This window comes from Pseudomonas sp. fls2-241-TYG-175, assembly GCF_030209155.1.
Lineage (GTDB): Bacteria > Pseudomonadota > Gammaproteobacteria > Pseudomonadales > Pseudomonadaceae > Aquipseudomonas > Aquipseudomonas viridiflava.
In genome coordinates, this window is record NZ_JARVSO010000013.1 from 115,343 (window position 1) to 170,511 (window position 55,169).

The 55,169-nt window shown below is 60.2% G+C and carries 60 protein-coding genes (2 of these 60 running past the window's edge); 29 read left to right on the plus strand and 31 right to left on the minus strand.

Annotated elements, in window-relative coordinates:
• The 4 genes from rlmH to QRN20_RS10960 all read right to left on the minus strand — a co-directional run.
• Positions 1 to 190, minus strand: partial view of a 23S rRNA (pseudouridine(1915)-N(3))-methyltransferase RlmH gene (rlmH, locus tag QRN20_RS10945; protein WP_003313894.1) — the start only. 278 nt of this gene lie to the left of the window's left edge; only the first 190 of its 468 coding nucleotides appear in the window; it begins with the start codon at positions 188 to 190; its stop codon lies off the left edge, out of view.
• A 9-nt stretch (positions 191 to 199) separates the two neighbouring features.
• The gene (gene rsfS / locus QRN20_RS10950) at positions 200 to 586 is read right to left on the minus strand and encodes a ribosome silencing factor (protein ID WP_004885856.1); all 387 of its coding nucleotides are present in this window, start codon (positions 584 to 586) and stop codon (positions 200 to 202) included.
• Between the two features lie 63 nt (positions 587 to 649).
• Positions 650 to 1,309 carry a nicotinate-nucleotide adenylyltransferase gene (gene nadD / locus QRN20_RS10955; RefSeq protein WP_161627631.1) on the minus strand — a complete coding sequence of 220 codons (660 nt, stop codon included), beginning with the start codon at positions 1,307 to 1,309 and terminating at the stop codon, positions 650 to 652.
• A 22-nt stretch (positions 1,310 to 1,331) separates the two neighbouring features.
• Entirely contained in the window at positions 1,332 to 2,597 is a 1,266-nt protein-coding gene (locus tag QRN20_RS10960; protein ID WP_088234499.1) for a glutamate-5-semialdehyde dehydrogenase, read from the minus strand.
• Positions 2,598 to 2,868: 271 nt separating this feature from the next.
• Here QRN20_RS10960 and QRN20_RS10965 point away from each other — a divergent pair, with 271 nt between their 5' ends.
• Together QRN20_RS10965 and QRN20_RS10970 are read left to right on the plus strand one after the other, a co-directional pair.
• A complete protein-coding gene (locus QRN20_RS10965) occupies positions 2,869 to 3,540 on the plus strand; it encodes a DNA-3-methyladenine glycosylase (protein WP_025995543.1) in 672 nt (223 codons plus the stop codon).
• Positions 3,541 to 3,543: 3 nt separating this feature from the next.
• On the plus strand, positions 3,544 to 4,860 hold the full coding sequence (locus QRN20_RS10970; protein WP_004885867.1) for a bifunctional DedA family/phosphatase PAP2 family protein: 1,317 nt from the start codon (positions 3,544 to 3,546) through the stop codon (positions 4,858 to 4,860).
• A 197-nt stretch (positions 4,861 to 5,057) separates the two neighbouring features.
• On the opposite strand, the gene QRN20_RS10975 is transcribed toward QRN20_RS10970, so the two are convergent.
• Genes QRN20_RS10975 through QRN20_RS10985 form a run of 3 tightly spaced genes read right to left on the minus strand, consistent with a single transcriptional unit; the run spans position 5,058 to position 6,735 of the window.
• On the minus strand, positions 5,058 to 5,648 hold the full coding sequence (locus QRN20_RS10975) for an LON peptidase substrate-binding domain-containing protein (protein WP_004885870.1): 591 nt from the start codon (positions 5,646 to 5,648) through the stop codon (positions 5,058 to 5,060).
• 11 nt (positions 5,649 to 5,659) lie between these two features.
• Positions 5,660 to 6,370, minus strand: coding sequence for an LrgB family protein (locus QRN20_RS10980; RefSeq protein WP_170968973.1), 711 nt, complete (start codon positions 6,368 to 6,370; stop codon positions 5,660 to 5,662).
• 2 nt (positions 6,371 to 6,372) lie between these two features.
• Entirely contained in the window at positions 6,373 to 6,735 is a 363-nt protein-coding gene (locus QRN20_RS10985; RefSeq protein WP_096767155.1) for a CidA/LrgA family protein, read from the minus strand.
• Positions 6,736 to 6,939: 204 nt separating this feature from the next.
• On the opposite strand from QRN20_RS10985, the gene QRN20_RS10990 reads away from it, so the two are divergent.
• The 3 genes from QRN20_RS10990 to QRN20_RS11000 all read left to right on the plus strand — a co-directional run bounded on the left by QRN20_RS10990 (position 6,940) and on the right by QRN20_RS11000 (position 9,930).
• On the plus strand, positions 6,940 to 7,395 hold the full coding sequence (locus QRN20_RS10990) for a MaoC family dehydratase (protein ID WP_025995547.1): 456 nt from the start codon (positions 6,940 to 6,942) through the stop codon (positions 7,393 to 7,395).
• Positions 7,396 to 7,533: 138 nt separating this feature from the next.
• Positions 7,534 to 9,261 carry a C13 family peptidase gene (locus tag QRN20_RS10995; RefSeq protein WP_285360364.1) on the plus strand — a complete coding sequence of 576 codons (1,728 nt, stop codon included), beginning with the start codon at positions 7,534 to 7,536 and terminating at the stop codon, positions 9,259 to 9,261.
• 27 nt (positions 9,262 to 9,288) lie between these two features.
• Complete coding sequence (locus QRN20_RS11000) at positions 9,289 to 9,930, plus strand: oxidoreductase (RefSeq protein WP_122500086.1); 642 nt, start codon at positions 9,289 to 9,291, stop codon at positions 9,928 to 9,930.
• Positions 9,931 to 10,088: 158 nt separating this feature from the next.
• Here QRN20_RS11000 and QRN20_RS11005 read toward each other — a convergent pair whose 3' ends face one another.
• The 3 genes from QRN20_RS11005 to mpl are packed head-to-tail and all read right to left on the minus strand — an operon-like array spanning position 10,089 to position 12,341.
• On the minus strand, positions 10,089 to 10,373 hold the full coding sequence (locus QRN20_RS11005) for a YceK/YidQ family lipoprotein (RefSeq protein ID WP_029241872.1): 285 nt from the start codon (positions 10,371 to 10,373) through the stop codon (positions 10,089 to 10,091).
• On the minus strand, positions 10,366 to 10,995 hold the full coding sequence (ubiX, locus tag QRN20_RS11010) for a flavin prenyltransferase UbiX (RefSeq protein WP_004885884.1): 630 nt from the start codon (positions 10,993 to 10,995) through the stop codon (positions 10,366 to 10,368). Before ubiX ends, QRN20_RS11005 begins: the two co-directional genes overlap by 8 nt.
• Entirely contained in the window at positions 10,992 to 12,341 is a 1,350-nt protein-coding gene (gene mpl / locus QRN20_RS11015) for a UDP-N-acetylmuramate:L-alanyl-gamma-D-glutamyl-meso-diaminopimelate ligase (protein WP_043305234.1), read from the minus strand. Before mpl ends, ubiX begins: the two co-directional genes overlap by 4 nt.
• Positions 12,342 to 12,567: 226 nt before the next feature.
• Here mpl and exaC point away from each other — a divergent pair, with 226 nt between their 5' ends.
• From exaC to QRN20_RS11055, 8 genes are all read left to right on the plus strand, one after another.
• Complete coding sequence (gene exaC, locus QRN20_RS11020) at positions 12,568 to 14,088, plus strand: acetaldehyde dehydrogenase ExaC (protein WP_004885889.1); 1,521 nt, start codon at positions 12,568 to 12,570, stop codon at positions 14,086 to 14,088.
• 556 nt (positions 14,089 to 14,644) lie between these two features.
• On the plus strand, positions 14,645 to 16,039 hold the full coding sequence (locus QRN20_RS11025; RefSeq protein WP_058432976.1) for an ethanolamine ammonia-lyase subunit EutB: 1,395 nt from the start codon (positions 14,645 to 14,647) through the stop codon (positions 16,037 to 16,039).
• The gene (gene eutC / locus QRN20_RS11030) at positions 16,036 to 16,914 is read left to right on the plus strand and encodes an ethanolamine ammonia-lyase subunit EutC (RefSeq protein WP_069143151.1); all 879 of its coding nucleotides are present in this window, start codon (positions 16,036 to 16,038) and stop codon (positions 16,912 to 16,914) included. The genes QRN20_RS11025 and eutC overlap by 4 nt, the downstream gene beginning before the upstream one ends.
• 85 nt (positions 16,915 to 16,999) lie before the next feature.
• Complete coding sequence (locus tag QRN20_RS11035) at positions 17,000 to 17,461, plus strand: GNAT family N-acetyltransferase (protein ID WP_004883763.1); 462 nt, start codon at positions 17,000 to 17,002, stop codon at positions 17,459 to 17,461.
• A gap of 190 nt (positions 17,462 to 17,651) precedes the next feature.
• The gene (locus tag QRN20_RS11040) at positions 17,652 to 18,299 is read left to right on the plus strand and encodes a DedA family protein (protein ID WP_029241876.1); all 648 of its coding nucleotides are present in this window, start codon (positions 17,652 to 17,654) and stop codon (positions 18,297 to 18,299) included.
• Positions 18,300 to 18,302: 3 nt separating this feature from the next.
• On the plus strand, positions 18,303 to 19,115 hold the full coding sequence (locus QRN20_RS11045; RefSeq protein ID WP_285360367.1) for a M90 family metallopeptidase: 813 nt from the start codon (positions 18,303 to 18,305) through the stop codon (positions 19,113 to 19,115).
• Positions 19,116 to 19,224: 109 nt separating this feature from the next.
• Complete coding sequence (gene ppa, locus QRN20_RS11050) at positions 19,225 to 19,752, plus strand: inorganic diphosphatase (protein WP_285360368.1); 528 nt, start codon at positions 19,225 to 19,227, stop codon at positions 19,750 to 19,752.
• A 338-nt stretch (positions 19,753 to 20,090) separates the two neighbouring features.
• Positions 20,091 to 20,828, plus strand: a complete 738-nt coding sequence (locus QRN20_RS11055) for a LexA family transcriptional regulator (RefSeq protein ID WP_004883758.1) — start codon at positions 20,091 to 20,093, stop codon at positions 20,826 to 20,828.
• A gap of 744 nt (positions 20,829 to 21,572) precedes the next feature.
• On the opposite strand, the gene QRN20_RS11065 is transcribed toward QRN20_RS11055, so the two are convergent.
• Complete coding sequence (locus QRN20_RS11065) at positions 21,573 to 21,845, minus strand: CopG family ribbon-helix-helix protein (protein ID WP_285360369.1); 273 nt, start codon at positions 21,843 to 21,845, stop codon at positions 21,573 to 21,575.
• Positions 21,846 to 22,069: 224 nt separating this feature from the next.
• On the minus strand, positions 22,070 to 22,432 hold the full coding sequence (locus QRN20_RS11070; protein WP_285360371.1) for a hypothetical protein: 363 nt from the start codon (positions 22,430 to 22,432) through the stop codon (positions 22,070 to 22,072).
• Positions 22,433 to 22,562: 130 nt separating this feature from the next.
• Here QRN20_RS11070 and QRN20_RS11075 point away from each other — a divergent pair, with 130 nt between their 5' ends.
• Entirely contained in the window at positions 22,563 to 22,847 is a 285-nt protein-coding gene (locus QRN20_RS11075) for a helix-turn-helix domain-containing protein (protein WP_029241880.1), read from the plus strand.
• Between the two features lie 142 nt (positions 22,848 to 22,989).
• Positions 22,990 to 24,171 carry an alpha/beta hydrolase family protein gene (locus tag QRN20_RS11080; RefSeq protein WP_096767150.1) on the plus strand — a complete coding sequence of 394 codons (1,182 nt, stop codon included), beginning with the start codon at positions 22,990 to 22,992 and terminating at the stop codon, positions 24,169 to 24,171.
• 20 nt (positions 24,172 to 24,191) lie between these two features.
• Here QRN20_RS11080 and QRN20_RS11085 read toward each other — a convergent pair whose 3' ends face one another.
• Complete coding sequence (locus QRN20_RS11085; RefSeq protein ID WP_029241882.1) at positions 24,192 to 25,055, minus strand: hypothetical protein; 864 nt, start codon at positions 25,053 to 25,055, stop codon at positions 24,192 to 24,194.
• Positions 25,055 to 27,298 carry an autotransporter family protein gene (locus QRN20_RS11090; protein ID WP_122414929.1) on the minus strand — a complete coding sequence of 748 codons (2,244 nt, stop codon included), beginning with the start codon at positions 27,296 to 27,298 and terminating at the stop codon, positions 25,055 to 25,057. The genes QRN20_RS11085 and QRN20_RS11090 overlap by 1 nt, the downstream gene beginning before the upstream one ends.
• Before the next feature lie 395 nt (positions 27,299 to 27,693).
• Between QRN20_RS11090 and yghU the strand changes: the two genes are divergently transcribed.
• The 5 genes from yghU (at position 27,694) to dxs (ending at position 33,128) form a co-directional block, all read left to right on the plus strand.
• Positions 27,694 to 28,536 carry a glutathione-dependent disulfide-bond oxidoreductase gene (gene yghU, locus QRN20_RS11095; protein WP_025995558.1) on the plus strand — a complete coding sequence of 281 codons (843 nt, stop codon included), beginning with the start codon at positions 27,694 to 27,696 and terminating at the stop codon, positions 28,534 to 28,536.
• A gap of 116 nt (positions 28,537 to 28,652) precedes the next feature.
• The gene (metC, locus tag QRN20_RS11100; protein ID WP_029241885.1) at positions 28,653 to 29,819 is read left to right on the plus strand and encodes a cystathionine beta-lyase; all 1,167 of its coding nucleotides are present in this window, start codon (positions 28,653 to 28,655) and stop codon (positions 29,817 to 29,819) included.
• A gap of 126 nt (positions 29,820 to 29,945) precedes the next feature.
• Positions 29,946 to 30,191 (plus strand): exodeoxyribonuclease VII small subunit, encoded by a 246-nt coding sequence (locus QRN20_RS11105; protein WP_004883751.1) that lies wholly within the window; start codon positions 29,946 to 29,948, stop codon positions 30,189 to 30,191.
• A complete protein-coding gene (locus QRN20_RS11110; protein WP_029241886.1) occupies positions 30,188 to 31,075 on the plus strand; it encodes a polyprenyl synthetase family protein in 888 nt (295 codons plus the stop codon). Before QRN20_RS11105 ends, QRN20_RS11110 begins: the two co-directional genes overlap by 4 nt.
• Positions 31,076 to 31,232: 157 nt before the next feature.
• The gene (dxs, locus tag QRN20_RS11115; RefSeq protein WP_122544629.1) at positions 31,233 to 33,128 is read left to right on the plus strand and encodes a 1-deoxy-D-xylulose-5-phosphate synthase; all 1,896 of its coding nucleotides are present in this window, start codon (positions 31,233 to 31,235) and stop codon (positions 33,126 to 33,128) included.
• A 91-nt stretch (positions 33,129 to 33,219) separates the two neighbouring features.
• On the opposite strand, the gene QRN20_RS11120 is transcribed toward dxs, so the two are convergent.
• The 9 genes from QRN20_RS11120 to nrdR all read right to left on the minus strand — a co-directional run bounded on the left by QRN20_RS11120 (position 33,220) and on the right by nrdR (position 39,915).
• A complete protein-coding gene (locus QRN20_RS11120) occupies positions 33,220 to 33,639 on the minus strand; it encodes a hypothetical protein (RefSeq protein ID WP_004883748.1) in 420 nt (139 codons plus the stop codon).
• The gene (gene ribA / locus QRN20_RS11125) at positions 33,636 to 34,253 is read right to left on the minus strand and encodes a GTP cyclohydrolase II (protein WP_029241888.1); all 618 of its coding nucleotides are present in this window, start codon (positions 34,251 to 34,253) and stop codon (positions 33,636 to 33,638) included. The genes QRN20_RS11120 and ribA overlap by 4 nt, the downstream gene beginning before the upstream one ends.
• 150 nt (positions 34,254 to 34,403) lie before the next feature.
• Positions 34,404 to 35,369: a thiamine-phosphate kinase gene (thiL, locus tag QRN20_RS11130; protein WP_043305246.1), complete on the minus strand. Its 966-nt coding sequence runs from the start codon at positions 35,367 to 35,369 to the stop codon at positions 34,404 to 34,406.
• A gap of 16 nt (positions 35,370 to 35,385) precedes the next feature.
• The gene (gene nusB, locus QRN20_RS11135; RefSeq protein WP_004883745.1) at positions 35,386 to 35,883 is read right to left on the minus strand and encodes a transcription antitermination factor NusB; all 498 of its coding nucleotides are present in this window, start codon (positions 35,881 to 35,883) and stop codon (positions 35,386 to 35,388) included.
• Positions 35,880 to 36,356, minus strand: a complete 477-nt coding sequence (gene ribH / locus QRN20_RS11140; protein ID WP_002555427.1) for a 6,7-dimethyl-8-ribityllumazine synthase — start codon at positions 36,354 to 36,356, stop codon at positions 35,880 to 35,882. The genes nusB and ribH overlap by 4 nt, the downstream gene beginning before the upstream one ends.
• Before the next feature lie 129 nt (positions 36,357 to 36,485).
• Positions 36,486 to 37,577, minus strand: a complete 1,092-nt coding sequence (gene ribBA, locus QRN20_RS11145) for a bifunctional 3,4-dihydroxy-2-butanone-4-phosphate synthase/GTP cyclohydrolase II (protein ID WP_025995567.1) — start codon at positions 37,575 to 37,577, stop codon at positions 36,486 to 36,488.
• Between the two features lie 21 nt (positions 37,578 to 37,598).
• On the minus strand, positions 37,599 to 38,261 hold the full coding sequence (locus tag QRN20_RS11150; protein ID WP_004883743.1) for a riboflavin synthase: 663 nt from the start codon (positions 38,259 to 38,261) through the stop codon (positions 37,599 to 37,601).
• A 47-nt stretch (positions 38,262 to 38,308) separates the two neighbouring features.
• Complete coding sequence (ribD, locus tag QRN20_RS11155) at positions 38,309 to 39,454, minus strand: bifunctional diaminohydroxyphosphoribosylaminopyrimidine deaminase/5-amino-6-(5-phosphoribosylamino)uracil reductase RibD (protein WP_074454453.1); 1,146 nt, start codon at positions 39,452 to 39,454, stop codon at positions 38,309 to 38,311.
• Complete coding sequence (gene nrdR / locus QRN20_RS11160) at positions 39,451 to 39,915, minus strand: transcriptional regulator NrdR (RefSeq protein ID WP_004883741.1); 465 nt, start codon at positions 39,913 to 39,915, stop codon at positions 39,451 to 39,453. The genes ribD and nrdR overlap by 4 nt, the downstream gene beginning before the upstream one ends.
• Positions 39,916 to 40,095: 180 nt before the next feature.
• On the opposite strand from nrdR, the gene QRN20_RS11165 reads away from it, so the two are divergent.
• The 3 genes from QRN20_RS11165 to trxA all read left to right on the plus strand — a co-directional run bounded on the left by QRN20_RS11165 (position 40,096) and on the right by trxA (position 42,343).
• Positions 40,096 to 40,545 (plus strand): YbaY family lipoprotein, encoded by a 450-nt coding sequence (locus tag QRN20_RS11165; protein WP_004883740.1) that lies wholly within the window; start codon positions 40,096 to 40,098, stop codon positions 40,543 to 40,545.
• Complete coding sequence (locus QRN20_RS11170; RefSeq protein ID WP_122412619.1) at positions 40,542 to 41,198, plus strand: class I SAM-dependent methyltransferase; 657 nt, start codon at positions 40,542 to 40,544, stop codon at positions 41,196 to 41,198. Before QRN20_RS11165 ends, QRN20_RS11170 begins: the two co-directional genes overlap by 4 nt.
• 272 nt (positions 41,199 to 41,470) lie before the next feature.
• Positions 41,471 to 42,343 (plus strand): thioredoxin, encoded by an 873-nt coding sequence (gene trxA, locus QRN20_RS11175; protein ID WP_285360377.1) that lies wholly within the window; start codon positions 41,471 to 41,473, stop codon positions 42,341 to 42,343.
• Between the two features lie 57 nt (positions 42,344 to 42,400).
• Here the strand turns inward: trxA and QRN20_RS11180 are convergent, their stop codons facing one another.
• Both QRN20_RS11180 and QRN20_RS11185 read right to left on the minus strand, forming a co-directional pair.
• The gene (locus QRN20_RS11180; RefSeq protein WP_122429210.1) at positions 42,401 to 42,754 is read right to left on the minus strand and encodes a hypothetical protein; all 354 of its coding nucleotides are present in this window, start codon (positions 42,752 to 42,754) and stop codon (positions 42,401 to 42,403) included.
• Positions 42,755 to 42,815: 61 nt separating this feature from the next.
• Positions 42,816 to 43,238 (minus strand): nuclear transport factor 2 family protein, encoded by a 423-nt coding sequence (locus QRN20_RS11185; RefSeq protein ID WP_004883736.1) that lies wholly within the window; start codon positions 43,236 to 43,238, stop codon positions 42,816 to 42,818.
• A gap of 265 nt (positions 43,239 to 43,503) precedes the next feature.
• Between QRN20_RS11185 and QRN20_RS11190 the strand changes: the two genes are divergently transcribed.
• The 5 genes from QRN20_RS11190 (at position 43,504) to QRN20_RS11210 (ending at position 47,462) form a co-directional block, all read left to right on the plus strand.
• On the plus strand, positions 43,504 to 44,091 hold the full coding sequence (locus QRN20_RS11190) for a DUF2796 domain-containing protein (RefSeq protein WP_029241894.1): 588 nt from the start codon (positions 43,504 to 43,506) through the stop codon (positions 44,089 to 44,091).
• A 69-nt stretch (positions 44,092 to 44,160) separates the two neighbouring features.
• On the plus strand, positions 44,161 to 44,871 hold the full coding sequence (locus QRN20_RS11195; RefSeq protein ID WP_043305254.1) for an ABC transporter ATP-binding protein: 711 nt from the start codon (positions 44,161 to 44,163) through the stop codon (positions 44,869 to 44,871).
• Position 44,872: 1 nt separating this feature from the next.
• Complete coding sequence (locus tag QRN20_RS11200; protein ID WP_122418145.1) at positions 44,873 to 46,138, plus strand: ABC transporter permease; 1,266 nt, start codon at positions 44,873 to 44,875, stop codon at positions 46,136 to 46,138.
• Between the two features lie 11 nt (positions 46,139 to 46,149).
• Complete coding sequence (locus tag QRN20_RS11205; protein WP_004883732.1) at positions 46,150 to 46,671, plus strand: DUF3299 domain-containing protein; 522 nt, start codon at positions 46,150 to 46,152, stop codon at positions 46,669 to 46,671.
• A 104-nt stretch (positions 46,672 to 46,775) separates the two neighbouring features.
• Positions 46,776 to 47,462, plus strand: a complete 687-nt coding sequence (locus tag QRN20_RS11210; RefSeq protein ID WP_025995578.1) for an OmpW/AlkL family protein — start codon at positions 46,776 to 46,778, stop codon at positions 47,460 to 47,462.
• 55 nt (positions 47,463 to 47,517) lie between these two features.
• Here QRN20_RS11210 and QRN20_RS11215 read toward each other — a convergent pair whose 3' ends face one another.
• The 5 genes from QRN20_RS11215 to QRN20_RS11235 form a co-directional block, all read right to left on the minus strand.
• Positions 47,518 to 47,997, minus strand: a complete 480-nt coding sequence (locus tag QRN20_RS11215) for a hypothetical protein (protein WP_122418147.1) — start codon at positions 47,995 to 47,997, stop codon at positions 47,518 to 47,520.
• A 385-nt stretch (positions 47,998 to 48,382) separates the two neighbouring features.
• Positions 48,383 to 49,312 (minus strand): NAD-dependent epimerase/dehydratase family protein, encoded by a 930-nt coding sequence (locus QRN20_RS11220; RefSeq protein ID WP_088234486.1) that lies wholly within the window; start codon positions 49,310 to 49,312, stop codon positions 48,383 to 48,385.
• A complete protein-coding gene (locus QRN20_RS11225; RefSeq protein ID WP_122434853.1) occupies positions 49,305 to 50,189 on the minus strand; it encodes a sugar nucleotide-binding protein in 885 nt (294 codons plus the stop codon). The genes QRN20_RS11220 and QRN20_RS11225 overlap by 8 nt, the downstream gene beginning before the upstream one ends.
• A gap of 116 nt (positions 50,190 to 50,305) precedes the next feature.
• Entirely contained in the window at positions 50,306 to 52,606 is a 2,301-nt protein-coding gene (locus tag QRN20_RS11230) for a mechanosensitive ion channel family protein (protein ID WP_058431714.1), read from the minus strand.
• Positions 52,607 to 52,730: 124 nt separating this feature from the next.
• On the minus strand, positions 52,731 to 53,165 hold the full coding sequence (locus QRN20_RS11235) for a DoxX family protein (protein ID WP_122501366.1): 435 nt from the start codon (positions 53,163 to 53,165) through the stop codon (positions 52,731 to 52,733).
• Between the two features lie 203 nt (positions 53,166 to 53,368).
• Here QRN20_RS11235 and QRN20_RS11240 point away from each other — a divergent pair, with 203 nt between their 5' ends.
• Positions 53,369 to 54,187: an alpha/beta fold hydrolase gene (locus QRN20_RS11240; RefSeq protein WP_058431715.1), complete on the plus strand. Its 819-nt coding sequence runs from the start codon at positions 53,369 to 53,371 to the stop codon at positions 54,185 to 54,187.
• Positions 54,188 to 54,356: 169 nt separating this feature from the next.
• Here the strand turns inward: QRN20_RS11240 and QRN20_RS11245 are convergent, their stop codons facing one another.
• Positions 54,357 to 55,169: the 3' portion of an ureidoglycolate lyase gene (locus QRN20_RS11245; RefSeq protein WP_043305261.1), read on the minus strand. 36 nt of this gene lie beyond the right edge of the window; the window shows 813 of its 849 coding nt (coding positions 37–849); its start codon lies beyond the right edge, outside the window — the gene reads right to left on this strand; it ends in the stop codon at positions 54,357 to 54,359.

The window sequence follows — 55,169 nt, forward strand, 5'->3', positions numbered from 1 at the left end:
CCTTCGCCAGCATCGCTTCGCCTTCCTGACGGATAAAGCGCGCGACGTCGGCGTTCTTGCCACGGGTATTGAGCGGAATTTCCACCAGTTCAAGCGCAAGCTCGGACGGCATCCGCTTGGCATACTCATGCCAACCTTCTTCCACCCACTTGGGCATGCGCGAACCAACGGCGATCAGACGCAAACGCACGATAATGCCTTATTCGTTACCCGGAGTATGGTGCGCAGCGCTGGCAGCGCGGCTTTGCTCGGCACCCTGCCACAGACGTTCCAGGTCATAGAACTGGCGTGCAGCGGCAGTCATCACGTGAACGATAACGTCGCCCAGATCCAGCAGGACCCAGTCGCTGTCGCCCTTGCCTTCTTCGCTCAGCGGCATGAGGCCGGCAGCCTTGACCTTCTCGCGAACGCTGTCGACCAGTGCATTGAGCTGGCGGTTGGACGTACCGGTGCAGATCAGCATGTAGTCGGCGATGCTGGTCTTGTCACGGACATCGATGGACAGAATGTCTGCGCCCTTGACGTCTTCCAGTGCGGCGGTTGCCACGGCGACGACTTCTTCACTGCTCATTTTTTGCTTTGTCATATAAAACTCATTCAGCTCGTATGTGTGGGAGCGCCCAAACGCTTATCTGTAAAAAAAGCAGTTTCAGGGCGACCCATCAGTGTTCGGCGCACGGTAAAGCCCGTGCGCATCGATATAGGCCAGTACCGCGTCTGGCACCAGAAAACGTACCGACTTACCGCTGGCCAGCAGTTGACGGATCTGGGTGGCAGACACCGATAAAGGCGTCTGCCAGACGAATGTAATGTTGCCGCCCGGCCCTTTCAGGGCTTTGGGATCGCTGACTGCGCGTGCCGCCAGCAGGTTGCGCATGGCATCCGGCGACTCGCTGTCCGCGTCCGGGCGTTGCAGCACCACGATATGGCAGTGCTCCAGCAATTCTTCCCACCGATGCCAGGAGGGCAGCCCGCAAAAGGCATCCCAACCCAGCAACAGAAACAACTGGTCCTGAGGCGCGAGTTCGGCGCGCATCGATTCCAGGGTGTCGAGGGTATACGACGGTTTGTCCCGTTTCAGTTCACGGTCATCCACCGTCAGGGGTGACACGCCTTGTACTGCACTGCGGACCATCGCCAGACGATCCTCGGCCGTGACACTCGGCATGTCGCGATGCGGAGGCCTGGCGCTGGGCGTCAGGCGCAACTCATCGAGTTCCAGCAGTTCGGCCACTTCCAGCGCACCGCGCAAATGGCCGATATGAACCGGATCGAACGTCCCCCCAAGCATGCCGATACGTCTGGGCAGCGTTGTCATGGGCTCGCTCAAGTCAGGCTTGTCCGCGCAGCTGACCGTCACCGATCACGATGTACTTCTCGCAGGTCAGCCCTTCCAGGCCGACCGGTCCGCGGGCGTGCAGCTTATCAGTAGAAATGCCGATCTCGGCACCCAACCCGTATTCGAAGCCGTCGGCAAAGCAGGTCGGCGCGTTGACCATCACCGAACTCGAGTCGACTTCCGCCATGAACCGGCGCGTCTGACCCTGATGATCGGACACGATGGCATCGCTGTGATGCGAACCATAATGGTTGATGTGCTCGATGGCTTCATCCAGACCGGTGACGACACGAATCGACAGAATCGCCGCCAGGTACTCGGTGTGCCAGTCCTCTTCGGTTGCCGCATTGACATCAATCAGCTCGCGGGTGCGCTCGCAACCACGCAGCTCGACGCCCTTCTCACGGAACTGCGCAGCCATGGGCGGCAGAAACTCGGCGGCAACGGTCTGATCGACCAGCAGGGTCTCCATCGCGCCGCAGATACCGTAGCGATACGTCTTGGCGTTGAACGCGATCTTCTGCGCCTTCGCCAGATCGGCATGGGCACTCACGTAGACATGACAGATGCCGTCCAGATGCTTGATGACGGGAACACGGGCGTCACGGCTGACGCGTTCGATCAGGCCCTTGCCGCCACGCGGAACAATGACGTCCACGTACTCGGGCATGGTGATCAGCGCACCGACGGCAGCACGGTCGGTGGTTTCGACCACTTGCACGACGGCAGCAGGCAGCCCGGCATCGGCAAGACCACGCTCGATGCAGGCGGCAATCGCGCGATTGGAATGAATGGCTTCTGATCCGCCACGCAGGATGGTCGCGTTACCCGACTTCAGGCACAGACTGGCGGCATCAATGGTCACGTTCGGACGCGACTCATAGATGATGCCTACAACACCCAGCGGCACGCGCATCTTGCCAACCTGAATACCCGACGGCCGATAACTCATGTCGCGAATCGCGCCGACCGGGTCCGGCAGACTGGCGACCTGACGCAACCCGACGATCATGCCGTCGATGCGTGCGGGGGTCAGGGCCAGACGTTCCAGCATGGCCGGCTCGAGACCGTTGGCCTGACCGTTGGCCAGGTCCAGCGCATTGGCGGCGGACAGCTCGGCACGGGCTTCGTCCAGAGCGGCAGCAGTGGCCAGCAGCGCGCGGTTTTTCTGCGCGGTGCTGGCACGGCCGATCACTCGCGAAGCTTCGCGGGCGGCGCGACCCAAGCGGGTCATGTAGTCAAGAACGGACTCAGTCATGGTCTCAGTGGTCTTGGCAAAGAGGAAAGCGGCCGATTATAGCTGTCGAGCCGCTCGAACGACAGCGCAGACAGGCGGATGGTCGATAACAGTGCGCACTTTTCTGCAACTGTCGCCATTCGCAACGGTCGAGATACCGCCATGACGCGCATCAGGCGTGCCTGAGCCCAGTCACTTTCAGAAACAACAAAGTTTGCCGACACGACACATTCAGCTGCAATTCAAGCAGCGCTTGTTATTATCGGCAGCCTCCTATTTCAGTTGCCAGCCTATGCCGACAGCACTTCCCGACAGCTTCTTTCATCGCGACGCCCAGACCCTGGCGCGCGAGCTGCTGGGCAAGGTCATCCGGCACAAGGTCGGCGAGCTGTGGCTGGCGGCGCGCATCATCGAGACCGAAGCCTACTACTGCGCCGAGAAAGGCAGCCATGCCTCGCTGGGCTATACCGAGAAGCGCAAGGCACTGTTTCTCGAGGGCGGTCACATTTATATGTATTACGCCCGGGGCGGCGACTCACTGAACTTCAGCGCCGAAGGGCCGGGCAATGCGGTGCTGATCAAGTCGGCGTACCCATGGACCGACTCGGTCAGCGATGAAAACGCGCTGGCGCAGATGCAGTTGAACAACCCTGACGCCAGCGGTGCCATCCGCCCTCCACAGCGGCTGTGTGCGGGTCAGACGCTGCTGTGCAAGGCGCTGGGCCTTAAAGTGCCGATGTGGGACGCAAAGCGTTTCGATCCACAGAAGCTTCTGGTCGAGGATGTCGGCCAGCACCCGACTCGTATCATCCAGACCACACGACTGGGCATCCCAACCGGGCGCGATGAGCACCTGATGTATCGCTTCGTCGATGCCGATTACGCCCGCTTCTGCACCCGAAATCCTCTCAGACGCGGCCAGGTCGAAGGCCGCGACTACTTACTTCTCGATCAAGGAAACTGACCCATGGGCGAACTGCTCAATGGCATGACCGGCTGGCTGACGGCAAACCCTTCGTGGGTCGCCGTCGCGATCTTTGTAGTGGCGTTCATAGAATGCGTCGCGATTGTCGGGATCGTCGTGCCGGGCACGGTCATCATGTTTGCCATTGCCGCACTGGCCGGCAGCGGCATCCTGCCGTTGAGCGAGGTGTTGCTGCTGGGTTTCCTTGGCGGATTGCTGGGCGACGCAGTGTCGTACTTCATCGGCCGTCGCTTCCATCAGCGAATCCGCCAGTTACCGGGGCTGCGCACCCATCCGGAATGGATGACGGGCGCGGAATCCTATTTCCACAAATACGGCATCGCCAGCCTGCTGGTGGGACGTTTCATCGGCCCCCTGCGGCCAATGCTGCCCATGATCGCAGGCATGTGCGACATGCCGTTCCCGCGCTTTGCGGCGGTGAGCGTAGTGGCCGCCGCCGGCTGGTCGATTGCCTACCTGATGCCGGGCTGGGCCGCCGGGGCGGCCATCCGGTTGCCGCTGCCGGATGGCTTCTGGCCAGAGGCCGCTGTAGTCGGTGCAGGTCTGGCACTGCTGATCGGGCTCAGCATTCAAAGCAGCATTCGCCAGAAGCGTTATGCAACCAAAGTGATCTCGCTGACCAGCCTGCTGCTGGTCGCCTCGCTGTTCGTGGGCTGGCCGTACCTGAAGGATTTCGATAACGGACTCATGACGCTGGTGCAGGAGCACCGCAGCGAAACGGCTCAACACATTGTGGTGCTGGTCACTGGACTGGGCGACTTCAGGACTCAGCTGTTTGCTGCCGCGTTGCTGATCATTGTGCTGCTGATCGCCAGACAATGGCGTCATGCAGCGTTCGCGCTGGCGACCACACTGGGCACCGCTATTGCCAATGGCACGTTGAAAGCATTCTTTGCGCGGGCTCGCCCGGAAGTGCTGCTCGATCCGCTCACCACTTACAGCATGCCGAGCGGGCACAGCTCGGCGGCATTCGCGCTGTTCATGACCGTCGCCGTGCTGGCCGGACGTGGCCAGCCGGTGCGGCTGCGCCTGACGTGGTTGCTGGTCTTCGGGATTCCGGCACTGGCGATTGCCCTGTCGCGGGTGTACCTGGGCGTGCATTGGCCGACGGATATTCTGGCAGGCATGCTGTTGGCGTTTTGCATCTGCGCCGCGAGTCTTGCGATCATCCAGCGCAACGAGTCGCTGCCAGCCATGTCACCCAAAGTCTGGTGGCTGATTATCCCGGCCCTGACCGCCCTGCTCGGCTCGTTTGCCGTGCACGCCCTGTCGCACGGGGTGCTGCGCTATCAGTATTGAGGACTGACGCTGATCGTTCCGACGCAGAGCGTGGGCACGATCATTCATACGACTCCAGGCCCTAACGCTGATCGTTCCTACGCTCCAGCGTGGGAATGCATCTCGGGACGCTCCGCGTCCAAGGGGTCACGCCGAAACATCTGCGTGACCGGACGTAATGGAGTGCGGAGCGTCCCGGGCGGAATGCCAACGCAGGCTCAGGCCTGCAGATCGCCCTGCATCTCATCCAGCAATTCCTGAATGGCATCCAGGCGCTCTTCGGGATCGTCGATTTCCAGCAGTTCGATCTTGTCTTCTTCGGTAAACGGCAGCAGATACGCCAGCTGATTGGACAGCGACTGCTGACCCGTGGCGCTGACGCCCATGTTCAGCGACGCAACCATCGGGTGTTCGGCCAGCGCTTCGAGCAGCGCAACCAGATCGGCATCCTCTTCCTGCAACGGGCGCTCTTCGGGCTCGTCCAGCCACTCCACGTCTGCCACCAGCAACTGATCGCGCTGCACCTCTGCGGCCACCACGCGGAAGCGTCGTCCGCCGACCACGCGAATACCCAGCAGGCCATTGTCCTGCTGCTGAAAATCCTGAACCAGCGCTTCGCAGCCGATCAGCGAGTAGCCGCCGGGCGCAGAGCCCGTTTCACTCCCCTGAGTGATGCACACCACACCGAACCCTGCGCCCTGCTTCATGCAGCGGCCGATCATGTCCAGATAGCGTGCCTCGAACAGTTGCAGGTCAAGCACGCAACCCGGAAACAGCACAGCGTTCAATGGAAACAAAGGCAACGTCATAAAAAGCCCCTTTAAACGACCAACGACATCGCCAACGGCAGAAACACTGCCGTCGCAACCCCCATCAGGCTCATCGCCAGTGCAGCGAAAGCCCCTGATTCTTCTCCTTCCTGCAGCGCGACGGAAGTCCCGACCGCATGCGCTGTCAGACCCAGGGCCATGCCCCGTGCAGCCTGATTCTCGACACCCGCCAGCGACAGCAGACCGGGGCCGAAAATGGCACCGAACACGCCGGTAATCAATACGAATACCGCCGCCAGCGCTGCGACGCCACCCATCTGCTCCGCCACCAGCATGGCGATGGGCGACGTCACCGATTTGGGCGCCATGGTCATCAGAATCATATGATCAGCGCCGAACAACAGGCCCAGTCCCACGCAAAGCCCCGTGGCAAAAACGCCGCCAATCACCAGCGTAGTCAAGGTCGGCCACAACAACTGCCGAATGCGGCGCAGATTCAGATAAAGCGGCACGGCCAGCGCGACGGTGGCCGGCCCGAGCAGAACCCCGAGTATTTCAGTGCTTTTACGGTATTCGGCGTAGTCCAGACCACACGTCAGCAGAATACCGATCACCACCAGCATCGAGACCAACACCGGCTGCAGAAACAGCCAGCGGGTTTTCTCGTAGGCGGCCATGGCCAGTTGATAGGCGCCCAGCGTGATGGCAATGCCGAATAGCGGATGATGGATCACCGAGACCCACGCGCCGTGCCAGTCCAGACTCATGACGGCTCCCGACGGCGGGCCTGACGCTCGATAAGCTTCTGCATCAGCCAGCCGGCGAACGTCAGGGAAATCATCAGCGACAACGACAAGGTGCCGAAAATGGCCCAGAAATCCTGAGCAATGGCGCCCGCGTAGACCATCACGCCCACTGCGGGCGGCACCAGCAGCAACGGCAGGTAACGCAACAGACTGCTGGCGGCCACGCTGACTTGCTCACTGACCTCACCGCGCATCATCAGAAACGCCATGAGCAGCACCAGACCGATGATCGGCCCTGGCAGTATTGATAGAAACAAATGGTTGAGCGCTGTCCCCAGTAATTGGAACAGCACCAGCCAGGTCAAACCCCTTAGCAACATGAGCACTCCAGCACACTAGACAGATCCGGCGAATTCTCGGCCGCATTATAAACATGACGCGCCAGTGCCTATGTGCAGGTATTCGCCTGCATGACGTTCCTTGACCAACCTGCAACCCTCTGCTGATCTAGTGGTTCGCCCGCAGGCAATGTCCTACGCGGGCAGCGGCATCACGCTACAACATCACATGACAAGGAGAGTGAAATGCCTTTTGTACCGGTTACAGAGCTCAAGAACTACATCGGCAAGGAACTGGGATGTTCCGACTGGCTGACCATCGATCAGGAACGCATCAACCTGTTCGCCGAGGCGACAGGAGATTTTCAGTTCATCCACGTCGATCCGGTCAAGGCTGCAAACACCCCGTTCGGCGCAACCATCGCTCACGGTTTTCTCACGCTGTCGCTCATTCCCCAACTGATGGGTGATCTGTTAGTACTGCCCGAAGGCATGAAGATGGTGATCAACTACGGACTGGATACCGTGCGCTTCGTTCAGCCGGTGCTGGTCAATTCCCGTGTGCGCCTGAAGGTCGAACTGACCGATGCTACCGAGAAGAAGCCCGGCCAGTGGCTGCTCAAGGCGACCACCACCATGGAGATCGAGGGACAGGAAAAACCGGCGTTTGTCGCCGAGCCGCTGTCGATGTGCTTCGTGTAACCTGTCTGAAAAACGAAACAGTCGTAACAGACTGTTTCGTACCCGTTACTCACTGCGGCATACTCGCCGACGGTTGAGACATAACATCTGCAAAAGCAGAGCCACGCTCAATCCTGAATCACTCTTCCGGGATCTCACATGCGCGCGCTCGCCCCACTGGCTTTGACACTCTTGATCGCAGGCTGCGGTGATGGCGAATCACTGCTGCCTCCAGACGGCCGTCTCGCGGATGGCGGGCGCTACCGTGGCGATCTGGTCGACGGCGTACTGCAGGGGCAGGGCCGGATCGATTACGCCAACGGCAGTTGGTACGAAGGCCAGTTTGATCGCGGCCAGAGGCAAGGCATCGGCGAGTTGCATGCAAGCAACGGCGACATTTACAAGGGCGGCTTTGAACAGGGTCTGTTCAACGGCCAAGGCAAGCTCACCACCAGCAGCGGCGCCAGCTATGTCGGCGGCTTCAGGCTGGGTCGCCGCGAAGGCGAAGGTACCCAGAAGGACAAGGGCCTGATGTACCGCGGCCAGTTCAAGGAAGGCCTGTATGACGGCCCGGGTCGCCTGGAACTGGAGGACGGCAGCCAGTACCAAGGCCTGTTCGCCAACGGCAAGCCCAACGGCGAAGGCATACGCAGTGACGCCAGCGGCAATCAGTACAGCGGGATGTTCGTCGATGGCCAGTTGCAGGGCAACGGCAGCTTCACCAGCGCGGACGGCGACCAGTACGTTGGCCGCTTTCGCAACAGTCAGCTCGACGGCCAGGGTCGCTATGAGAACAGTGACGGCGACGTCTGGAGCGGCGAATTCAAGGAAGGCGCGCTGACCGGCAAGGGCGAACTGATCGGCTCCGACGGCAGCCGCTATCAGGGCAGCTTCGATAACTGGCGCTTCGCAGGCGAGGGAAAGCTGCACCTGCCGGACGGCAGCACCTATGTCGGTGAGTTTGCCGATGACACCTATCAAGGCAAAGGCGTACTGACCGCGGCCGACGGCACGGTGCAGAGTGGCATCTGGGCCAACGGTCAACGTATCCGCGACGCCAGAGGCAAGCTGTTGCCCGACGCGCTGGAAACAGGTCTGCTTGCTCAGGGTTCGCTGCTGGAGAAGGCGCTTGCAGCCGTGCCCGCCTCCACCGCCGCACCCGAACTGTACAGCCTGGTGGTGGGCGGCGACGGCAAGCAAAGCGTGTTCATGCGCGAAGCGGATTACGTGAGCAACCTGCTGGCCACGCGTTTTGGCGCAGTCGGGCAGATCAGGCTGGTCAATCATCGCGACCATATGGACGACCGGCCGATGGCGACCCGCGAGACCATCACCCGCGCCGTGCAGACGTTGGCGCAGCGCACCGGCCCTGAAGACCTGATTTTCATTTACCTGACCAGCCACGGCACGCAGGACCACGAACTGGTGCTCGACCAGCCGCGCCTGTCACTGGCCGACCTGCCTGCCGACGCACTGGCTGCAGCGCTGGCTCCGCTGAAAAACCGCGACAAGGTCGTGGTGATCTCGGCCTGCTATTCAGGCGGCTTCATCCCGGACCTTAAAGACGAGCGAACGGTGATCATGACCGCGTCCCGCGCTGACCGTGTTTCCTTCGGCTGCTCGGAAGAGGCCGACTTCACCTATTTTGGCGATGCACTATTCGGCAGGGCGCTGGTCGAAACCGATGACCTGCAGCAGGCTTTCAATGACGCCAAAGCCTACGTGTCCCGACGCGAAACCGAAGACAACTTCGAAGCGTCAGAGCCGCAGATCTGGGCACCCAAGGGCGTTATTGCCCGCTGGCAACTGCTGCGCAGGAATCAGGCAGAACGCGCGCTGAATACGGCGTTGAATCGCAAGGAAGCGAAGACCTCGAGTAGCCGCTAGGCTTATCAGTATCAAGGGAGAAACATTATGTACTTGACGCCGCAACACATCCTGCTCGCAGGGGCCACTGGCCTGACCGGCGAACATCTGCTGGACCGCCTCCTCAACGAACCTACCGTCAGCCGCGTTCTGGCCCCCACACGCCGGGCGCTGGCAGTGCATCCTCACCTTGAAAATCCGGTGGGCGACCTGGACACGTTACTGCCGTCGCTGGGTGGCCGCGTGGACATCGCGTTCTGCTGCCTGGGAACGACCATCAAACAGGCGGGCTCGCAAGACGCCTTCAAGGCCGTTGACCTGGATCTGGTTGTGGCGTTCGCCAAACGGGCACGTGAACTGGGTGCCCGACACCTGCTGGTCATCAGCGCCGTCAATGCAGATGCCAGATCCAGCGTGTTCTACAGCCGCATCAAAGGCGAGATGGAACAGGCGCTCAGAGCACAGGACTGGCCGCAACTGACCATCGCTCGCCCGTCTCTATTGGTCGGCAATCGCCCGGAAACCCGCTGGGCCGAGCAACTGGCTGCGCCCATTGCCAAACTGATCCCCGGCAAATACGGCGCCATTGAAGCCTGCCAACTGGCCCGCGCCCTTTGGCGACTGGCGCTGGAAGAACAGGACGGCGAACGCATTGTCGAGTCGGATGAGCTGCGCAAGCTGGGGAAATAAAGAAGTCCCTGATCGTTACCACGCTCCAGCGTGGTAACGCCTCCCCTGACGCTCCGCGTCACAAAGCGGACGCAGAGCGATGGGCACGATCGGTGTTGAGGCGGATGTGTGTATCACGATGAGCGCAGAGCATCGGCCCGATCAACATTCAACGACCGTCAAAGCCCGCCCGTGGCCTGAACACCGAAACCCAGTGCTGTCAGCAGTGACAACGGCAGCAATAACGTGTCGAGGACGGCGCTGCCCGGCATGTCCAGTGCCGGATAGCTCGGCGCTTCAGCTCCGAAGCGGTCGGTCGCACAGCAACCGCCCTCCAGCGCATACATGTTGAGCCGCGTACCGGCGTAAACCACCGGCGCGCCGGGCTTGGCGGCGTTAAGCGTGCGTGCGGTGGCGCAGCCGGTCATGACCAGCGCCAGCGCAATCACCAGCAGCTTATTCATCGCCACCGACATGGTGCTCGCCCCAGCGCGGCAACATGTCTTGCGGCACGTTCAGCAGATTGAGAATTCGCGCGACCACGAAATCCACCAGATCGTCGATGGTCTGCGGCTGATGGTAGAAGCCGGGCGATGCGGGAAGGATCACCGCGCCCATGTTCGACAGCTTGAGCATGTTCTCCAGGTGAATGCTGGAGAACGGCGCCTCGCGTGGTACCAGAATCAACTGACGACGCTCTTTCAGCGTCACGTCGGCCGCTCGCTCGATCAGGTTGTTGCAGGCGCCGGTCGCAATCGCCGACAGCGTGCCGGTCGAACAGGGCACCACCACCATCGCGCTGGGCGAGCCCGACCCCGAGGCCACTGGCGACATCCAGTCATCGCGGCCATAGACCCGAATCTGCCCCGCCGCCGCACCGGTGTACTCGGTGAGGAAAGCCTGCATCATCATCGCCTTGGGTGGCAGGCGCACATCGGTTTCGGTCGCCATGACCAATTGCGCCGCCTTGGAGATCAGAAAGTGCACCTCCCGATCCTCACGCACCAGACAGTCCAACAGACGCAGGCCGTATTGCGCGCCCGAGGCGCCGGTCATGGCGACGGTAATGCGCTCTGGCCCGCTCATTTCAAGGCCTCGGCCAGTTTGCCATGCAGGCCGCCAAAGCCGCCGTTGCTCATGATCACAATATGCGTGCCCGGTTGAGCCTGGCTCTTGACCCGCGCAATGATCGCTTCAAGCGAATCGCAGACCACCGCAGGCACCGAACACTCGGCCGCTGTGGCGCCCAGGTCCCAGCCCAGATTGGCAGGCGCATACCAGACCACCTGATCGGCCTGCTGTACGCTTTCCGGCAGACCGTCGCGGTGTGCGCCGAGCTTCATGGAGTTGGAACGCGGCTCGATCACGGCAATGATCGAAGCGTCGCCGACCTTCTTGCGCAGACCGTCCAGCGTGGTGGCAATCGCTGTCGGATGGTGAGCAAAGTCGTCATAGATCGTGATGCCATGTACCTCGGCAACCTTCTCCATGCGTCGCTTGACGCTCTTGAACGCACTGAGCGCTTCGACGCCCTGCGCAGGCACCACGCCCACATGACGCGCTGCCGCCAGGGTTGCCAGGGCATTGGCTACGTTGTGCTGTCCCGTCATGTCCCACTCGACCGTGCCCTGCACCTGGCCTTCAAAAATCACCTCAAAACGCGAGCCGTCTTCGCTCAACAGACGGGCCTGCCACTGGCCGCCCTGCCCGGTGGTCTGTACGGGTGTCCAGCAACCCATCTCGATGACCCGCGACAACGCAGGTTCTGTAGTCGGATGAATCACCAGACCTTCGCTCGGAATGGTGCGCACCAGATGATGGAACTGGCGCTCGATGGCTGACAGATCCGGGAAGATGTCCGCGTGATCGAACTCAAGGTTGTTGAGAATTGCGGTGCGCGGGCGGTAGTGGACGAACTTGGAGCGCTTGTCGAAGAAGGCACTGTCGTACTCGTCAGCCTCGACCACAAAGAACGGTGTTTCACCCAGACGCGCAGAAACCGCGAAATTCTGCGGGACACCGCCAATCAGGAAGCCTGGGCTCATGCCTGCGTGTTCGAGCACCCAGGCCAGCATGCTGCTGGTGGTGGTCTTGCCATGCGTACCCGCCACGGCGAGAACCCAGCGACCTTGCAGCACATGGTCCGCCAGCCACTGCGGGCCGGACACATAAGGCAAACCTTTATTCAGGACATACTCGACCGCAGGGTTGCCACGCGACAGGGCGTTGCCGATCACGATCAGGTCCGGCGCAGGATCGAGCTGCGCAGGGTCGTAACCCTGGGTCAGTTCGATGCCCTGGGCTTCGAGCTGCGTACTCATGGGCGGATAGACGTTGGCGTCGGAGCCCGTGACCCGATGCCCCGACTCTTTGGCGAGCACCGCCAGCGAACCCATGAACGTGCCGCAGATACCAAGGATATGAATGTGCATGACCAACCTCTCAGAACATCCCGGCAGGTTAACGTAGGGACGGTGAAATGGCACCCAGAGTTTGTCCGTGGTCACGTCGTTCAGGGTCTGGTCGAGCGCACAGACATGAGGCTAAAGTTCAGGTCCCGAAGGCGAGGCAAATAGCCTACTCTTGATAACCTGCTGCCAGATGTTTGAAAGCTGAATCGATACAGACTTCCTCACAACAAGAACCAGGAGACATACCATGCGCTACGCTCATCCCGGTACCGAAGGCGCCATCGTCAATTTCAAGGAACGCTACGGTAACTACATCGGCGGCGAGTTTGTCGCCCCGGTCAAAGGTCAGTATTTCACCAACACCTCGCCTGTTACCGGCAAGGCCATCGCCGAATTCCCCCGCTCCACCGCCGAAGACATCGACAAGGCGCTCGACGCCGCCCATGCAGCCGCAGAAGCCTGGGGCTCGACCTCGGTGCAGGCCCGCTCGCTGGTCCTGTTGAAGATCGCAGACCGCATCGAAGCCAATCTGGAAATCCTGGCCATCACCGAAACCTGGGACAACGGCAAGGCGATTCGCGAAACCCTGAACGCCGACATCCCGCTGGCCGCCGACCACTTCCGCTACTTCGCGGGCGTACTGCGCGCGCAGGAAGGCAGCGCTGCCGAGATCGACGGCAACACCGTGGCCTATCACATTCATGAACCGCTGGGCGTGGTCGGGCAGATCATTCCCTGGAACTTCCCGATCCTGATGGCCGCGTGGAAACTTGCGCCTGCGCTGGCAGCCGGCAACTGCATCGTGCTCAAGCCTGCCGAGCAGACGCCGCTGGGCATCAGCGTGCTGATCGAACTGATCGGCGATCTGCTGCCACCGGGCGTATTGAATATCGTGCAGGGCTATGGCCGTGAAGCAGGCGAAGCGTTGGCCAGCAGCAAGCGCATCGCCAAGATTGCCTTCACCGGCTCGACCCCGGTCGGCTCGCACATCATGAAGCTGGCGGCGGACAACATCATTCCGTCCACCGTGGAGCTGGGCGGCAAGTCGCCGAACATTTTCTTCGAAGACATCATGAGCGCCGAACCGGAGTTCATCGAGAAAGCCGCCGAAGGTCTGGTGCTGGCGTTCTTCAACCAAGGCGAAGTCTGCACCTGCCCGTCCCGCGCGCTGGTGCAGGAGTCGATTTATCCACAGTTCATGGAAGCGGTGATGCGCAAGGTCGAGAAGATCAAGCGCGGCGATCCTCTGGACACTGACACCATGGTCGGCGCGCAGGCGTCCGAGCAGCAGTTCGACAAGATTCTGTCCTACCTCGACATCGCCAAGGGCGAAGGCGCCGAGCTGTTGACCGGCGGCAAGGTCGAGAAGCTGGAAGGTGATCTGTCGAGCGGCTATTACATCCAGCCGACGTTGCTCAAGGGCAACAACAAGATGCGCGTGTTCCAGGAAGAGATCTTCGGCCCGGTGGTCAGCGTCACGACCTTCAAGGACGAGGCCGAAGCGGTGGCCATCGCCAACGACACCGAGTTCGGTCTGGGCGCAGGTCTGTGGACCCGCGACATCAACCGCGCCTACCGCGTGGGCCGCGCCATCAAGGCTGGTCGTGTCTGGACCAACTGCTACCACCTCTACCCCGCGCACGCGGCGTTCGGTGGCTACAAGAAATCCGGCGTCGGCCGCGAAACCCACAAGATCGCGCTCGAGCACTATCAGCAGACCAAAAACCTGCTGGTGAGCTATGACACCCATCCGCTGGGGTTCTTCTGATCCACTGACGGGATGATCATGCCCATCGCTTAGCGTTGGGCATGCATCTCGTAATGCTAAGCGTGACAGTCGAGTGTTTGAGATCACGCTGATCGTTCCTACGCTCCGCGTGGGAATGCCTCCCAGGACGCTCCGCGTCCGCTCTCGAAGGTGGCGCAGATGCGTGGACAAGCTCCAGCGTTATCCACGTCATGCGCTCGGCTCACTGAATCCGCAATCTGTGCCATTTGTGACGCGGAGCGTCACGGGATGCATGCCCACGCGGAGCGATAGGCACGATCAGTGTCGAGGCAGATTTATGCATAACGATCAGAGCTCTGCATGGGCACGCTCAGCTATGTGCGCACTATCGTCGTGCGCCCTTTTGCCAGGCAATGCTCCGGCATGACGCATCTTCCCTCAGACTTACCCGCTACGCCCCGCAAACTCGCACTCATCGTCAGGATGGAGTATTAATTGCTTACATCGCTTCCCACAGTCGTTTGAACCGGGACGTCACCGGTTCGGCCGAAAGACCACGTCCGACGCGAGCAGCGGGACGTCATGGAGAATCTGTATGGCGAGCTTTTCTCATTCTGTCGGCGCGCAGACGTATCGCTTCGACAGCCTCAAAGAAGTCATGGCCAAGGCCAGCCCTGCGCGTTCCGGCGATTTTCTGGCCGAAGTCGCAGCGCAGAACGATGGCGAGCGTGTAGCCGCGCAGATGGCGCTGGCCAACATCCCGCTCAAGCACTTTCTTGAAGAAGCGCTGATTCCGTACGAAGACGACGAAGTCACGCGTCTGATCATCGACACCCACGACGCCCTCGCCTTCGCGCCTGTCAGCCACCTGACCGTCGGCGGCTTTCGCGACTGGCTGCTCAGCGATCAAGCCGATGAAACCAGCCTGCGAGCACTGGCTCCCGGTCTAACGCCGGAAATGGCTGCCGCCGTTTCGAAGATCATGCGTGTACAGGATCTGGTACTGGTTTCGCAGAAAATCCGCGTCGTCACGCGCTTTCGCAACACCGTCGGCCTGCGCGGTCGCCTGTCGACCCGCCTGCAGCCCAACCACCCGACCGATGATCCGTCCGGCATTGCAGCCAGCGTGCTGGACGGCCTGCTGTACGGTAACGGCGACGCCATGATCGGCATCAACCCGGCCACCGACAGCACCTCGTCCATCATCGCGTTGCTGGAAATGCTCGACGCCATCGTCCAGCGCTACGAGATTCCGACCCAGTCCTGCGTGCTGACCCACGTCACCACCTCCATCGAAGTGATCAACCGCGGCGTGCCGGTGGACCTGGTGTTCCAGTCGATCACCGGCACCGAAGCTGCCAACGCCAGCTTCGGTATCAACCTGAACCTGCTGCAGGAAGGTTACGAAGCAGGACTGAGCCTCAACCGCGGCACGCTCGGGCAGAACCTGATGTATTTCGAGACCGGGCAAGGCAGTGCGCTGTCGGCGAACGCGCACCATGGGGTCGATCAACAGACCTGCGAGACCCGCGCCTACGCCGTTGCACGGCATTTCAATCCGTTCCTGGTCAACACTGTGGTCGGCTTCATCGGCCCCGAGTACCTGTACAACGGTAAACAGATCATCCGCGCCGGGCTTGAAGACCATTTTTGCGGCAAATTGCTGGGCGTGCCGATGGGCTGCGACATCTGCTACACCAACCATGCCGAAGCCGATCAGGACGACATGGACACGCTGCTCACGCTGCTGGGCGTCGCCGGGATCAACTTCATCATGGGCATCCCCGGCTCCGACGACATCATGCTCAACTACCAGACCACCTCGTTCCACGACGCGCTCTATGCCCGGCAAAGCCTGGGCCTGCGTCCGGCTCCGGAATACGAGGCCTGGCTGGAAAAAATGGGCATCTTCACGCAGGCCGACGGACGTGTGCGTTTCGGCGACAGCCTGCCGCCCGCCTTCCGCCACGCCCTGGCGCATCTGGCATGAGGGAACCGCCTGTGAATGAAATGGAAAACATTGAAGCCAAGCCGGACGCCACGCCGCCCAATCCCTGGCTGGAACTGCGTCGCCTGACATCGGCTCGTATCGCCCTGGGCCGCACCGGCACCAGCCTGCCGACCTCGGCGCAACTGGACTTTCAGTTGGCCCATGCCCAGGCACGCGATGCGGTGCATCTGGCGTTCGATCATGCGGGCATCAGTGCTCAACTGGCTGAAAAAGGCCGCGAAACCTTGTTACTGCACAGCGCCGCCGCCGACCGTGACAGTTACTTGCAAAGGCCGGATCTGGGAAGACGCCTGAACGATGAGTCCGCCAGCCAGCTGCGCGACTACGCCGCCGCTCATCCGGGCGGGCTCGATCTGGCGATAGTGGTGGCAGACGGCCTGTCGGCGTTGGCCGTTCATCGCCACGCGGTGCCCTTTCTGGTGCGCCTGGAAGAACAGGCTGAAGCAGAAGGCTGGACGCTGTCGCCTGTGATCATGGTGGAACAGGGTCGCGTGGCCGTCGCCGACGAGATCGGCGAGCTGCTTGGCGCAAAAATGGTGGTGATCCTGATCGGCGAACGCCCCGGCCTCAGTTCTCCTGACAGCCTGGGCCTGTATTTCACCTACGCACCGAAAGTGGGGCTCAACGATGCGCACCGCAATTGCATCTCCAACATTCGCCTGGAAGGCCTGAGCTACGGGATGGCAGCCCATCGCCTGCTGTACCTGATGCGCGAGGCCTGCCGCCGTCAGGTGTCAGGGGTAAAGCTCAAGGACGAAGCCGAGCTCAAGACTGTGGAATCCGACGAGGCCGCCGACAACCTGAACAGACGCACTGGCAATTTCCTGCTCGCCGGTCCCGACGACCCGCATTAGATTGCGCTTTCTAAAGCCGCCAGTCAGCATCGCTGTGACCATCCTGGCGCATTGCATTAGCCCATAGTGAAGTTGAGGCCCGACCATGCGGATCATAAAAGCCACGCTCGAACACCTGGACCTGCTCTGCCCGTTGTTCGTCAAATACCGTGAATTCTACGGCGAGCTGCCATTCCCGGATTCGTCACGGGACTTTCTGGAGAAGCGCCTGCGCCGCGAAGAGTCAGTGATTTATCTCGCGCTGGCGAAGGATGACGAGAACAGATTGCTGGGCTTCTGCCAGCTCTACCCCAGCTATTCCTCGCTGTCGCTCAAGCGCGTGTGGATTCTCAACGACATCTACGTCGCCGAAGACGCCCGCAGACAATTGGTCGCCGACCACCTGATGAAAGAAGCCAAGAAAATGGCCAAGGAAACCCAGGCCGTGCGCATGCGCGTGTCGACCAGCAGCAACAACGACGTGGCGCAGAAAGTCTACGAGTCGATTGGCTTCAAGGAAGACACCCAGTTCAAGAACTACGTGCTGCCGATCAACTCGGACCGTTGATTCTGTTCGCGAGCAATCCGGTTTTTTCCGCTTTTGCTCGCCCATACCTCCTGCCTCGTAACAGTTGTAACATCTCTGTTGAAAGCTTGCGGCCCTCTGCCCGCATTCTCCTTCTATAATGCCGCGCGTACTGCACACGTAGTTTCTTCCGCATGCGACCCGGTCAAGGGTTCTCGCCTCAGGTGCTTCAATGGAATTCAACCCGCTCGACCTCATCCTGCATCTCGATGTTTACCTCGACATGCTGGTGACCAACTATGGCACGTGGATCTACGCGATTCTGTTTCTGGTGATCTTCTGCGAGACCGGTCTGGTGATCATGCCGTTCCTGCCGGGCGATTCCCTGCTGTTCATCGCAGGTGCCGTGGCAGCCGGTGGCGGCATGGACCCGGTTCTGCTCGCCGGGCTGTTGATGCTGGCAGCGATACTGGGCGACAGCACGAACTACGTCATCGGCCGCACGGCCGGTGAAAAACTGTTCAGCAACCCCAGGTCGAAGATTTTCCGTCGCGACTACCTACTGCGCACCCAGGTGTTCTACGAGCGTCATGGCGGGAAGACCGTCACGCTGGCGCGCTTCCTGCCGATCATCCGCACCTTTGCCCCCTTCGTGGCGGGCGTCGGCCGCATGCATTACCCGCGCTTCGTCGGTTTCAGCATGCTGGGTTCGGTGCTGTGGGTGGGCAGTCTGGTCACGCTCGGTTTCTTCTTCGGCAACGTGCCGTTCATCAAGCAGAACCTGACGTTCCTGGTCTTGGCAATCATCGTGCTTTCCCTGCTGCCGATGATCATCGGCGTCGTGCGCAGCCGCACAGGCCGCTCTGTCGACGTCAGCTGACCCATGTGGTCATTCAGCAACTGGCGCAGGCAACGCACGCTGGCGAAGCACCCGGTTTCCACTGAGCTGTGGCAAACCGTTCGCCAGCGCCTGCCGATCCTCGATGGCCTGAGCGCCGAACAGGAAGCGCAGTTGCGCGATGCCTGCGTGCTGTTTCTGCACGACAAGCACCTGACCGCACTGCCGGGTGTGGAACTGAACGATGAACACCGGCTGTTTCTGGCCGCACAGGCGCAACTGCCGTTGCTGAATCTCGGCGACCTGAACTGGTATCAGGGCTTTCACGAGATCGTGCTCTACCCTGACGACTTCGTCAGCCCGCAGCGTCATCGCGACGCCAGCGGCATCGAACACGAATGGGACGGCGAACACAGCGGCGAGGCATGGCTGCAAGGCCCGGTGATTCTGGCCTGGCCAGGCGTGGTGTCGAGCGGTGACTGGGACGGCTACAACCTGGTGATCCACGAGCTGGCACACAAACTGGACATGCTCAACGGCGACGCCAACGGTCTGCCACCGCTGCACAGCGATATGCGCATTACCGAGTGGGCCAGCATCATGCAGAGTGCCTTCGACGACCTCAACCGTCAGCTCGACCTGAACCCAGACGCCGAAACCACCATCGACCCGTACGCCGCTCAGGACGCCGCCGAATTTTTCGCCGTCACCAGCGAATACTTTTTCAGCGCCCCGGACCTGTTGCACACCAGCTATCCCGCTGTCTACGACCAACTCAAAGCCTTCTACCGCCAGGACACCCTCGCCCGGCTGAAGGCTTTGCAAGAGCAGGACACGGCTTACAAGGACACCTACTGAAACGTCCAACCCCGCGCGTGGCAACCAAAACAGAATATGCCTATAATCCGGACCACTTTTTGGCGGTTCGCGCCAAAATCTGTCTGGTCAACTACGGGGGCAAAGCCCAATGAGCTACAGCACGATTCCGGCAGGTAAAGACCTGCCGAACGACATCTACGTCGCGATCGAAATCCCGGCCAACCACGCGCCGATCAAGTACGAAATCGACAAAGACACCGATTGCCTGTTCGTTGATCGTTTCATGGCCACCCCAATGTTCTACCCAGCCAACTACGGCTTCATCCCCAACACCCTGGCGGATGACGGCGACCCCCTCGACGTGCTGGTCGTGACCCCATACCCGGTTTCCCCAGGTTCGGTCATCCGCGCACGCCCGGTCGGCATCCTGCACATGACCGACGACGGCGGCGGCGATGCCAAAGTCATCGCAGTCCCGCACGACAAACTGTCCCAGCTGTACGTCGACGTCAAAGAGTACACCGACCTGCCAGCCCTGCTGCTTGAGCAGATCAAGCACTTCTTCGAGAACTACAAGGATCTCGAAAAAGGCAAATGGGTCAAGATCGAAGGCTGGGGCGACGCAGAAGCCGCCCGTGCTGAAATCACCAAATCGGTTGCAGCCTTCAAAGGCTGATTGACGGTTTGCCATGTCGAGACACCTGCGTTGCGGGTGTCTTGGCATAGATGTCCGTAACACCCTCCCCTCGCAACGCCCCCTCTGCTGCGATTTTTTTCAAAACCCGCGTTTAAAAATGCGTTTAATCGCTCTCTCGCAATAAACATCCCGTCAACGCCCGCACACCCGGCCTGAACAAATCCCGCAGCGTTTATCCAAAATTCGGCGATTACGGAACATGCCTACACAACAAACGTCCCGTCTGTAATACCTCTAGCCGTACACCCCCAGCGACAACGCCGACATCAACACCTCGTTCATTTAAACGCCCTGATCGCGCCAGTAAACTCGGCCCCATGAATACATCAGGCGATCGACTCCGCATCCTTCTCAAAGAGTGCCACCTCACTGCGACTGATTTTGCTGCCAACCGCAAGATCACGCCGCAACACGTCAATAATTGGTTCAAGCGCGGCGTCCCCATGGCGCGTATTGATGAGGTGGCTGAATTATTAACCGTTAACGCCCGCTGGCTGCGCACCGGCGAAGGCCCCAAACACCCGACCGACTCCGCCAATGAAAACAACGGCGGCGACACTCGACTGATCGTCCATCAGGATCAAGGAAGAAACATGCTGCGTGGAGACGTGGAAATTCAGATCTTCAAGGAAATCGAATCCACCCATGGCGTCAGCAAAACCGTCCTGGCCGAAGCCCCAGGACAAAAAATCCGCCTGCCGCTGCAGGTCCTGCAAACCATGGGCATCGACCCCAGAAACTGTCTGTGCGTCGCCATGGTCGGTAACAGCATGGCCGACAAGATCCAGGATGGCTCGATTCTGGGGGTGGACCGCGAGCTGACGCAGGTTATCGACGGCGAAATCTACGCTATCGAACACGGTGGCATCCTGCGCGTGCGCTACCTCTACCGCCTGCCCAACGGCGGCCTGCGCCTGCGCAGCCACAACGACGCCGAATACCCCGACGAAATCTTCAGCGCCGAAGACATCGAAGACGAACGCATCCGCATCCTGGGCTGGATCTTCTGGTGGTCCACCCTCAACAGCCGTAGAAATGCGATGCTGCTGTTCTGACACGGGCGTGATGGCACATCAAGGCTGGGCATGGGCGGCAAAAATCAGTATGCTGTCCGCCATCCAAAGCATCCCCGCCCAGCGGCGATGCCACGGCACGGCAGATGACGCATCTGCCCTGCTCTCTTATCAGCATTCCTTGCGAATGCACCTTTTGCAGGCGATTGCGGTTTACCAAAAATAGACCAAAATTGCCCACGAGAAGCCGGCCACAAGCCGGCTTTTTAATGTCTGAAATAATCCTGCCCCATCCAAGAATCTTCCTGAAAGCTTAGCTATTCCGGGGGTTCAGACATTTCCCTGTCCGATGGTGTCAACGCCATTTGACCTCATCCGAGGATGAAGTGAGGGACAGGTGGGGGGGGGACCGCACTATTGAATTGAACCAATAACAACCGAGCTACTCAGGTCTTTCTGGAGACTAGGCAGGCCGATCCCAAACCTCTAAAAATACGCAGCCTTGCTCAGTAACCGACTTCTTTCTGATGCCGAAAGGCCAATTCATAGACAGCATCACCCGCGCGCTGATGCCTATAGAGCGCCACATAACCCGAATCACCAAACTCGATAATTAGCTCACGTAACTCCGGCAGATCTGGAAATGGGCGACCTACTTCGGGCCTCCTTCCAAGCGAGCAAATTGTCGCTCAATCACTTGGGCCGCTCGCTGCGCTATCTGTGGACCCTTTTCGACAAGCAACCGACGACAACACTCCAAGCCTTGCGCAGTACCTTCAGTGATAATCAATCGTGGCACTTGGGAAGCTCCGCCTCAGCCTCAGTACCCCAGGTATTGAGCCAGGCCCGAGCCTCTTGGCCGGTCATATGCCGACCCGTTTCCTGATAGACGGCCCACGACGCCAAGGCTTTCTGCTTGAAGCCCTCGCGAGCTTCTTCGCGATCGACGTACTGCGCTATCGCTTCGCGCATAACCCAATGGGGCGAACGTTGACGCAGACCAGCCAAGTGCTGAATGCGACTTTTCAGCTCGTCATCAATTTTGATTGAAGTGGCCATAGCCGAACCCTCGTTATCTAAAGGTATTACCTTTTGATAAGTTATTAGTCCCCCTGCTCATCTGTCCATACGCCCAGAAGACGGACGACTGCACGCAGAGCCAGAATGGGGGGACAGCGGAGGGGGATAGATACACGATTAACACAGCGTTGGACAATTGACTCGGTAGAAGCATGAGTCCTGCATCCAGCACGTTTTCCAGGCAGGCGACTGGTTGCGCTGCATCAGTCTGCGAAGCCCAGCCTCCTCCGCCGCGCCACCAACGCCCGTCGCAACGCGACATCCGCATACTCCATGAAAATCCCCGCCAACCTCTTCAGCGCTGCCTCCTCCCCTTCGCTGCCCACGATAAAATCAAACCCCAACGCCCGCTTGTTCTGATCGGGCAGCTCATCCCAACTGGTCATGAGGTAGCCGTACATAGCACTGACGACATGATGCCTATTCGTCGATCCAGACCTGGCAACAGATGCCCCAACACGGTTGCGAACACCTGAACGACTGCGCTGGAAAACGCGGCAGTTTTTACACAGCAGTTGGGTTGATGCAGCCCTGCGAAGCGGTTTCTGTTTTTTATTCTGGCTCATGATTTCTGATCCTTGCGCTCTCGCGACGACTCGTCCTTATGAAACACATTCGCGCTAACGAATGCTATAGCGTGTAGTGCTATAACATGCATTCAAGCGAAATCCCTTTCTTTTGTAAAGGGGCAGCGCTATGAAACTGAGTAAAGCAATCGGCGCCGCACTCAAGGAGGCGCGTGAGGCGAAGGGACTGACGCAAGAGGACTTTGTCGGGGTCAGTGGCCGCACTTATCTGTCTGAAATCGAGCGCGGGCTGAAGAGCCCGACGTTGGAGAAACTCGACCAGCTCGCCACCAGAATCGGTATTCATCCACTGGAGTTGCTGGTTTCGTGTTACGCCATGCAGTGCTCGATGAGTGAACGCGAGTTAGTGGATCTGCTGGATGAGCGTTTGAGAAAAGCGCAGGACCCACTGTGAAGGCCAAGCACCTCAGCCCAAACCCTGGTGCCAGAAACTGACACCCCGCCATGCTCAGATAACCCTGGTGGGAAACGATCCCGGCGCAAGGCCCTGATCTTTGCGGAAATCACTCTTTGAAAGCTTTTGAGAGGCTCGTCAAATGGCGTTCAAAAAACCGTCTCTAGCCTGGATAGTGCTGGTTCCTCTGCTTGCCTGGACAACGCCCGGCTGGACACAAACGCCTGAGGTCAACGACCAGATTGACGGCCTTGTCAGAGAGCCTCTTGTCCTGAACGTCCTTCTGCCTGACGGACAGACGGCGACGCTGGATGCATTTGTCACACGCCCCGACAGGCCCGGACGCTGGCCGGTTGCGTTGATCACCCATGGCACCGATGGCAATCAGATTGATCGCGCGATCAGCCCTAACCGATTTTCATCCGCGGCAATAGCCTTTGCTCGCCATGGTTACGCGTCAGTTGTGGTCATGCGCCAAGGGTATGGAAAGTCTTCAGGCGTCACCGATTACCAGCACCAGGTTGGAACCTGCGAGCACCCCCATCATGCGAAGGCCGGTAAAATTGCAGCCGACGATCTCATCGCCGCTCTGAGCGCCATCCGGCTTGAATCGTGGGCCTCGCCTGATGAAGCCATCATGATGGGGCAATCTGCAGGAGGCTTCGCGGTATTGGCTGCCGGTGCCGACAATCCTCCGGGCGTGCAAGCGATCATCAACTTCGATGGTGGTCGTGGCGCAATCAAGTCGGGTGGGGTTTGCGACAAAGAGCACTTGTTAGCATCCATCGCAAGCTTTGGCAGGCGATCACATATGCCTGCCCTCTGGCTTTATGCCGTCAATGACGAGGTGTTTCCTATGCCGCTGAGCAGAGAGATGTTTGATACCTATCTCTCTGCCGGAGGCATTGGTGAGTTTCAGGAGGCTCCGGCATTCGAAAAAAACGGTCATGTCTTTATAGAATGGGCGCCTGAACAAACGTGGTGGAATACCGTTTCCGACTTTCTGAACAAACAGCAGCTTGCATCTCACGAAATCGTGGCACTGCCTGCAACCGATCTTCCCGCACCCGCAGAACTGAGTGCTGCAGCAAAAGACGCCTTGCGTGCATATGCGCAAAACCAGTCGTACGAGAAAGCGTTCGCAACCAATGGCAAAGGTGTCTGGGGCTGGAGTAAGGGTGAACGAACTCAAGACGATGCCGCTGCCAGGGCGATGGAATACTGTCAAAAGAATGTTATTGGTGATGGACCCGCTTGCACCGTCTACGCGCTAGGCAATCATCTGATGGCTTCAGGTGCGCAAGCTGACGCCAGCTCCCACTGAAGAATGCCAGACGTCAGCCGCTAATCCGCACATTCACCAGACCGGTCCAGCCCCCGATCTCTCCAAAGCCTCCAGACCCTGTCCCATCCGGCCTCATGGCTCACGCCCTCAACCACCACCACCTGATTGCACACACCGCTGCGCAACCGCTCGCGATACGCCTGTGCCAGCGCAGTCGGAACGACTTCATCCAGAGTCCCTGAGAAATGCCGTTGAGGGATGCCCGCCAACCGACGCGGGTAGTCCAGTGGATCGAGTGAGCCTGCAAGGGGTGTCAGGTGATGGGTGTGTGCCCATAGGCGCGGGCTGAGGTTGCCTGCGAGCGTCTGGACTTGGGTCACGTCATCTCGCTGAGCAGCCAGCAGCAGCGCCAGGGCGGCCCCGCCGGAGTAGCCGACCAGTTCGAATGACGGGTTGCCATAACGCTGTTTCAGAAGGTCAAGTGCCTGGCTGAGGCTGGTGACGACCTCCTGCGAGAAACGTCGATCTGTCCAGAGCGCTGTCTTACAGCCAGCCGAGGTGACGAACTGGCAAGGTCGTGCGAGGTAGGCGTTGGGTGTCGGGTCGTCGATGGCCAGACGCGGCACCAGCAATTTTCGGGGGCTGGGGTCGAGGCTGGGTTGGGTCGCAGTGGCCCAGGCATGACCGTCGCCTTCAAGGTAAACGCGCAGACGGCCCGCAGGCGGGACATGGTTCGGCAGCAGCGCAGCCAGCCCGAACGGCTGGCCGGGCAGGATTTGCAGTTGCCGACCATGCTCGTCAGCCAGTTGTTGCAATGCCTGACGCGGCGATTGGCAGCCTGCTATGAGGGCGCCGATCAGCAGCGCCATCAAAGCCTGAAAGAAAACGCCCCAGCGATAAGGGCCGGGACGGGAGTTAGTCATCAGAAGTCGTAACGCACTTTTGCCGAGAACACATCGGCATCGAAATCCGACTTGCCGATGTAGTCGTAATTCAGACCAAGGGTGATCGCCCCCAGTTTGTAATCCGCACCCACGCCTGCTTCGTAGCTGTCACGTACCGCCCTGGCACCGCTGGTCACGAACGGTGTGCTGCCGAGCAGGAAGGTCGATGTGCTCTTGGCCTCGTCGGCGGCGAAGTCGTGATACGCCATCAGTTTGGCTTGCGGTTCCAGCGTGCCCGCGCCGAGAACGAAACTGCCCGCCACTCGTACACCCGCGCCCAGCTCGATGGCTTCATAGCGCTGGTCTTCGACCTTCAACGCGGCCGACGAGTTTTTCTCGCGATAGCCGTCGATGTTCACCTGGCTGTAACGCGCAGCCAATCGTGGCTCGATCAGCGTTTGCGGGGTGACGTGGTAGGTGTAGCCGCCCACCAGATTCAGGCCCAACAGGTCGCTGTCATAGTCCGATTTGGCACGCGTACCGGCAATGCTGCGTTTGCCCTGATTGTCGTTGAGGCCGTAGGTCAGGCTGGAATCGACAAAGTAGTTGCCCAGTTCGAAACCGCTGTACAGGGTGAATGCATGGCTGTCGACTTCGGTCTTGTTGCCGTTTTTGCCATTCACGTCGGTATTGATGAAGCTGTACGCCAGACCCACGGTCAGGTTCTCGTTCAACTTGCCGTCAGCGCCGACTGCAACGCCGTGGCTATAGGCGTTATAGCCCGCCACGCCGTCACGCTGGCCTTGAGTGGCGTCGCTGTAAAGCGACTGGACCCATACGCCCGCTTCCTTGAAGCCTTCGCCCGACGACGCGCCGCGTATCGAGCTGGTGCGGCTGCCGGTGACGCCACTGATCAGGCTCTGGCTGGTGGTCGCGGCACGGGTTGCGCCGCCGTTGATTTCCGGCGTCAGTTGCGAGGCCAGCCTGGCAACCTGAGCTTCATCAGCGTTCAGCAAGGCTTGCTTGAACGGATCGCTATCGTTCATTTTGCCGATGATGCTGTCATCGACGAGGTTGACCAGCGTTTTCTGGCTATTGGTCGAGCCGCCGTTATCGGTGACGATCTGGGCAACCAGTTCCTTGCCTTTGGCCGTCACCACCGCAACCACTTGAGTACCGCTGACGGTGTAACTGTCGACGTTGAGCAGCGCCGATGTGCTGACGACATCAAGCTTACCGTTCGGGTCGACTTTCACACCCTCTTTGTCAAGCAGATCAATTCGGCCTGCCTCGAGCAGTTTGTAGGTAGTGCCTGTGGCGCTGAAATCCTCACCCTTGGCGGCCAGCCTGATCTGGGCACCTGGTTCGAACTGGGCGGCGTCGGTGACTCTCAGGACGGCCGTATTCACGTTGGTGGCACTGCTGAGATTCAGGGCCAGCGCAGAGTTGCCTGCGACGTAAATGCCGCCATTGATGCTGGTGTGCGGAGCTTCCAGCGTAAAGGTGGTCGACGGGCTGTCGATATAACCTACTGCGATCACACCATCCTTTTTCAGACGGATGTTATAGCCGTCAGTGCTGGTATTGGTCGCCGTGAAGGACGTGTCACCTTCCAGTTCAATATTACTCAGGTCTATCAGGTTGCCGACAATGACACTGCCCTTGCGCAGGATCAGTTCGACCGGGCGATTGCTTGCTGAGGCATCGATGGCCTTGTCGGCAGAAATGATCGAGCCATTGTTGAAGATATTGAAATCGCCTCTTTCAAGGAACCACGGCTGAGCGCCCGGCAAATTGAAGCGAGTATTACCGATGGCGATGGCAGTACCCTGCCCGCGTATCGTCCCGTCGTTGGTCAGGTGCGTGGTGTTGCCGGTGAAGCTGGCGCCGTCGATCCGCACGCCTTCAGCGTTTTCACCTGTAGCGACAATGGTGCCCTGGTTGTTGAAATAGCCCAGCTCTGCAAAAGCCCCCGAGCTGCTGGTGGTCAGGTCAACACCCGTCGCGCCCTTGCCGGAGACATCGATCTGGCCACGATTGAAGAAGGTGCCGACGATCTTGCCGCCCTCTACGCTGACACCTTTCACCCCTTCTCCGCCGCTGCTGGTGATGGCGGCATTGAGAATCAGATCCTTGTCGACCCTCGAACCGTTGAGACCGACGATAGTCTGCAAACCGCTCCCGCTATAACTTCCGCCCATGTCGAGGTTACCAGTGTGAGTCTGGCCCTGGCTTTTGAAGCCGGCATTGGTCAGTTGAACGGTTTCGGCGAATGCGGGCATCGCGTAGGCGGCCACCGAGAGGGCGAGCAGGGTCTTGCGCAGAACAGGGATCACAGTTCATTCCTTTAACAGCGTATTGGACAAGCTTCCGTGCGTGGTAGAACCTGACTGTAATAGCGGGCAGTGGCGTCGCGCAGAAGGGCGCGGCGAGAATACAGAAAGGCCATCATAATGGCATCATTTATTTGACGTCATTAAAACGACAACAGCCTGTATTCGAGACTACTCATAGATAAAATAAAACTACGATATCCGCGATTTTTGCAGCAATCTGCTGCACAACAGCTCGCCGTTGCAGACTGAAAAATCTGCAATCGAACGCTTGACGCGGTTTTCAACTCATACCTTCAGCGTTCAACGATTCCCACCTCACACCACTCACTGAGGCCTTCCGTATGACTGACACTCCCTATACTCCGCCCAAGGTCTGGCAGCACGAAGCCGCGTCAGGCGGCACCTTCGCCAGCATCAATCGTCCCACCGCCGGCCCTACGCACGAAAAGGAACTGCCGGTCGGCAAGCACCCGCTGCAGCTTTATTCGCTGGCCACGCCGAACGGCGTCAAAGTCACGATCATGCTGGAGGAATTGCTGGAACTGGGACACAGCGGCGCGGAATACGATGCTTGGCTGATCAAGATCTCCGAGGGCGATCAGTTCTCCAGTGGGTTTGTCGGGGTCAATCCGAACTCGAAGATCCCGGCGCTGGTGGATCGCAGTCACGACACGCCGGTGCGTGTGTTCGAATCGGGATCGATTCTGCTGTACCTCGCGGAGAAGTTTTCCAGCTTCCTGCCCGCCGATCCGGCCGGGCGGACCGAAACATTGAACTGGCTGTTCTGGCAGATGGGTGCAGCGCCTTATCTGGGCGGCGGTTTCGGGCATTTCTATGCCTACGCGCCTGAGAAACTGGAATACCCGATCAACCGTTTCGCGATGGAAGCCAAGCGTCAGCTGGACGTGCTGAACCGTCGTCTTGGAGAAAGCCGTTATCTGGGAGGCGACACTTACACCATCGCCGACATCGCCGTCTGGCCGTGGTATGGCGCGCTGGTGCAGAACAAGGTGTATTCGGCGGCAGAGTTTCTATCGGTGCACGAATACCCGAACCTGATCCGCTGGACCGAAGAAATCGCAGCGCGGCCTGCAGTGATACGCGGCAAGAAGGTGAATCGCACCTGGGGCGAGGAATCGGAGCAGGTTCCAGAGCGGCACCAGGCGTCTGATCTGGATAAGTAAGGCGTCACGCGGCGCTGTTGTGATGCTTCAACCAGCATCACATCAGTGCCGACACGATGGCCAACATCGCTTAACCTTATGCGCTGTTGATCCGCCATCTGACACCGGAGCCCCACATGCCGCACGACAAAGACCCACGCGCCCACACCGCCCTGTCGCAACGCGGCCGCAGTGCAGGCAGCGGTCCGGGGTTGTCGGTCAATCCGCCGGTCGTGCGGATCAGTACGGTCCTGTTCGACAGCCTCGCGGCCTTGCGCGAAGCGGAAGTGCGGACGGCCGGGCCTGAGCGCTCGTTGACGTACGGTGCCAACGGCAACCCGACGGCGTTTGCGTTGCAGGACCTGATCACTGAACTGGAAAGCGCCCACGGCACCTGCCTTTATCCCACCGGGCTGGCTGCGGTCGCTCAGATGTTTCAGTCGTTTTTGCGTCCCGGCGATCATGTGCTGATGACAGAGTCGGTCTACGGGCCGGTGCGGCGTCTGGCCAACACGATGCTGAAAGCGTTCGACATCCAGTTCGATTACTACGCCGCGAATGGCAGCAACATCGAATCTCTGATCAAGCCCAACACACGCATGATCTACGCCGAAGTGCCCGGTTCGCTGACCTTCGACATGTGTGATCTGCCTGCGCTTTCGCGGCTGTGCAAAGCGAAAAATCTGTTGCTGGCTGTGGATAACTCGTGGGGGTCTGGCGTGTTGTTCAAGCCGCTTGAGCTGGGTGCAGACATTTCACTGATGGCGCTGACCAAGTACGTGGCCGGGCATTCGGACGTGATGATGGGCAGTGTCAGCGTTACCGAAGCCCATTGGAAAACCCTCAAAACCATGAACATCGCCGTTGGCAATACGGTCAGCCCGGACGATGCGTATCTGGTGCTGCGTGGCGCCCGCAGTCTGGCGGCACGTATGGCTATGCATGAGCGTCATGCCCTGCAGGTTGCGCAGTGGCTGCTGGAGCAACCGCAGGTGGCGCGAGTGCTGTATCCGGCGCTCGAGAGCGATCCGGGCCACGCCATCTGGAAGCGGGATTTCCATGGCTGCAATGGTTTGCTCAGTTTCGAATTCAAGACGACCGATCGTCAGGTGCTCGACCGTTTCGTCGGTGCCCTGAAGCTGTTCGGGATCGGTTATTCGTGGGGCGGTTTCGAAAGCCTCATCACCGAGATTGAACAACATGGCCCCGATCGCGGTGACGGCCCGATGCTACGCCTGCAAATCGGTCTGGAAAGCCCGGACGACCTGATCGCCGACCTGCGGTCAGGTTTCGCCGCAGTCTGAACCCTGCGGGCTAATCTGAAAGCGCTACAGCGCTGTCATCCGGCTGCCGAACAGGTCGCCGTCATTTGCCCCACGGGCGTCGCTCTGCTAGTGTCGCCCGGTTTAATCTCTACCGGAAATGCCCTCATGGCCCGCAAGAAAGCTGCACTGGATTTCGAACAGTCTCTCGCTGATCTGCAAACGCTGGTAGAGCGACTGGAGAATGGCGAGTTGTCACTGGAAGACTCTCTCACCGCCTTCGAACAGGGCGTGCGTCTGACGCGCGACTGTCAGAGCGCTCTGACCGCTGCCGAGCAGAAGGTTCAGGTGTTGCTGGAGCGCGATGGTGAACTGGCCGAAGAGCCTTTCGACGACGCGGAATTGCCTGAATGATCGCGAGCTACCAAGCGCAAAGCCAGGCCCGCGTCAACGCGGCGCTCGAAGGTCTGTTTCAAGCCCCAACCCCTGAATTGACACGCCTCTACGACGCCATGCGCTACAGCGTTATGAATGGCGGCAAACGCGTGCGCCCGTTGCTGGCCTATGCAGCATGTGAGGCACTGGGTGGTGTCGCGGAAGATGCCAACGGCGCGGCCTGTGCGGTCGAGCTGATCCATGCCTATTCGCTGGTGCATGATGATTTGCCTGCGATGGACGATGACGATTTGCGTCGCGGCCAACCCACGACCCACAAGGCGTTTGACGAAGCCTGCGCGATTCTGGCGGGCGACGGCCTGCAGAGTCTGGCGTTCACCGCCCTGCTCGCGCCGAACCTGACCTCACGTGACGCGCAGACGCGCCTGCAGATGGTCAGCACTCTGGCGACAGCAGCCGGTCCGGCCGGCATGGTGGGTGGTCAGGCGATCGATCTGGGTTCGGTGGGTTTGAAGCTGGATCAGGCTGCACTGGAATACATGCACCGCCACAAGACCGGCGCGTTGATCGAAGCCAGTATTCGACTGGGCGCACTGGCCAGCGGCCGCGCAGACCAGACACAACTTGATGCACTTCAAGTGTATGCCCGGGCCGTAGGCCTGGCTTTTCAGGTGCAGGACGACATTCTCGACGTGGAAAGTGACACTGCCACCCTCGGCAAACGCCAGGGCGCCGACATTGCACGCGACAAGCCGACCTACCCTGCCTTGCTGGGGCTTGAAGCTGCCAAAGGCTACGCCCTGGAGCTTCGCGATCAGGCGCTGACTGCACTAGAATTGTTCAGTAATGCAGCAGAACCTTTGCGAGAACTGGCCCGTTACATCGTTGAACGCCGTCACTGATCAGCATTACCGACCATCGAAATCGGGTGAATCAACAGCGCTTCATCCGGTCACAGTCATCAGGTCCGGTTCAGCCGGACGCCGCTGATGCACTTCATGGGCAGCTTGCGATGCATAAGGTAAACTGCCGCCTCTTTTACTTATAACGATTCGCCTGATGCCCACGACGTTCAAAGAGATTCCCCGCGAGCGCCCGGTTACGCCGTTGCTCGACCGAGCCAATACACCGGATGGCCTGCGCCTTCTGGGTGAAGCCGAGCTGGAAACCCTGGCCGATGAGCTGCGCCTGGAACTGCTCTACTCCGTTGGCCAGACCGGAGGGCATTTTGGTGCCGGTCTCGGCGTCATCGAGCTGACCATCGCCCTGCATTACGTGTTCGACACGCCGGACGACCGCCTGGTGTGGGACGTTGGCCATCAGGCCTACCCACACAAGATCCTGACGGGCCGTCGCGCGCGCATGTCCACGCTGCGCCAGAAAGACGGTGTCGCGGCATTCCCGCGTCGCAGCGAGAGCGAGTACGACACGTTCGGCGTTGGTCACTCCAGCACCTCAATTAGCGCGGCTCTTGGCATGGCGATTGCCTCGCGCCTGCAGGGCAGCGACCGCAAGTCCATCGCCGTGATCGGCGACGGCGCGCTGACGGCGGGCATGGCATTCGAGGCGTTGAACCACGCCCCGGAAGTGGCCGCAAACATGCTGGTCATCCTCAACGACAACGACATGTCGATCTCGCGCAACGTTGGCGGGCTGTCCAACTATCTGGCCAAGATCCTTTCCAGCCGCACGTATGCAAGCATGCGTGAAGGCAGCAAAAAGGTGCTTTCGCGCCTGCCCGGTGCCTGGGAAATCGCCCGTCGCACCGAGGAATACGCAAAAGGCATGCTGGTTCCCGGCACGCTGTTCGAAGAGCTGGGCTGGAATTACATCGGGCCTATCGACGGTCACGACCTGCCGACGCTGATCGCCACGTTGCGCAACATGCGTGACCTCAAGGGTCCGCAATTCCTGCATGTGGTCACCAAGAAAGGCAAGGGTTTTGGTCCGGCCGAAATCGACCCGATCGGCTACCACGCGATCACCAAACTCGAACCGTTGAATGCGCCTGTCGCGATCCCGAAAAAGGTCAGCGGCCCAAAGTATTCCGGTGTGTTTGGTCAGTGGCTGTGCGACATGGCTGAAGCGGATTCACGGCTGGTGGGTATTACGCCAGCCATGAAGGAAGGCTCGGATCTGGTCGATTTCAGTGAGCGTTACCCTGAGCGTTATTTCGACGTGGCGATTGCCGAGCAGCACGCCGTCACGCTGGCTGCGGGCATGGCCTGTGAAGGCAGCAAGCCGGTGGTCGCGATCTATTCCACCTTCCTGCAACGCGGTTATGACCAACTGGTGCATGACGTAGCGGTGCAGAATCTCGACGTTTTGTTCGCCATCGACCGCGCCGGTCTGGTGGGCGAAGACGGCCCGACGCATGCGGGCAGCTTCGACTTGTCTTACCTGCGCTGCATCCCCGGCATGGTGGTGATGACGCCGAGCGACGAAAACGAACTGCGCAAGATGCTCAGCACCGGCTACCTGCATAACGGCCCTGCCGCCGTGCGCTATCCGCGTGGGATGGGTCCAAACGCCGTGATCGAAAAGGACCTTGAGCCTGTTGAAATCGGCAAGGGCATCGTGCGTCGTCAGGGTCAGGGCGTCGCGATTCTGGTGTTCGGCGTGCAACTGGCCGAAGCCTTGGTCGTTGCGCAGAAGCTGGACGCTACAGTCATCGACATGCGCTTCGTGAAGCCGCTCGATGAAGCACTGGTTCGTGAGGCAGCCGCCAATCACGAACTGCTGGTCACGCTCGAAGAGAACGCCATCATGGGTGGCGCGGGCGCGGCGGTCAGTGAGTTCTTGGCGCGAGAAAACATCCTCAAATCCGTGCTGCACATTGGTTTGCCGGACGTTTACGTCGAACACGCCAAACCTGCGCAGATGCTGGCCGAGTGTGGCCTGGATGCGCCAGGCATCGAAGCGGCGATCAACAAGCGGCTGACGCTGATTGGTTGATTGACGCGAAAACATTGAAAGCGCTCATTGAGCGCTTTTTTTGTGTTTAACACCGCTCAGGACGCTCCGCGTCCGCGCTCCCCCGCTGCCGTCAGCCTAGCTGCGATGGAATCCGGTACAGATACAGCAGCACCACGCTCGCAAATGCCAGCAGGCAGACGGGCAATGGGTGCAGGCCGAAGAGCACGGCAATGGCGGCGATCCAGGCAGGGAGCCCGGCGTAGAGGAAGGCCAGACGTCGAACAGCGGCAAGGTGCAGCCAGGCGGCGGGTTCCTGAGGGGTGTCGAGTGCGGTCTGGGTGGTGATCAACGCACGCTTGTAAGCCCCGAACGGCTTGAGGCTGACGAACATCGAACCCACGCCTGCGACGAACAGCGGAAGAGCCAGCACGGTCATCATCGGTTCGTTACTGCCGAAAAACAGGCAGACGACCAGCAACGGCGCAAGGGTGAGGCCGAGCTGGCGCCACCATGCCATCGCCAGTCGCTGGCGAACCTGACTGCGGGTCAAGCGGGCCCAACCTCGCTCTGATGCTCGTTGCCCATCATATGGCCCAGCTTGCCGGCCTTGGTGGCCAGGTACAGCTTGTTATGCGGATTCTGACCGGTGTGCAGCGGCACGCGCTCCGCAACCTTGATCCCCATGTCGGTCAAGGCTTTGACCTTGCGCGGGTTGTTGGTCATCAGACGCAGCGACTGGACACCCAGATGCTGAAGCATCGGCAGGCAGATCGCGTAGTCGCGCTGATCAGCCGCAAAACCCAGACGCTCGTTGGCTTCAACGGTGTCGGCACCGCCGTCCTGCAATTCGTAGGCGCGAATCTTGTTCATCAGGCCGATACCACGACCTTCCTGACGCAGGTACAACAGCACGCCGCGGCCTTCAGTAGCAATGGCGCGCAAAGCAGCTTCAAGCTGGGAACCACAATCGCAACGCTGACTGAACAAGGCGTCGCCGGTCAGGCATTCGGAATGAATACGACCCAGAACAGGGGTGCCATCTGCCACGTCACCCAGACTCAGGACAACGTGTTCACGCCCGGTTGCCGACTCGATGAAGCCGTGCATGGCAAATTCTGCAAAAGGTGTGGGCAGTTTGGAAGCGGCGACAAATACGACGGGCACCGTGTGCTCCTAATCAGTATGAAGACTGGAAATTCGCAAGATTTGCATTGTAACAGCAGGTTCCTGCAGACGCTTAGGCTGAATTCTCGGGCATTCAGATCGTAAAGTTCGATCGATAGAACCCAATCGAACCCCAAGCGGGCGGGACATTCACGACCCACCCCGAAAATGCTGGTAACCACGGGTCGACGGCGTGACGTCCTGTCCGTCGCCATCAATCAGCGCGACGCCCTGCCCCGCAACGACTCGGCCGATGACATGCACCGGCCAGCCGGCTTCCAGCAAGGCTGCCAGATGAACCGGTGGCAGCGTGAACGCCAACACGTAGTCATCGCCGCCGCTGAGAGCCTTTTGCCGAGCGGACTGAGTGTCGAAAAGCGTGAGCAGTTCGGCGGACATTGGCAGCGTGTCGCGCTCGATCAACAGTCGGACGTTCGATGCCTGGGCAATATGTCCACAGTCGGCGAGCAGGCCGTCGGAAATGTCCAGCGCGGACGTGGCGTTGCCACGCAGCGCCTGACCGAGCGCCAGTTGCGGCTGAGGCGACCAATAGCGCGCCAGCAAAGGCTCTGCAACAGACGGCTCGGCGTTGCGCTCACCCAGGACCAGCGGCAAGGCTCCGGCAGCGTCACCCAGCGCACCACCGACGCACAGCAGGTCGCCTTCCCGGGCACCGCTGCGTGTCAGCGCCAGCCCGGCGGGCACGCCGCCAAACACAGTCAGCGTCAGGCTCAACGGTCCACGGGTCGTGTCGCCGCCGATCAGGCTCAACGAACAATGTTGCGCCATCCGGCTCAGCCCGAACGCGAATGCCTCGAGCCAGTCGATATCGACGCTCGGCAAGGTCAAAGCCAGGGTGAAGCCGACAGGACGCGCGCCCATGGCCGCCAGATCACTGGCAGACACCGCCAGCGCGCGCTGGCCGAGCAGAAAAGGGTCGCAGACTTCGGGAAAATGCACCCCGGCAACCAGGGTGTCGGTGGAGATCGCCATCTGTTCGCCGGGCGGCAACGCCAGCAAGGCGCAATCGTCGCCGATGCCCAGCGCCACTTCTTCGCGCGCCTGCGCACAGGGCGCAGCGGCGAAGTAATGACGGATCAGCTCGAACTCTCCCATGAAGGTCAGGCGCTGATCAGCGCTTGTGGGCCTTCACTTCGACTTCACGCAGGCGCGGCGCCAGCTTGTCCAGCACGCCGTTGACGAACTTGTGGCCGTCAGTGGAGCCGTAGACCTTGGCCAGCTCGATGCCTTCGTTGATCACGACGCGGTAAGGAACGTCGATACGCTTGAGCAATTCGAAGGTGGACAGGCGCAGAACCGCCAGCTCGACCGGATCGAGTTCTTCGATGGTCAGGTCCAGGCAAGGCGACAGCGCTGTGTCGATCTCGGTCTTGTTGGTGGCAACACCGTGCAGCAGCTCACGGAAGTAAGCGCCGTCAACGTTGCTGAAGTCGTTGTCGACACGGAACTGTGCCTCGATTTCGTTCAGCGAATGACCTGCCATGTGCCATTGGTACAGGGCCTGGGTCGCCATCTGACGCGCTTCGCGACGCTTGGCGCTCTTGCCTTTGGCGGCCTCGGGCGACTTGGCATCGCGCGGGTTGAACTGATCGGTATCGTCGGAAATCACTTGGCCTCCAGCTGCGACAGCAGACTGACCATTTCGATGGCGGACAAGGCAGCTTCAGCGCCCTTGTTGCCAGCCTTGGTGCCGGAGCGCTCGATGGCCTGCTCGATCGAATCGACCGTCAGCACGCCGAAGGCAACCGGAACACCGAATTCCATGGAAACCTGAGACAGGCCCTTGACGCACTCACCGGCGACGTATTCGAAGTGCGGGGTGCCGCCACGAATGACCGCGCCCAGCGCGACGATGGCGGCGAACTCGCTGCGTTGCGCAACTTTCTGCACAACCAGTGGAATCTCGAAAGCACCCGGCGCACGGATGATGGTGATGTCGCTTTCGCTCACGCCATGGCGTACCAGCGCATCAACGGCACCGCTCACCAGGCTTTCCACGACGAAGCTGTTGAAACGGCCAACCACCAAGGCATAGCGGCCTTGGGGGGCGATGAAGGTACCTTCGATGGTCTTCAAGGTCATTCGGTGAGTCTCGTATTAAAGAGCAAGCCCGCCTTGAGGCGGACTTTGGAGGATTTTAGGCCACGAATCACAACTGTCAGGCCGATGGACACGAAAAACAGGCTTTCGCGTGCATCGACCTGCCGGTATTTATTCGGAGGGCACGTATTCTACAACTTCCAGATCGAAACCGGATATCGCATTGAACTTCATTGGTGAACTCATCAGGCGCATTTTGCGCACGCCCAGGTCACGAAGGATCTGCGAACCCGCGCCGACGGTGCTGTAAGTGGTCGGTGTCTTGATCGGTTGCTGCCCGGCCGTTTCGCGGATATGGGCCAGCACCACGTCGCCATCCAGCGGATGACCCAGCAGCAGAACCACACCGCTGCCAGCCTTGGAGACCGCGCTCATGGCGGCTCTCAGGCTCCAGCGGCCTGGCTGCTTGACCATCAGCAGGTCGCGCAGCGGGTCCATGTTGTGCACACGCACCAGGGTCGGTTCTTCCGCGCAGATCTTGCCCAGCGTCAATGCGAGATGGACATCGCCTTCGACCGAATCGCGGTAGGTCACCAGGTTGAAATGCCCCAGTTCGCTGTCCATCGGCTGCTCGGCAATCCGCTGAACGGTACGCTCGTGGATCATCCGATAGTGAATCAGGTCGGCGATGGTACCGATCTTGATGTCGTGTTCGAGGGCAAATGCCTCAAGCTCCGCACGACGCGACATGGTGCCATCGTCGTTCATGACTTCGCAGATCAGACCGCTCGGTTCGAAACCGGCCATTCGCGCCAGGTCGCACGCGGCTTCGGTATGACCGGCGCGGGCCAGCGTGCCGCCTGCCTGAGCCATCAGCGGGAAGATATGGCCGGGGCTGACGATGTCATCTGCCTTGGCGTCCTTCGCAGCAGCAGCCTGCACGGTGCGCGCGCGGTCTGCAGCCGAGATGCCGGTGGTCACGCCTTCGGCGGCCTCGATTGACACGGTGAACTTGGTGCCGAAACCGGAACCGTTGCGCGGCGCCATCAGCGGCAGCTTCAGGGTCTCGCAGCGCTCGCGGGTCATCGGCATGCAGATCAGGCCACGTGCGAAACGGGCCATGAAGTTGATGTGCTCAGGCTTGACGCATTCGGCGGCCATGATCAGGTCGCCTTCGTTCTCGCGGTCTTCGTCATCCATCAGGATGACCATCTTGCCCTGGCGAATGTCTTCTACCAGCTCTTCGATACTGTTGAGCGCCACGCGGCACCCCCTTCAATCAATTCAGGATTTGAGGTAGCCGTTCTCGGCCAGAAAGCTTTCGGTGATGGTGCCGTGACCCGGCTCTGCGGCCTTGTCGCCCAGCAGCAGACGCTCCAGATAGCGCGCCAGCAGGTCGACTTCCAGATTCACCTTACGGCCTGGACGGTAGTCGGACATGATGGTCTCGCTCAGCGTGTGCGGGACGATGGTCAGCTCAAACTCGGCGCCGTTGACCGAGTTGACGGTCAGGCTGGTGCCATCGACCGTGATCGAGCCCTTGTGGGCGATGTACTTGGCCAGTTCGCGCGGCGCTCGCACACGAAACTGGATGGCGCGGGCGTTATCTTCACGCGAGACGATCTCGCCCACGCCGTCGACGTGACCGCTGACCAGATGACCGCCCAGACGCGAGGTTGGCGTCAGGGCCTTTTCCAGGTTCACGCGGCTGCCTGACTTGAGGTCAACGAAGGCGGTGACGGTGAGGGTTTCACGACTGACGTCGGCCCAGAAGCCGTCGCCGGGCAGTTCGACGGCCGTCAGGCACACGCCGTTGACGGCGATGCTGTCGCCCAGTTGGACGTCGCTCAGGTCGAGCTTGCCGGTTTCCACATAAACGCGGACATCGCCGCCTTTAGGGGTCAGTGCGCGGATGCTGCCGATGGAAGCGATGATGCCGGTAAACATGAGTCCTCCTGGAGAACAAGGGCTTCGCGTTTAGCGAAAGCCTGGAATTATACGCCGGGTACGGGAACAGGGAGAGCAATGACTCGCCAGTCATTGCCGACGGCGCGCATTTCTACGATCTTCAGTTCCAGCGCTTCGCTCATCTGCGCCAGCGGCAGGTCGAGCAGCGGTCGGGCCGAGGAACCGAGAAACTTGCCGGCGATGAAAATCTGGAATTCGTCCACCAGCCCAAGACGCGTGAACGCACCCGCCAGCCGCGGACCGGCTTCGACCAGTACTTCGTTGACGCCGCGAGTCCCCAGTTCAGTGAGCAACTTGCGCAGGTCCACGTGACCTGCGCTGTCAGCCATCGCGACAATCTCGTGGCCTTCATCGTGATAACGACCCCGGGCCGACGCTGCGGCGCAGGTGGCGACCAGCGCACTGCCTGCCTGAAAGAATGGCGCGTCGAGCGGCACGCGCAGACGGCCGTCGATCAATACACGCAGTGGTGCACGAGCCGCCGCCAATGCAGTCAACTCAGCGTTCAGGCCCAGCTCGTCCGGGCGCACGGTCAGGCGGGCCTTGTCGGCCAGCACGGTATCGGCACCGGTCAGCACCACACTCGATTGCGCCCGCAGACGCTGAACCGCAGAACGCGCTTCGGGACCTGTAATCCACTGGCTTTCACCGCTGGCCATGGCCGTGCGGCCATCCAGACTCATCGCCAGCTTGACCCGCACATAAGGCTGGCCGGTTTCCATGCGCTTGATAAAGCCCTTGTTCAGGGCACGCGCTTCGGCTTCGAGCACGCCGCACTGGACTGCAATGCCTGCGGTCATCAATCGCAGCAAGCCACGACCGGCCACTTCTGGGTTGGGGTCCTGCATGGACGCCACGACCCGTGTGACCCCGGCATTCACCAGCGCATCGGCGCAGGGCGGCGTACGACCATGGTGGCTGCACGGCTCAAGGGTGACGTAGGCGGTTGCGCCTCTGGCCTGTTCGCCAGCCTGACGCAACGCATGGACTTCGGCATGAGGCTCGCCAGCAAGGGCATGCCAGCCCTCGCCGACGATCTGTCCTTCCCGCACGATCACGCAACCGACCCGAGGGTTGGGGTGCGTGGAATACAGCCCTTTTCGCGCCAGTTCCAGCGCCCGGGCCATGTAATGAACGTCCAGAGCAGCCTGTTCAGTCAGCAATGCACTCATTCCTTGCCAGGCTCGCGGGCCAGGCGGTCGATTTCTTCACGGAATTCGTTGAGGTCCTGAAAGCGCCGGTAAACCGAGGCGAACCGGATGTAGGCCACTTCGTCGAGTTTCTGCAACTCGCCCATGACCAGTTCACCGACGACGAGGGATTTGACTTCACGCTCCCCGGTCGCACGCAGCTTGTGCTTGATATGCGCCAGCGCCGCTTCGAGACGTTCGACACTGACGGGGCGTTTCTCGAGGGCACGCTGCATACCGGCGCGCAATTTCTCTTCATCGAAGGGCTGACGGCTGCCGTCGGTCTTGATCAGGCGCGGCAGCACCAGCTCGGCGGTTTCGAACGTGGTGAAGCGTTCGCCGCAGGCCAGACACTCGCGACGGCGGCGGACTTGTTCGCCTTCGGCGACTAGGCGGGAGTCGATGACTTTGGTGTCATTGGCACCGCAGAAGGGACAGTGCATGGTGGCAGGCAACAAAAGAATGAGGAGCGCCATGGTAGCGCATCCCGCTGGCAAGACAAGGCTTGGGGTTTACGGTATATAGACGCGCAATATCGTGATGTGAAATTGCCCGAGCTCGGTAATACTGCATCGGTATCCGGCGTCGTACAGCCTTTCGTTTTTTGTCTTGTGGAGCTCTTGATGACGCTACGCCCCCTTTTTCTGCTCGGACTGTTCGGCTTGCTGGCCGCCTGCAGCAGCAATGACGCCCCCGAGCCGGTCCCGGCCAAGCCTGTTGCGCCAGCGATCAAACTTCCCACCGGCCCAGGTCCGTTGCAGCCTTATCAGCGCGAATTGAGCGGTCAATTGCTGGGTGTACCAGCTGGGGCCGAAGTCGAGCTGGCGATGCTGGTGGTCGATGAACGCAATCGTCCGCAAAAATTGCTGACCAGCACCAAGCTGCAAGGTAACGGGCAGTCGCTGCCGTTCCAGTTGCGCTTCAACCCGGAAGCCTTTCCGGTGGATGGCCGGGTCGAGTTGCGTGGCCGGGCCAGCCAGTCGGGGCAACTGATTCTGCATCTGCCGTCGATGCGCATTCAGCAGGCCACCAGCCAGGCCTTGGGGCAGTTGCAGTTCGTCAAGGCACCATGACCGCTCCGCAACACCTTCAGCAGGCGCTGCACGAATTGCTCGGCGATGCCCGGCTGGTAGTGACAGCGCTGCCGCAGACCACGCTGAAGCTGTGGCTTATCGACGCCGACAACATGGACCGCGCCTTCAGCCCGGACGAGACGCGCCGCATCCTGGAAGAGCCGCCTTACTGGAGTTTCTGCTGGGCGAGCGGTCTGGCGCTGGCGCGTTTTCTGGCCGAGCAGCCGCACTGGGTAAAGGGCAAGCGCGTGCTGGACTTCGGTGCGGGCTCAGGCGTCGCGGGCATTGCTGCCGCCAAGGCGGGCGCGCTGGAAGTGGTGGCCTGCGATCTCGATCCGTTGGCAATCGCTGCGTGCAAGGCCAACGCAGACCTCAACGACGTGCGCTTGAACTACTCGGCGGACTTCTTCGCCGAGGCCGACCGCTTCGACCTGATTCTGGTCGCAGACGTACTCTACGACCGCGCCAACCTGCCCTTGCTCGACCACTTCCTGAGGCGCGGCCGTGAAGCGCTGGTGGCAGACTCGAGGGTTCGGGATTTTCAGCACCCTGCCTATGAACGCCTGGACATGCTCCATGCGCTGACCCTGCCCGATCTGGCCGAGCCGCACGAGTTTCGTGATGTGAGCCTGTATCACGCCGTACGCGCATAACGGCCCTCAAGGACAGGCCCAATTTGCCAGACAACATGCAGGCAGCATGAGAACCACACTCTATGTGGGAGGCGGCTTGCCGGCGATGGCGTCAGGACAGCCACTGAAGCGTCGCCTGAAAGAATGCTTCGCCGGCAAGCCGCCTCCCACAGTTTGAGTCGGTGTCCGACCAACCTGATCTACTGATCACCCCCGCTCTCCCCGAGACTTCCCTTTCAGCATTCCCCGGCGGGCTTTATAGTTGGCGGCATTCAGATTCTCCGAGACGCGCCATGAGCCAGGACACTGCTTACATCTTCGATGCAACCACGGCGACTTTCGATCAGTTGGTGATCGACAAGTCATTCGACCAACCCGTGCTGGTGGATTTCTGGGCCGAGTGGTGTGCGCCGTGCAAGGTGCTGATGCCTCTGCTGCAACAGATCACCGAGAGCTACCAGGGTGAATTGCTGCTGGCCAAGGTGAACTGCGACGTTGAGCAGGACATCGTCGCCCGTTTCGGCATCCGCAGCCTGCCAACCGTGGTGCTGTTCAAGGATGGCCAGCCGGTGGACGGTTTTGCCGGAGCACAGCCGGAATCGGAAATCCGCAAGATTCTCGAACAACACGTGGTCATGCCACCGCCGCCCGCTGCCGATCCGCTCAAGCAGGCGCAGGAATTGTTTGCAGAGAGCCGCTTTGCCGACGCTGAAGCCATGCTCAAAGTCGTGCTGGGCGAAGACAACACCAACGCTGCGGCGCTGATTCTGTACGCGCGCTGCCTAGCTGAACGTGGCGAGCTGAGTGAAGCGCGTCAGGTGCTGGATGCCGTCAAGAGTGACGCCCACAAGGCCGAACTCGCGGGCGCCAAGGCGCAACTGACCTTTCTTGCCGAAGCCGCCACCCTGCCGGATGCTGCCGAGTTGAAAAGCCGTCTGGCGCAAAATCCGCAGGACGACGAAGCGTCCTATCAACTGGCCATCCAGCAGTTGTCCCGTCAGCAGTACGAAGCGGCGCTGGACGGGTTGCTCAAGCTGTTCATCCGTAATCGCAATTACGCTGAAGGTCTGCCACACAAGACGCTACTGCAGGTGTTCGACTTGTTGGGCAACGACCATCCACTGGTGACGATGTACCGTCGCAAGCTGTTCGCAGCGCTGTACTAAGCAAGACGCTGGCCGGTGCCGGTATCCCAAGGATGCCAGACACCGGTCAGCGTTGAGTCATTTGGCAGCCACCCAGCTGTACAGCGGCGCATCTGCCCCGCTCTCGACTTTCACATTCGCGCAATGCCGCAAACGCACCAACAGGCGTTTGCCCGCTGCGGTGCTGCCCGCGACGCCTTCCAGTTGCGCCAGAAGGTCCGGCCCGCTCATCTGTCCGGCCTTTTGCAACAGGTCCTGCGCCACCTGCCAGACCTTGTCGTCCTGATTGATCGGCCTGCTCTCGACCACTGCCTGCGCCTCTTCAGGCGCCGAGGCCTTCAACTGCGCGCCCAACTGGGCCCAATCGCCTTCGTCCAGTTCCAGTGTCAAATCCACCGGCCACTGGCCCACGGTTCCACGAATACGCAACATGATATGCACCTGCTGACAGTCAGACGCACATGCTCCCACACGTGGGCGCGCATTCCCACGTTCAGTCACACAGCCAGCGACTCATCAATGACTCATCGCCCATCATGAAGCTGCCGAACGCCCTGATGTCGTAAACGTTTTCCCAGTGCTCGACGATCTTTCCATCGCGAAAGCGCCACAGACCGCAGAACGGCATGGCGATTTTCTTGCGCTCGCAGGTGGCGCGCATGTAGCCCATGACCGAACCGAAGTGGTCATCGGCCACGATTTCGTGGACGTCCATGTACAGGGTCTGGCGGGTGTGCTCGATCAGGTCCAGCTCATGGTTCTGCACCGACCGTCTGCCGATGACCATGGACAATCCGCCCCGGGCACCTCGATCCGCCTTGTGCAGCACAATGTCGTGATCCGCGAACTCGGCGATGCGGGCCAGATCCTTGTAGATCGCACGCAGGGTTTCGACGTTGGGATGGAGCTTTTTCATGAGGGGTCTTCCTTGAGGCGGCGCAGGTCCCTGGATGTATTGCTGCCACTGACGACGCATCCTGCATTCATTCAGTGGCTACCCCATTCAGGGTAGGATCTGACGACCTGGTCCGTGAGAACGGTTCGGCATAATCCGGACCTGCGCTATTCCAGCCCTCGTTGCTGGAAGCACCGTCGTTCAGGAAAAAACACCTCACGCCACGCATGACTTGTTATAAGATCACATAACGATTTTTCCCGAAAACGCACCACCGGAGTCTGTTATGCGCCGTCTGCTACTCGCCCTGCCCTTCGCCCTGCTGCCACTTGCTGTCGCCCATGCCGCTGAAGAACACGATCATGATCACGGCGCAGAACACGGCAGCCTTGGCGCTCATGAGCACGGTGTCGGGCGTCTGGACGTAGTATTGGAAGGCAAGACGCTGGAGTTCGAATTCGACAGCCCGGCCATGAACATTGTCGGGTTCGAGCACGAGGCAACGTCGGCTGAAGACAAGGCCAAGCTGGCCAAGGCGCGTGAGTTTCTGCTCAAGCCCAATGCGCTGTTCAGCATCGCCGATGCCGCCAACTGCTCGGCCACGTCGGTCAAAGTGGAAAGCCCGCTGTTCGGCGACAAGGATGATGATCACGAAGAACACGCCAAAGACGGCGACGCCGATCATCACGAACACAGCGAAATTCATGGCACTTACAAATTCGTCTGTGATGCACCTGCCATCCTGAAGAAGCTCGACCTGTCGCAGATCTTCAAAACATTCCCCGACACCAAGAAGCTTCAGGTACAACTGATCTCGCCAAGTGGCCAGTCGGGTGCAGAAGTGATTGCAGCGAACCCTACGCTGAAGTTCTGATCCCCCTTCGCGGCACATTGACCGGGCCTGGCCCGGTCTTTTGATTTTCAACCGAGCGTGAGTCAGACCATGACCCAAGCACTGATCGAGCTGTCCGACCTGAGCTTCAACTGGCCGGGTCAGCCGCAGCTTCTGGACATCCCCGAATTTCGCCTGGAAACCGGCGAAACCCTGTTCCTCAAAGGCCCGAGCGGCAGCGGCAAGACTACGCTGCTGGGCCTGCTGGGCGGTGTGCAAAAACCCACTCGCGGCACCATCCGCCTGCTGGGGCAGGAGCTTTCGAGCCTGTCCGCAGCAGCGCGGGACCGTTTCCGCGTCGACCACACCGGCTATATTTTTCAGCAGTTCAACCTGCTGCCGTTTCTGTCGGTGCGCGAGAACATCGAACTGCCCTGCCACTTTTCCAAAGTCCGCGCCGAGCGTGCGAAACAGCGGCATGGCAGCGTTGAAAAAGCGACAACGACCCTGCTGACTCACCTGGGTCTGAAAGACCCGGCCATGCTGACCCGACGTGCAGACTCGCTGTCCATCGGCCAGCAACAACGTGTCGCGGCAGCACGCGCCCTGATCGGTCAACCGGAACTGGTGATCGCCGACGAGCCGACCTCTGCACTGGACGCCGACTCACGCGAAGCCTTCATTCGCCTGCTGTTCGCCGAATGCCGCGAAGCTGGCGCCAGCCTGTTGTTCGTCAGTCATGACCAGAGCCTGGCACCGCTGTTCGATCGCAACCTGTCGCTCAGCGACCTCAATCGCGCCGCCGTTGCCGTGGAGATTTGAGATGTATCTGTTTCGTCTGGCCATGGCCAGCCTGGCCAACCGCCGCTTCACCGCGCTCCTCACCGTCTTTGCCATCGCCCTGTCGGTCTGCCTGCTGCTGGCTGTCGAGCGGGTGCGTACCGAAGCCCGTACCAGTTTCGCCAGCACCATCAGCGGCACGGACCTGATCGTCGGCGCACGCTCCGGCTCGATCAACCTGCTGCTGTACTCGGTGTTTCGCATCGGCAACGCCACCAACAACATCCGCTGGGACAGCTTCGAACATTTTGCCGAGAGCAAGCAGGTGAAATGGGCGATTCCGATTTCACTCGGCGACTCGCATCGCGGCTACCGGGTGATGGGCACCAACGCGTCGTACTTCGAGCATTATCAGTTTGGCCGCCAACAGCATCTGGAGCTGGCCGAAGGGCGTGAATTCAAGACCGATCCGTTCGAAGTCGTGCTCGGTTCGGAGGTCGCCAAGGCGCTGCATTACAAGCTGGGCGACAAGCTGGTGCTGGCTCACGGCGTAGCGGCGATCAGTCTGGTCAAGCATGACGACAAGCCGTTCACCGTGGTCGGCATCCTCAAACCCACCGGCACACCGGTAGACCGCACACTGCACATCAGCCTGGGCGGAATGGAAGCCATCCACATCGATTGGCACAACGGCGCGCCGGCTCGTGGCAATGAACGCATCTCTGCCGATCAGGCGCGTAACATGGACCTGACGCCGACGGCGATCACAGCATTCATGCTCGGCCTGAAAAGCAAGATCTCGACCTTCAGTCTGCAGCGCGAGATCAACGAATACCGTGGCGAACCCATGCTTGCGATTCTGCCGGGCGTGGCCTTGCAGGAACTGTGGAGTCTGATGGGCACGGCTGAAAAGGCTCTGTTCGTGATTTCGCTGTTCGTGGTGCTGACGGGGCTGATCGGCATGCTGACGGCCATCCTCACCAGCCTCAACGAACGCCGCCGCGAGATGGCAATCCTGCGGTCGGTTGGTGCCAGACCCTGGCACATCGCGAGCCTGCTGATACTCGAAGCTTTCGCGCTGGCACTGGCGGGTGTTGTCAGTGGCCTTGCACTGCTCTATATCGGTATCTTCGTGTCTCAGGATTACGTAATAAATACTTACGGTTTGTACCTCTCGCCTATGCCACCTGGCCAATATGAATGGACATTGCTGGGTGGCATCCTCGCTTGCGCGCTGTTGATGGGAACCGTGCCAGCCTGGCGAGCCTACAGGCAGTCACTGGCAGATGGTCTGTCGATTCGTTTATGAGGACCTTCATAATGCGGCGCATGCTACTCACTCTGCTGCTCTCGGTTTCCACGTCACTGTGGGCCGCCGAGCCGCGTGTACTGACCTGGGCCGAAATGATTCCGCCTGATGCACCTGTCGTGAAGCCGGTGACCACGCCGATGCACGACCTGTCGAAGATGTCCGATGCATTGGCCATGGAGCAAGCACCTGCGGCCAGCCAGCTGGCGCCCCACGCGCCGGTGGTCAAGGCACTGGATGGCAAGCAGGTGCGTCTGCCGGGTTACATCGTGCCACTGGAGGTCAGTGAGGAAGGCAGAGTGATCGAGTTTTTGCTGGTGCCGTATTTCGGTGCATGCATCCATGTGCCGCCGCCGCCGGCAAACCAGATCGTGCATGTCACGAGTGAGCTGGGTGTGAAGGTCGATGAGCTGTATCAGCCGTACTGGATCGAAGGACCGATGCAGGCCAAGTCGTCTTCAAGCGAACTGGCAGAAGCGGGTTATCAGATGCAGGCAGACAAGATTTTTGTCTACGAATTGCCAGACACGTGAAGAGAAAGGGGTTCCCAGCGATTTCATTGAGCTGAGTCAAAGTCGCCGCTCGACAGCGCTTTAACATTCCGCCCATAAATTTCGACTGATTTCCTGGAGCCCCAATGAACAGACATCTGCTTCGCGCCTCTCTCGTCGCGCTCGCCATCGCCGCCCCTACTGCCGCCCATGCATACGAGGCTGGCGACTTCATCGTTCGCGCTGGCGCAGCGCACGTACAACCCAACGAAGACAGCGGCGAGGTCAGACTCGACGGCTCCAAGGTTTCAGGCACCAAAGCCACGCTCGACGGCAATACCCAGCTGGGCCTGACATTCGCCTACATGCTGACCCCGCACATCGGTATTGAACTGCTGGCCGCCACCCCGTTCAGCCACACCGTTGCGGTGAAGGGTCTGGGTCCGGGCCTTGACGGCAAACTGGCCGACATCAAGCATCTGCCGCCGACCCTGTCGTTGCAGTACTACCCGATGGAGCCGTCCTCCAAATTCCAGCCTTATGCTGGCGTGGGCATCAACTACACCATGTTCTTCGACGAAGACCTGACGGGCGACCGCAAGAACCAGGGCTTCAGCAACCTCAAGCTGCAGGACTCGGTCGGCCTGGCCGCGCAACTGGGCATGGACTACATGATCACTGACAACGTACTGGTGAACGCATCGGTCTGGTACGTCGACATCAACACCCAGGCCACCGTGGACGGCCCGTCGGCACTGGCGGTCGGCCGCACCAAAGTGGATGTGGAAATCGATCCGTGGGTCTACATGGTCGGCGTGGGCTACAAGTTCTGATCCACTGCGCGTCAGTCGTTTAAAACACAAAGGCACCCGTTGGGTGCCTTTGCTTTTATGGGCGTTCAAGTGCCTTGAACGTGCCACCGTCTATGTGAACGGTCGAGAATAACCGTGGGCCATTGCTTCCTCTTGGAAACTCCAATTCGTAATGAGCCCAGAGAAACTGCTCAGGCGTCTTCAAAACAGTGTTGTCGTGTGCGTCTATAAAGCGTCCGACAGACGTGATGACGAAGCCCAGGACCGTAATCAGTCCTGGATACATCTGTAGGTACTGAAAGAAAGTAGGCCCCGTCGAGTAGCTGTATCGAACAGAGCTCGGGCCAAAAATGACCATAAGAGCCCCACAAATCGTCAGGATAAAACCACACGTAGTCACAAACCCTGGCGCGATGGGGCCTACGTTTCTGCGACCCGCCTTCGCTGCATCCAGATAACGTGAATACCGGTCCATGAAATCATCGACGACGAACTCGCCAGGCACATCGCGCACTACAACTTTTGGGCGTTTATCAACATCGTTTTCGTCCTGCATGCCGTACGTCCGCTGTAATAGGGCGACGGATGCTAAGAGTCGTCATGCGGGTTGAGAAGATCAAAAGTCGCAACTACAAAAAAGACAGAACAGTCCTACAGCCTCGATACCGAGCGCGGACGCGGAGCGTCCTGGACGGCGTTACCACGCAGAGCGCTCATCGTTATACACAAGTCCTCTTGGAGGAATACGATGATGATCGTTCCTACGCTCTGCGTGGGAACGCCTCCCAGGACGCTCCGCGTCCGCTCTTGAATGTGGCGCAGATGCGTGCCTAGGCTCCAGCGTTATCCACGTCATGCGCTCGGCTCACTGAATCCCCAGTCTGTGCCATTTGTGACGCTCTGCGTCACATTCGGGGTTCGGCTTTCACACTGATCGTGAATCAGCGCCCTATCAACAGTGCCAGCCCCGTGTTCAATGGCGTGGGCGCGTCGATGTTGAAGTGATCGAGCAGCCGCTGATTGCTGGCCCGCGAATGCTTGATATCGCCTGAGCGCGGCGCCTGATAGCTGACCTGCGGTTGCTTGCCTGTGACCTGCGCCAGCGCGGCGAGCAATTCGTTGAGCGAGGTGGTCTGGTTCAGGCCGACATTGACGGCACCTTCGATGACGCTGTCCAATTCCAGTCCCTGCAGCAGCAGCTTGACCAGATCGCCGATGTAGAAGAAATCGCGGGTCTGCTCGCCGTCGCCGAATACTGTGATGGGCAGGCCTTTTTCGATGCGTTCGGCAAAGATGCTGATCACGCCGGAGTACGGCGATGAAGGATCCTGACGCGGCCCGAAGATGTTGAAGAAGCGGAAGATCACCGGCTCCAGTCCGTGCTGGCGACGGTAGAAATCCAGGTAGAACTCACTGGCCAGCTTGTCCGAGGCATAAGGCGTCAGCGGCGCTTTGGTGGTGTCTTCGGTGATGGCCTGGCCTTCGCCGTTGTTGCCATAGACCGCAGCACTGGAGGCAAAGATCACCCGTTTGACGCCCGCTTCGCGCATGGCCTCGCACACATTCAGGGTGCCGATGAAATTGCTCTGGTGCGTGCGCACAGGATCGTCCACCGAGGCCTGCACCGAGGCCACTGCCGCCAGATGCACAACCGCCTGACAGCCCTGCGCAGCTCGCCTGACCAGTGCAGCATCGGCGACATCGCCCACTATCAGCTCGACCTTTGGGTTGTCCAGCGGCAGGTTGCTGCGTTTGCCCGCCGACAGGTCATCGAGGATGCGCACGGCATGCCCGCGAGCCAGCAACGCGTCGGTCAGGTGCGAGCCGATGAAGCCCGCGCCGCCAGTGATCAGAACAGGAGCATCAGACATGTCGGTAATACCGGTCCAGCAGGCTCGGCAGTCCTGCGCGCCAGGCGCGGGGCTTGATGCCGAAGGTATGGAGAATTTTCTTGCAGGCCAGCACGGCGTGCTGCGGCTCTTCGCCCGCATCGGGGCGTGCGGCGTGGGCCTGCGCGGTGGGTGACTCGACGGCCAGCGAATGCAGCAGGCGCGCCTCGGTCAGCACCGCCTGCCCCAGCGCCAGCGGCGTGGTGGCCTCATGTCCGGCGTAGTGGTACGTGCCCCAGAGCGGCGCTTCGCAGTCGAGCTGCTTGAGCACCGAAATCAGCACGCGGGCTGCGTCATCGACCGGCGTCGGATTACCGCGGCGGTCATCGGCCAGCAGCAATTCCTGAGGTTTCTCGGCACTCGACAGGAAACGACCCAGCACGCCATCGGCGCTGTCATCCAGCAGCCAGCCGAAACGGACCAGCACGTGTTGCGGGCAGGTTGCACGCACGCTCTGCTCGATACGCCACAGCGCCTGACCACGCAGGCCGAGCGGAACGGGCTCGTCCTTTTCGCTGTAGGCAGTCGCGCGCGAGCCATCGAAGACTCGATAACTGGAAGGCTGGACCAGCGTGATGTTGTGGTGCTGACACAATTCGGCCAGCCGCTCGACGGAGCGTTCCTGGCGGGTCAGACGCGCTTCGCTTACCGTCTCCGCCTGAAACCAGTCGAAGTAGTAAGCAAGGTTGATCAAGGCATCGGGACGGGTGTCATCGAGCAGTTGCGTCAGGCTCGCTGCGTCCCAACCGTCTTGCGGTGGACGCGGCGCGAGGAAGCCAATGTCTTCCTCGGCACCCAGACGAATCAACGCCTGCCCGAGGGCATTCCCGCCGCCCAACAGCATAAGGCGCATTCGCATAGAGTCAGCAGGCTCGGTATCAGAATCATCAAATAGATAAATGAAAAACGCCTGCAAACATAACACGTTGGCCGCCAACCCCCAACAGTTGCGCAGCCTGGCGGGTTAATGACGCGTCAAGTGGCTGCCGTACCGGGCGCACCGCCGCCCTTGGGCAGGCTCAAAGGTGCCGGGGACGCCGACGGTGCCGATGGCGCTGGCGGCCCCTCGGCTTCGGTACCCGCCTGAGGCCCTGCGATGCCGGGGCTCATCACCATCTGTGGATAAGTCTGGGCGAAGCGCACGCTCGGGTGTTTATCCACAAGCCGCTTGAGCCGCTCGTTGAAGGCACGCCCGACTGCGTATTGCCCACCGGAAGAGGTGCGGAACTGCGCGGTAAGGACCACGCCATTGAGATCCATGCGATCCACACCGAACACTTCCAGGGGACCTTGCAGGTTGTTCTTGAGCAGAACATCTTCGGTGATCGAGTGCCCGACTTCACGGATCAGCGACAGCGCATCATCGATGTCCGAGTCGTAGGTGAACTGCACCGAGAAGAATGCGTAGGCAAACTGGCGGGACTGGTTGGTGACGGCCTTGATCTGCCCGAACGGCACCGAGTGCACGAAACCCTTGCCATCACGCAGGCGCACGGTACGAATGGTCAGGCTCTCGACGGTGCCGGAATGTCCGGTGCTGAGCACCACCCAGTCGCCGATGGAAAAGGTGTCTTCCACAATAATGAACAGGCCGGTAATCACGTCCTGCACCAGTTGCTGCGAACCGAAACCGATCGCCAGACCGACCACACCGGCACCGGCCAGCAACGGCGCGACGTTGATGCCCAGATTGGCCATGGTGGTGATCGCGCAAATCACCACCAGCACGATCTTCACGGCGTTGCGCAGCAGCGGCAGGATGGTCTTGACCCGCGTACTCGGCTGACGGCCGCTGCGATGATTGATCGGCGGCTTGAGGGCTTCCTGAATCGCGGTGTCCAGCACCACCCACAACAGCCAGGTCACGAGGAAAATCAGACCGATGCTGCTCAGCGATTCACTGATGACCCGGCCGAGCGTATTGCGCTGGGCGAACTCGAACATCGAGAAGCCCCAGATTCGGCCCAATACTTCGATAAACGTGATCGCCAGCGCGATGCGCACCACCGCATACAACAGGCTCAACAGACGCGCCTTGTAAACGTGTCCGCCACGCCCGAGCTCTTCGGCAGGCTTGAACAGGTGCTGGAAAACGGTGCTCATGAACACCGTGGCAATCAGCAGAATGGTGGTGAACAACGCGCAGCGCAGCGCTTCCTGACTGTCTTCGCCAGCACCGATCAGGTTGATGGCCGACACCAGAATCATCAGCAGGATAGGCAGGTGCCACAGGTTCGAGAAGATTTTCAACGACTGTTGCAAGGCCGGACGCTGCAGACGGCTGCTCAACGAACGGTTACGAATCAGGTGGGCCACCGGGCGACGCACCTTGATGATCAGCATGCAGAACACGACCGAGGCAAACAGACCGGTAAACACAGCGACGCTGGTGGTCACGTTGCTGCCCAACTGACGGGCAATCTGCGGGCTGGTCAGTGCATCGCTGAGCGCGGCCAGAAAGCCGACCACGAACAAGGGCCTTGGCGCATAGCGGCGGATCATGCGTACCGCTGCACGCTTGTGCCCGGAGTTGAACATCACGATCACGCACAGCAACACCGAAGTCGAGACAATGCCGCTGCTGGTGGCGTAGGCGAAACACAGCGCCAGCGCCCGCCCGACCGAGGAAGGCATGAAGTGACTGACGTAGAGGGTCAGCGGCAGACAGATGATAGCGGGCAGCGTGAACGGCAGGACATACTTGAGAAGCGCCTGACTGCGCTGACGCACACTTAGAAACGCCGTTCGACACAGCCGGACGGCGATGAAACGTCCTACGGTGGTCAGGACCGCAAAAGCGCCTATCCAGACGAAAGACAGAATCAGGAAGTCGCCGACGACACTCCACGGCGAACGCGTGGTGCGTTTGTTGACCAGTTTTTCGAGCTCGTCGGCCGCCCGATCGGCACGCAGTTGCCATGCATCCAGCAGGTTCTCGTCGAGGTTGAGCTTGTCCTGCACGTCATCAATGCTGGTGCTGATCGCGCCCAGCAGGCCGCCTTGCACAAGGAGCTCGGCAGCGGGCTCAGTGGCTGCGGGGTCTGTTCCATCTGCCACCTTGGCGTCGGCTTTGTCTGAAGCCTTGGAATCGGCCTTGGAATCGGCCTTGGCATCGGCTTTGTCAGCCGCCTTGCTGTCCGGCTTTTCAGCGGCCTTGTCATCGGCGGGGACTGCGGCACTCATCGGCAACGCAGGCACATCCGCCGCTTGAACATGGAAGCTGCCCGCGAACAACAGCAGACCCGTAAGGATCAAGGTTTTCAGCTGAGACGCCACGCAGTTTCCTCCTTCAATGGACAGGCAGGGCTTCAGCCCCAAGGAACTGATTCCTGTTTGCGCGGCAAGTTCGGTTTCGACCCGGGAAATAGATGAGCCGATGTTTCAGATGGCCTTGTGCCGGTTAGCGCTTGCGCAGCGCCTTGCCAATCACCAGCGGGCCGGGACCGGTGATCGCCAGCCCGGCGAACAGGATCATCAGCAGCCAGGCGAACTGGCCCTGCTCGAGTGACCATTCGGGGTGAACGAAGAGGACCGCCACAGCCAATACGGCCAGAATCGGCAGACACGCCAGCCGCGCCCACACACCCAGTATCAGAAGCACCGGGCAGATCACTTCGGCAAACACTGCCAGCCCCAGCGTCAGGGTACCGCCGAGGCCGAACGGGTCCTCTATGCGCTGCACTTCCACGCTCCAGTGCATCAGCTTTGGCAGGCCGTGCACCTGCAGTAACAGCAGCGAGACGCTGACGCGAATGAACAACAGCCCCCAGCAAATAAGGATTTGAGCGCGTTTCGGCGACACGCCGGACTGAAGGTGCGATGCGTTGGACAGCATGGTCTAGGATCTCTCGGGCAGGCTGGGCTTTGGCAGGATTATGCGGCGAGCCGGTTGCAGGAAATTGTTTTGATGTGCCGAGTTCACGGACAAGCAGATGGGCACATACACGCAATTTCCGCGGGCGGTCTGGATCGATACTGCTGCAGTGCGCCCGGACAACTGCGCCAGCCCGATCAACCCGACACGAGAGAGAGAACTGCATGAGCACTTTCAAGACAAAAGACGGCACCGAGATCTATTTCAAGGACTGGGGAACGGGCAAGCCAGTGCTCTTCAGTCATGGCTGGCCGCTGGACGCGGACATGTGGGAATACCAGATGGAATACCTGAGCAGCCGTGGCTATCGCACCATCGCGTTCGACCGTCGCGGGTTCGGCCGCTCAGACCAGCCGTGGACCGGCTACGACTATGACACCTTCGCCGATGACATCGCTGCACTGATCGAACACCTGGACCTGCGCGACGTGACGCTGGTGGGCTTTTCCATGGGTGGCGGTGACGTGACCCGCTACATTGGCCGCCACGGCACCGAACGTGTCGCCAAGCTGGCACTGCTGGGTGCGGTGACACCCTTTTTCATGAAAACCGATGACCATCCGCAAGGCGTGGACAAGTCGGTTTTTGATGGCATCAAGGCGGGCCTGCTCAAAGACCGCGCACAATTCATCGCCGACTTCGCCACCCCGTTCTATGGCATCGATAAAGGCCAGACCGTCTCTGATGGCGTGATGACCCAGACACTGAACATCGCGCTGTTGGCGTCGCTCAAGGGCACCGTGGACTGCGTGACAGCGTTCTCCGAAACGGACTTCCGTCCCGACATGGCAAAGATCGACGTACCGACGCTGGTCATTCATGGCGACGGCGACCAGATCGTACCGTTCGAGGCGACCGGCAAGCTGGCTGCCGAGATGATCAAGGGTGCTGAATTGAAGGTTTACTCCGGCGCGCCGCATGGTTTCGCGGTCACCCACGGGCAGCAGCTCAACGAAGACCTGTTGGCGTTTCTGGCTGAGTGATGCCTACACAAGCCGCCTGACAGTTCTTCGGACTGTGGAAGGCGGCTTGCCAGCGATGGCGTCAGCTCAGTCTGTGATGCAGCGCCTGAAAAAACGCATCGCCGGCAAGCCGCCTCCCACGACAAGCAGAGTGTCTTCAGTCAGTTACGCACTGGCTGAAGACATGCGATCAGTCAGCCTGCACGGTCAACTGATTCTGCTCACCCAGTCCGGCGATCCCGAGGCGGATGCGCTGGCCTGCCTTGAGAAAGACCGGTTCGGGCTTCACGCCAAGGCCCACACCGGGCGGTGTGCCGGTTGAAATCACGTCGCCCGGCTGCAGGCTCATGCAGCGGCTCAGGTAAGCGATCAATTGCGGGATGGTGAAGACCAGCGTGCGGGTGTTGCCGTTCTGATAGCGATGGCCATCGACTTCCAGCCACAGGTCCAGCGAATGCGGATCGGCGATCTCGTCGCGAGTCACCAGCCAGGGACCGAGCGGACCGAACGTGTCGAATCCCTTGCCCTTGTCCCAGGTGCCGCCGCGCTCCAGTTGCCATTCGCGTTCGGACACGTCGTTGATCACGCAATAACCCGCCACATGCTCCATGGCATGGGCCTCGTCGATATTGCGCCCGCCCTTGCCGATCACTACACCCAGCTCCACTTCCCAGTCGGTCTTGACCGAACCTCGGGGAATCTCGATGTTGTCGTTCGGGCCGCAAATGGCGCTGGTCCATTTGTTGAAAATGACCGGCTCCTTGGGCACTTCCATGTTGGATTCAGCGGCATGGTCGGCGTAGTTGAGGCCGATGCACACGAACTTGCCTACCTGCCCGACGCAAGCGCCGATGCGTGGCTGGCCTGTGACCAGCGGCAGGCTGACGGGATTGATGGTTGCCAGGGCGGCAAGACCGGCTGGCGTCAGTACATCGCCCGCAATGTCTTTGACATGGCCGGACAGGTCACGAATCTGATTGTCAGCGTCCAGCAGGCCGGGTTT

Coding starts and splice junctions, on each gene's coding strand:
- rsfS (WP_004885856.1), bottom strand. CDS start 586: ATGACAAAGCAAAAAATGAGCAGTGAAGAAGTCGTCGCCGTGGCAACC.
- QRN20_RS10960 (WP_088234499.1), bottom strand. CDS start 2,597: ATGACTGAGTCCGTTCTTGACTACATGACCCGCTTGGGTCGCGCCGCC.
- QRN20_RS10965 (WP_025995543.1), top strand. CDS start 2,869: ATGCCGACAGCACTTCCCGACAGCTTCTTTCATCGCGACGCCCAGACC.
- QRN20_RS10970 (WP_004885867.1), top strand. CDS start 3,544: ATGGGCGAACTGCTCAATGGCATGACCGGCTGGCTGACGGCAAACCCT.
- QRN20_RS10975 (WP_004885870.1), bottom strand. CDS start 5,648: ATGACGTTGCCTTTGTTTCCATTGAACGCTGTGCTGTTTCCGGGTTGC.
- QRN20_RS10985 (WP_096767155.1), bottom strand. CDS start 6,735: ATGTTGCTAAGGGGTTTGACCTGGCTGGTGCTGTTCCAATTACTGGGG.
- QRN20_RS10990 (WP_025995547.1), top strand. CDS start 6,940: ATGCCTTTTGTACCGGTTACAGAGCTCAAGAACTACATCGGCAAGGAA.
- QRN20_RS10995 (WP_285360364.1), top strand. CDS start 7,534: ATGCGCGCGCTCGCCCCACTGGCTTTGACACTCTTGATCGCAGGCTGC.
- QRN20_RS11000 (WP_122500086.1), top strand. CDS start 9,289: ATGTACTTGACGCCGCAACACATCCTGCTCGCAGGGGCCACTGGCCTG.
- QRN20_RS11005 (WP_029241872.1), bottom strand. CDS start 10,373: ATGAATAAGCTGCTGGTGATTGCGCTGGCGCTGGTCATGACCGGCTGC.
- ubiX (WP_004885884.1), bottom strand. CDS start 10,995: ATGAGCGGGCCAGAGCGCATTACCGTCGCCATGACCGGCGCCTCGGGC.
- mpl (WP_043305234.1), bottom strand. CDS start 12,341: ATGCACATTCATATCCTTGGTATCTGCGGCACGTTCATGGGTTCGCTG.
- exaC (WP_004885889.1), top strand. CDS start 12,568: ATGCGCTACGCTCATCCCGGTACCGAAGGCGCCATCGTCAATTTCAAG.
- QRN20_RS11025 (WP_058432976.1), top strand. CDS start 14,645: ATGGCGAGCTTTTCTCATTCTGTCGGCGCGCAGACGTATCGCTTCGAC.
- eutC (WP_069143151.1), top strand. CDS start 16,036: ATGAGGGAACCGCCTGTGAATGAAATGGAAAACATTGAAGCCAAGCCG.
- QRN20_RS11035 (WP_004883763.1), top strand. CDS start 17,000: ATGCGGATCATAAAAGCCACGCTCGAACACCTGGACCTGCTCTGCCCG.
- QRN20_RS11040 (WP_029241876.1), top strand. CDS start 17,652: ATGGAATTCAACCCGCTCGACCTCATCCTGCATCTCGATGTTTACCTC.
- QRN20_RS11045 (WP_285360367.1), top strand. CDS start 18,303: ATGTGGTCATTCAGCAACTGGCGCAGGCAACGCACGCTGGCGAAGCAC.
- ppa (WP_285360368.1), top strand. CDS start 19,225: ATGAGCTACAGCACGATTCCGGCAGGTAAAGACCTGCCGAACGACATC.
- QRN20_RS11055 (WP_004883758.1), top strand. CDS start 20,091: ATGAATACATCAGGCGATCGACTCCGCATCCTTCTCAAAGAGTGCCAC.
- QRN20_RS11065 (WP_285360369.1), bottom strand. CDS start 21,845: ATGGCCACTTCAATCAAAATTGATGACGAGCTGAAAAGTCGCATTCAG.
- QRN20_RS11070 (WP_285360371.1), bottom strand. CDS start 22,432: ATGAGCCAGAATAAAAAACAGAAACCGCTTCGCAGGGCTGCATCAACC.
- QRN20_RS11075 (WP_029241880.1), top strand. CDS start 22,563: ATGAAACTGAGTAAAGCAATCGGCGCCGCACTCAAGGAGGCGCGTGAG.
- QRN20_RS11080 (WP_096767150.1), top strand. CDS start 22,990: ATGGCGTTCAAAAAACCGTCTCTAGCCTGGATAGTGCTGGTTCCTCTG.
- QRN20_RS11085 (WP_029241882.1), bottom strand. CDS start 25,055: ATGACTAACTCCCGTCCCGGCCCTTATCGCTGGGGCGTTTTCTTTCAG.
- QRN20_RS11090 (WP_122414929.1), bottom strand. CDS start 27,298: ATGCCCGCATTCGCCGAAACCGTTCAACTGACCAATGCCGGCTTCAAA.
- yghU (WP_025995558.1), top strand. CDS start 27,694: ATGACTGACACTCCCTATACTCCGCCCAAGGTCTGGCAGCACGAAGCC.
- metC (WP_029241885.1), top strand. CDS start 28,653: ATGCCGCACGACAAAGACCCACGCGCCCACACCGCCCTGTCGCAACGC.
- QRN20_RS11105 (WP_004883751.1), top strand. CDS start 29,946: ATGGCCCGCAAGAAAGCTGCACTGGATTTCGAACAGTCTCTCGCTGAT.
- QRN20_RS11110 (WP_029241886.1), top strand. CDS start 30,188: ATGATCGCGAGCTACCAAGCGCAAAGCCAGGCCCGCGTCAACGCGGCG.
- dxs (WP_122544629.1), top strand. CDS start 31,233: ATGCCCACGACGTTCAAAGAGATTCCCCGCGAGCGCCCGGTTACGCCG.
- thiL (WP_043305246.1), bottom strand. CDS start 35,369: ATGGGAGAGTTCGAGCTGATCCGTCATTACTTCGCCGCTGCGCCCTGT.
- ribH (WP_002555427.1), bottom strand. CDS start 36,356: ATGACCTTGAAGACCATCGAAGGTACCTTCATCGCCCCCCAAGGCCGC.
- QRN20_RS11150 (WP_004883743.1), bottom strand. CDS start 38,261: ATGTTTACCGGCATCATCGCTTCCATCGGCAGCATCCGCGCACTGACC.
- ribD (WP_074454453.1), bottom strand. CDS start 39,454: ATGAGTGCATTGCTGACTGAACAGGCTGCTCTGGACGTTCATTACATG.
- nrdR (WP_004883741.1), bottom strand. CDS start 39,915: ATGCACTGTCCCTTCTGCGGTGCCAATGACACCAAAGTCATCGACTCC.
- QRN20_RS11165 (WP_004883740.1), top strand. CDS start 40,096: ATGACGCTACGCCCCCTTTTTCTGCTCGGACTGTTCGGCTTGCTGGCC.
- QRN20_RS11170 (WP_122412619.1), top strand. CDS start 40,542: ATGACCGCTCCGCAACACCTTCAGCAGGCGCTGCACGAATTGCTCGGC.
- trxA (WP_285360377.1), top strand. CDS start 41,471: ATGAGCCAGGACACTGCTTACATCTTCGATGCAACCACGGCGACTTTC.
- QRN20_RS11180 (WP_122429210.1), bottom strand. CDS start 42,754: ATGTTGCGTATTCGTGGAACCGTGGGCCAGTGGCCGGTGGATTTGACA.
- QRN20_RS11185 (WP_004883736.1), bottom strand. CDS start 43,238: ATGAAAAAGCTCCATCCCAACGTCGAAACCCTGCGTGCGATCTACAAG.
- QRN20_RS11190 (WP_029241894.1), top strand. CDS start 43,504: ATGCGCCGTCTGCTACTCGCCCTGCCCTTCGCCCTGCTGCCACTTGCT.
- QRN20_RS11195 (WP_043305254.1), top strand. CDS start 44,161: ATGACCCAAGCACTGATCGAGCTGTCCGACCTGAGCTTCAACTGGCCG.
- QRN20_RS11200 (WP_122418145.1), top strand. CDS start 44,873: ATGTATCTGTTTCGTCTGGCCATGGCCAGCCTGGCCAACCGCCGCTTC.
- QRN20_RS11205 (WP_004883732.1), top strand. CDS start 46,150: ATGCGGCGCATGCTACTCACTCTGCTGCTCTCGGTTTCCACGTCACTG.
- QRN20_RS11210 (WP_025995578.1), top strand. CDS start 46,776: ATGAACAGACATCTGCTTCGCGCCTCTCTCGTCGCGCTCGCCATCGCC.
- QRN20_RS11215 (WP_122418147.1), bottom strand. CDS start 47,997: ATGCAGGACGAAAACGATGTTGATAAACGCCCAAAAGTTGTAGTGCGC.
- QRN20_RS11220 (WP_088234486.1), bottom strand. CDS start 49,312: ATGTCTGATGCTCCTGTTCTGATCACTGGCGGCGCGGGCTTCATCGGC.
- QRN20_RS11225 (WP_122434853.1), bottom strand. CDS start 50,189: ATGCGAATGCGCCTTATGCTGTTGGGCGGCGGGAATGCCCTCGGGCAG.
- QRN20_RS11235 (WP_122501366.1), bottom strand. CDS start 53,165: ATGCTGTCCAACGCATCGCACCTTCAGTCCGGCGTGTCGCCGAAACGC.
- QRN20_RS11240 (WP_058431715.1), top strand. CDS start 53,369: ATGAGCACTTTCAAGACAAAAGACGGCACCGAGATCTATTTCAAGGAC.